This is a genomic window from Pseudomonas sp. NPDC089395, from assembly GCF_044749525.1.
GTDB lineage: Bacteria > Pseudomonadota > Gammaproteobacteria > Pseudomonadales > Pseudomonadaceae > Aquipseudomonas.
The window spans coordinates 1-57,671 of record NZ_JBIVID010000018.1 but is presented as its reverse complement, the minus strand read 5'-3'; the positions used below and the strand labels follow the sequence as shown (position 1 = coordinate 57,671).

The 57,671-nt window shown below is 63.7% G+C and carries 46 protein-coding genes (1 of these 46 running past the window's edge); 18 read left to right on the top strand and 28 right to left on the bottom strand.

The window, feature by feature from the left end; translation table 11 throughout:
- The 4 genes from ACIPZG_RS25460 to ACIPZG_RS25445 all read left to right on the top strand — a co-directional run.
- Positions 1 to 28, top strand: the 3' end of a protein-coding gene (locus ACIPZG_RS25460; RefSeq protein WP_400718055.1) for a diiron oxygenase. 902 nt of this gene lie to the left of the window's left edge; 28 of the gene's 930 nt are visible here — the last part of the coding sequence; the start codon falls outside the window, past its left edge; it ends in the stop codon at positions 26 to 28.
- Positions 28 to 1,221: an MFS transporter gene (locus ACIPZG_RS25455; protein ID WP_400718053.1), complete on the top strand. Its 1,194-nt coding sequence runs from the start codon at positions 28 to 30 to the stop codon at positions 1,219 to 1,221. Before ACIPZG_RS25460 ends, ACIPZG_RS25455 begins: the two co-directional genes overlap by 1 nt.
- A gap of 72 nt (positions 1,222 to 1,293) precedes the next feature.
- Positions 1,294 to 1,635 carry a hypothetical protein gene (locus ACIPZG_RS25450; RefSeq protein ID WP_400718051.1) on the top strand — a complete coding sequence of 114 codons (342 nt, stop codon included), beginning with the start codon at positions 1,294 to 1,296 and terminating at the stop codon, positions 1,633 to 1,635.
- A complete protein-coding gene (locus ACIPZG_RS25445; RefSeq protein ID WP_400718049.1) occupies positions 1,598 to 2,164 on the top strand; it encodes an EamA family transporter in 567 nt (188 codons plus the stop codon). The genes ACIPZG_RS25450 and ACIPZG_RS25445 overlap by 38 nt, the downstream gene beginning before the upstream one ends.
- A gap of 53 nt (positions 2,165 to 2,217) precedes the next feature.
- Here the strand turns inward: ACIPZG_RS25445 and ACIPZG_RS25440 are convergent, their stop codons facing one another.
- Positions 2,218 to 2,733, bottom strand: coding sequence for a DUF4880 domain-containing protein (locus ACIPZG_RS25440; protein ID WP_400718047.1), 516 nt, complete (start codon positions 2,731 to 2,733; stop codon positions 2,218 to 2,220).
- Positions 2,734 to 3,170: 437 nt separating this feature from the next.
- Entirely contained in the window at positions 3,171 to 3,482 is a 312-nt protein-coding gene (locus tag ACIPZG_RS25435) for a DUF6124 family protein (RefSeq protein ID WP_400718045.1), read from the bottom strand.
- Between the two features lie 88 nt (positions 3,483 to 3,570).
- On the opposite strand from ACIPZG_RS25435, the gene ACIPZG_RS25430 reads away from it, so the two are divergent.
- A complete protein-coding gene (locus ACIPZG_RS25430) occupies positions 3,571 to 4,278 on the top strand; it encodes a S24 family peptidase (RefSeq protein WP_400718043.1) in 708 nt (235 codons plus the stop codon).
- Between the two features lie 294 nt (positions 4,279 to 4,572).
- Here the strand turns inward: ACIPZG_RS25430 and ACIPZG_RS25425 are convergent, their stop codons facing one another.
- From ACIPZG_RS25425 to ACIPZG_RS25410, 4 genes are read right to left on the bottom strand one after another with little or no spacing between them, the layout of a single operon-like run.
- Positions 4,573 to 6,525, bottom strand: a complete 1,953-nt coding sequence (locus ACIPZG_RS25425) for an acetyl/propionyl/methylcrotonyl-CoA carboxylase subunit alpha (protein ID WP_400718041.1) — start codon at positions 6,523 to 6,525, stop codon at positions 4,573 to 4,575.
- A complete protein-coding gene (locus tag ACIPZG_RS25420; RefSeq protein ID WP_400718039.1) occupies positions 6,522 to 7,337 on the bottom strand; it encodes a gamma-carboxygeranoyl-CoA hydratase in 816 nt (271 codons plus the stop codon). Before ACIPZG_RS25420 ends, ACIPZG_RS25425 begins: the two co-directional genes overlap by 4 nt.
- 3 nt (positions 7,338 to 7,340) lie before the next feature.
- Entirely contained in the window at positions 7,341 to 8,948 is a 1,608-nt protein-coding gene (locus tag ACIPZG_RS25415) for a carboxyl transferase domain-containing protein (RefSeq protein WP_008089927.1), read from the bottom strand.
- Between the two features lie 19 nt (positions 8,949 to 8,967).
- Positions 8,968 to 10,131: an isovaleryl-CoA dehydrogenase gene (locus tag ACIPZG_RS25410; protein WP_008089929.1), complete on the bottom strand. Its 1,164-nt coding sequence runs from the start codon at positions 10,129 to 10,131 to the stop codon at positions 8,968 to 8,970.
- Between the two features lie 325 nt (positions 10,132 to 10,456).
- Between ACIPZG_RS25410 and ACIPZG_RS25405 the strand changes: the two genes are divergently transcribed.
- Positions 10,457 to 12,130, top strand: a complete 1,674-nt coding sequence (locus tag ACIPZG_RS25405) for an AMP-binding protein (protein ID WP_400718037.1) — start codon at positions 10,457 to 10,459, stop codon at positions 12,128 to 12,130.
- A 60-nt stretch (positions 12,131 to 12,190) separates the two neighbouring features.
- Here ACIPZG_RS25405 and ACIPZG_RS25400 read toward each other — a convergent pair whose 3' ends face one another.
- Entirely contained in the window at positions 12,191 to 12,445 is a 255-nt protein-coding gene (locus ACIPZG_RS25400; RefSeq protein ID WP_400642360.1) for a hypothetical protein, read from the bottom strand.
- Positions 12,446 to 12,759: 314 nt separating this feature from the next.
- Positions 12,760 to 12,921 carry a hypothetical protein gene (locus ACIPZG_RS25395; protein WP_008089933.1) on the bottom strand — a complete coding sequence of 54 codons (162 nt, stop codon included), beginning with the start codon at positions 12,919 to 12,921 and terminating at the stop codon, positions 12,760 to 12,762.
- Between the two features lie 141 nt (positions 12,922 to 13,062).
- Between ACIPZG_RS25395 and ACIPZG_RS25390 the strand changes: the two genes are divergently transcribed.
- From ACIPZG_RS25390 to ACIPZG_RS25375, 4 genes are all read left to right on the top strand, one after another.
- Positions 13,063 to 15,081, top strand: a complete 2,019-nt coding sequence (locus ACIPZG_RS25390) for an alpha-1,4-glucan--maltose-1-phosphate maltosyltransferase (protein ID WP_400718035.1) — start codon at positions 13,063 to 13,065, stop codon at positions 15,079 to 15,081.
- A 174-nt stretch (positions 15,082 to 15,255) separates the two neighbouring features.
- The gene (treS, locus tag ACIPZG_RS25385; protein ID WP_400718033.1) at positions 15,256 to 18,573 is read left to right on the top strand and encodes a maltose alpha-D-glucosyltransferase; all 3,318 of its coding nucleotides are present in this window, start codon (positions 15,256 to 15,258) and stop codon (positions 18,571 to 18,573) included.
- On the top strand, positions 18,574 to 20,784 hold the full coding sequence (gene glgB / locus ACIPZG_RS25380) for a 1,4-alpha-glucan branching protein GlgB (protein ID WP_400718031.1): 2,211 nt from the start codon (positions 18,574 to 18,576) through the stop codon (positions 20,782 to 20,784). It abuts the gene before it with no gap.
- Positions 20,785 to 21,109: 325 nt separating this feature from the next.
- Positions 21,110 to 22,096, top strand: coding sequence for an RHS repeat-associated core domain-containing protein (locus ACIPZG_RS25375; RefSeq protein ID WP_400718028.1), 987 nt, complete (start codon positions 21,110 to 21,112; stop codon positions 22,094 to 22,096).
- Between the two features lie 122 nt (positions 22,097 to 22,218).
- Here the strand turns inward: ACIPZG_RS25375 and ACIPZG_RS25370 are convergent, their stop codons facing one another.
- From ACIPZG_RS25370 to ACIPZG_RS25325, 10 genes are all read right to left on the bottom strand, one after another.
- On the bottom strand, positions 22,219 to 23,295 hold the full coding sequence (locus ACIPZG_RS25370) for an autotransporter domain-containing protein (protein ID WP_400718026.1): 1,077 nt from the start codon (positions 23,293 to 23,295) through the stop codon (positions 22,219 to 22,221).
- 317 nt (positions 23,296 to 23,612) lie between these two features.
- The gene (locus tag ACIPZG_RS25365; protein ID WP_400718024.1) at positions 23,613 to 24,407 is read right to left on the bottom strand and encodes an endonuclease/exonuclease/phosphatase family protein; all 795 of its coding nucleotides are present in this window, start codon (positions 24,405 to 24,407) and stop codon (positions 23,613 to 23,615) included.
- 172 nt (positions 24,408 to 24,579) lie between these two features.
- Positions 24,580 to 26,733, bottom strand: coding sequence for a glycogen debranching protein GlgX (gene glgX / locus ACIPZG_RS25360; RefSeq protein WP_400718022.1), 2,154 nt, complete (start codon positions 26,731 to 26,733; stop codon positions 24,580 to 24,582).
- An 82-nt stretch (positions 26,734 to 26,815) separates the two neighbouring features.
- Positions 26,816 to 27,082, bottom strand: a complete 267-nt coding sequence (locus tag ACIPZG_RS25355; protein WP_400718019.1) for a DUF2934 domain-containing protein — start codon at positions 27,080 to 27,082, stop codon at positions 26,816 to 26,818.
- 14 nt (positions 27,083 to 27,096) lie between these two features.
- Entirely contained in the window at positions 27,097 to 29,871 is a 2,775-nt protein-coding gene (locus tag ACIPZG_RS25350) for a malto-oligosyltrehalose synthase (protein WP_400718017.1), read from the bottom strand.
- Entirely contained in the window at positions 29,868 to 31,937 is a 2,070-nt protein-coding gene (gene malQ / locus ACIPZG_RS25345) for a 4-alpha-glucanotransferase (protein ID WP_400718015.1), read from the bottom strand. Before malQ ends, ACIPZG_RS25350 begins: the two co-directional genes overlap by 4 nt.
- Entirely contained in the window at positions 31,934 to 33,676 is a 1,743-nt protein-coding gene (gene treZ / locus ACIPZG_RS25340; protein WP_400718012.1) for a malto-oligosyltrehalose trehalohydrolase, read from the bottom strand. Before treZ ends, malQ begins: the two co-directional genes overlap by 4 nt.
- A gap of 13 nt (positions 33,677 to 33,689) precedes the next feature.
- Positions 33,690 to 35,249: a glycogen synthase GlgA gene (gene glgA / locus ACIPZG_RS25335; RefSeq protein WP_400718009.1), complete on the bottom strand. Its 1,560-nt coding sequence runs from the start codon at positions 35,247 to 35,249 to the stop codon at positions 33,690 to 33,692.
- Positions 35,250 to 35,740: 491 nt separating this feature from the next.
- Positions 35,741 to 36,199 carry an SgcJ/EcaC family oxidoreductase gene (locus ACIPZG_RS25330; RefSeq protein ID WP_400718007.1) on the bottom strand — a complete coding sequence of 153 codons (459 nt, stop codon included), beginning with the start codon at positions 36,197 to 36,199 and terminating at the stop codon, positions 35,741 to 35,743.
- Between the two features lie 165 nt (positions 36,200 to 36,364).
- Positions 36,365 to 36,532 (bottom strand): DUF6026 family protein, encoded by a 168-nt coding sequence (locus tag ACIPZG_RS25325; protein ID WP_008089955.1) that lies wholly within the window; start codon positions 36,530 to 36,532, stop codon positions 36,365 to 36,367.
- A gap of 203 nt (positions 36,533 to 36,735) precedes the next feature.
- On the opposite strand from ACIPZG_RS25325, the gene gnd reads away from it, so the two are divergent.
- From gnd to ACIPZG_RS25310, 3 genes are all read left to right on the top strand, one after another.
- Positions 36,736 to 37,719 carry a phosphogluconate dehydrogenase (NAD(+)-dependent, decarboxylating) gene (gene gnd, locus ACIPZG_RS25320; RefSeq protein WP_400718005.1) on the top strand — a complete coding sequence of 328 codons (984 nt, stop codon included), beginning with the start codon at positions 36,736 to 36,738 and terminating at the stop codon, positions 37,717 to 37,719.
- Positions 37,716 to 39,221 (top strand): glucose-6-phosphate dehydrogenase, encoded by a 1,506-nt coding sequence (zwf, locus tag ACIPZG_RS25315; protein WP_400718003.1) that lies wholly within the window; start codon positions 37,716 to 37,718, stop codon positions 39,219 to 39,221. Before gnd ends, zwf begins: the two co-directional genes overlap by 4 nt.
- A 121-nt stretch (positions 39,222 to 39,342) precedes the next feature.
- On the top strand, positions 39,343 to 41,151 hold the full coding sequence (locus ACIPZG_RS25310) for a glycoside hydrolase family 15 protein (protein ID WP_400718001.1): 1,809 nt from the start codon (positions 39,343 to 39,345) through the stop codon (positions 41,149 to 41,151).
- On the opposite strand, the gene ACIPZG_RS25305 is transcribed toward ACIPZG_RS25310, so the two are convergent.
- On the bottom strand, positions 41,144 to 41,416 hold the full coding sequence (locus ACIPZG_RS25305) for an HU family DNA-binding protein (protein WP_400717999.1): 273 nt from the start codon (positions 41,414 to 41,416) through the stop codon (positions 41,144 to 41,146). The genes ACIPZG_RS25310 and ACIPZG_RS25305 overlap by 8 nt on opposite strands.
- A 160-nt stretch (positions 41,417 to 41,576) precedes the next feature.
- Here ACIPZG_RS25305 and ACIPZG_RS25300 point away from each other — a divergent pair, with 160 nt between their 5' ends.
- Positions 41,577 to 42,197, top strand: coding sequence for a TetR/AcrR family transcriptional regulator (locus tag ACIPZG_RS25300; protein WP_008090154.1), 621 nt, complete (start codon positions 41,577 to 41,579; stop codon positions 42,195 to 42,197).
- A gap of 127 nt (positions 42,198 to 42,324) precedes the next feature.
- Here ACIPZG_RS25300 and preA read toward each other — a convergent pair whose 3' ends face one another.
- From preA to hydA, 3 genes are all read right to left on the bottom strand, one after another.
- Positions 42,325 to 43,599 (bottom strand): NAD-dependent dihydropyrimidine dehydrogenase subunit PreA, encoded by a 1,275-nt coding sequence (preA, locus tag ACIPZG_RS25295; protein WP_400717996.1) that lies wholly within the window; start codon positions 43,597 to 43,599, stop codon positions 42,325 to 42,327.
- Positions 43,600 to 44,967 (bottom strand): NAD(P)-dependent oxidoreductase, encoded by a 1,368-nt coding sequence (locus ACIPZG_RS25290; protein WP_400717994.1) that lies wholly within the window; start codon positions 44,965 to 44,967, stop codon positions 43,600 to 43,602.
- 142 nt (positions 44,968 to 45,109) lie between these two features.
- Complete coding sequence (gene hydA / locus ACIPZG_RS25285) at positions 45,110 to 46,549, bottom strand: dihydropyrimidinase (RefSeq protein WP_400717991.1); 1,440 nt, start codon at positions 46,547 to 46,549, stop codon at positions 45,110 to 45,112.
- A 617-nt stretch (positions 46,550 to 47,166) separates the two neighbouring features.
- Here hydA and ACIPZG_RS25280 point away from each other — a divergent pair.
- Complete coding sequence (locus ACIPZG_RS25280; protein ID WP_400717989.1) at positions 47,167 to 48,678, top strand: NCS1 family nucleobase:cation symporter-1; 1,512 nt, start codon at positions 47,167 to 47,169, stop codon at positions 48,676 to 48,678.
- A gap of 12 nt (positions 48,679 to 48,690) precedes the next feature.
- A complete protein-coding gene (locus tag ACIPZG_RS25275) occupies positions 48,691 to 49,974 on the top strand; it encodes a Zn-dependent hydrolase (RefSeq protein ID WP_400717986.1) in 1,284 nt (427 codons plus the stop codon).
- 25 nt (positions 49,975 to 49,999) lie between these two features.
- On the opposite strand, the gene ACIPZG_RS25270 is transcribed toward ACIPZG_RS25275, so the two are convergent.
- From ACIPZG_RS25270 to nhaB, 4 genes are all read right to left on the bottom strand, one after another.
- On the bottom strand, positions 50,000 to 50,956 hold the full coding sequence (locus tag ACIPZG_RS25270; protein WP_400717984.1) for a ribonuclease Z: 957 nt from the start codon (positions 50,954 to 50,956) through the stop codon (positions 50,000 to 50,002).
- Positions 50,957 to 51,000: 44 nt separating this feature from the next.
- Positions 51,001 to 51,564, bottom strand: coding sequence for a lipocalin family protein (locus ACIPZG_RS25265; protein ID WP_400717981.1), 564 nt, complete (start codon positions 51,562 to 51,564; stop codon positions 51,001 to 51,003).
- A gap of 72 nt (positions 51,565 to 51,636) precedes the next feature.
- Positions 51,637 to 52,272 (bottom strand): dihydrofolate reductase family protein, encoded by a 636-nt coding sequence (locus ACIPZG_RS25260; protein ID WP_400717979.1) that lies wholly within the window; start codon positions 52,270 to 52,272, stop codon positions 51,637 to 51,639.
- Positions 52,273 to 52,357: 85 nt separating this feature from the next.
- Entirely contained in the window at positions 52,358 to 53,860 is a 1,503-nt protein-coding gene (nhaB, locus tag ACIPZG_RS25255) for a sodium/proton antiporter NhaB (protein ID WP_400717977.1), read from the bottom strand.
- A 150-nt stretch (positions 53,861 to 54,010) separates the two neighbouring features.
- Between nhaB and ACIPZG_RS25250 the strand changes: the two genes are divergently transcribed.
- Positions 54,011 to 54,823 (top strand): crotonase/enoyl-CoA hydratase family protein, encoded by an 813-nt coding sequence (locus tag ACIPZG_RS25250; RefSeq protein WP_400717975.1) that lies wholly within the window; start codon positions 54,011 to 54,013, stop codon positions 54,821 to 54,823.
- Between the two features lie 35 nt (positions 54,824 to 54,858).
- A complete protein-coding gene (nudC, locus tag ACIPZG_RS25245) occupies positions 54,859 to 55,689 on the top strand; it encodes an NAD(+) diphosphatase (RefSeq protein WP_400717973.1) in 831 nt (276 codons plus the stop codon).
- Here the strand turns inward: nudC and ACIPZG_RS25240 are convergent.
- Positions 55,657 to 56,436, bottom strand: a complete 780-nt coding sequence (locus tag ACIPZG_RS25240) for a TSUP family transporter (RefSeq protein ID WP_008094609.1) — start codon at positions 56,434 to 56,436, stop codon at positions 55,657 to 55,659. The two genes, nudC and ACIPZG_RS25240, sit on opposite strands and share 33 nt — an antisense overlap.
- 199 nt (positions 56,437 to 56,635) lie before the next feature.
- The gene (locus ACIPZG_RS25235; RefSeq protein WP_400717971.1) at positions 56,636 to 57,466 is read right to left on the bottom strand and encodes an alpha/beta fold hydrolase; all 831 of its coding nucleotides are present in this window, start codon (positions 57,464 to 57,466) and stop codon (positions 56,636 to 56,638) included.
- Positions 57,467 to 57,671 lie beyond the last annotated feature (205 nt).

Below are 57,671 nucleotides of genomic sequence, written 5' to 3'. Positions count from 1 at the left end.
CCAGTTTGAAATTGAAGGGTTGGTTTGATGGCTGGGCGGGTAGCTTTGTCCAACGGCTTAAGTGTGTTATTGCTCCTCCTTATAAGCTTGCTTGGGGTATTTCCGCTGGATGTTATCTTGCCGTCTGTTCCAGCGCTAGCTCATTCGTTTGCTGTAGATGCGAAATATATTGCGTATTCAATCAGCTTTTTCGCTATCGGTGTGGCTATCTCTCAGGCGATCATTGGTCCGCTTTCTGACCGTATAGGGCGAAAGCGGTTGCTGATTGCAGGGCTGTCAGTATCTATCGCAGCTGCTGTGGGATGTGTCAGCACATCGAGCTACGAGAGCTTCATGGCTTTCCGCTTTTTACAGGCGATGGGGTGCGGATGCTTTGTGCTTAGTCAGGCGTTAGTGCAGGATTTGTACTGTGGCAAGCAACGCATTGCGATGCGCATCCTGATGACAAGTGCGAGTGGCGTATTTATTTCACTGTCGCCGCTCGCGGGCAGCGTGCTCCAACAGTACTTAGGTTGGGAAGGGAGCTTTCTGGTATTTGTCGTACTTGCAGTCGTTGTGATGTTGTTCTGCAGCATGCTGTTGGATGATGAGGCGCCATCACGCAGTAGTCTAGGCATTTTGAGTGGCTACAGCGTGCTGATAAAGGACAAGGTCTTTCTCGTAAGCTCGTTGTTTTCATGTTTGGCATTTGCATGTCACTTTTCGTTTGTGGTCGTCTCCCCACTGTTGTTGATCGGGCTGCTTGGGTTGACCGAATTCGCCTTTGGCATGGTGTTCCTGTGCTATGGGCTTGCCTACATGATCGGCGGTGCAATCGCCAGCTTCCTCAATCATCGCATCGATATGCGTGCCCAGGTCCGCTGGGGGTTTGCACTTATAGGCATTGCGGGGGTTGTGCTGAGTCTGACAGTTTTGAATGATTACCTGTCGATCCTCGCGCTTCTTTTGCCATTGATGATATGCACGGTGGGTACATCAATTGTTCGTCCGGCTGCCACCACCTATGCACTGGGCCTACATCCTGAGCGTGCGGGGGCCGCTGCATCGGCCAATAACACGATGCTTTTTGCATTTGGCGGGGGCGTCAGCACGTTGCTGGCTTCGGTCGAAGAGATGTTGCCGCTGAGTTTGGCGTTGATTTTCGTAGTCTCCTGTCTTTCAGGCTGGTTGCTACTTGCTTATCTGCCTCACTTCGCGAGTGAAGAGCCAATTGCGAATTAATTAGCGTTCATCGCTTTGCGCAAGCACGTCTAGTCGTCAAAGCGAATTGACCAAAAATAAGAAGGGTTCGGTTTGGACATCGTGATGGGACTTTTGGCCGCATTTTGCTGGGGAGTGACTGACTATCTAGTTGGCAGGAGCGCCAGGATTTTTGGCGTTCGGCAGTCCGTTTTGGTAGGGCAGGTGATAGGGTTGCTGGTGCTGACTTCAATAATTGCAGTTTCTTTTCAAGGCTTCAACTTTCTCTTCGAAACGGATTTTATTTATCTGGTCTTGAGCGTTGTCGCTGGCTTATCTGCCGTCGCGGGTGCGCTCGCTATTTCCGCTGCCTTCTTTTCAGGCAGAACCTCGATTGTGGCGCCTTTGGTTACTTCGTATGGTGTGCACCACGTTATTGGCGTGGTGGAGTGGTGAGTCCATTTCGTTGTTGCAGTCCGTGGGTTTAATGATCTGCGCTTCAGGCGTTGCGTTCGTTGGTTTGGGATGCAGAGCAAGTGGCTCAATGTCGCCAGTGGGGGACGGGCGCGCCATTCTTTTCGCCTTGCTCGCCGCTGTGCTTTATGGCGTCAGTTTCTGGCTTCAAGGAGTGTATGCGCTTCCCGTGATTGGGCCGGTGAGTATGCTTTGGGTGAGCTACATGGTTGGTGTTGTCGTTCTGTGGCCTGTGACCTACAGAATACTCGCGTTGCGGGCTCGCGGCTTGAGGGCATATGCAGCGCTGTGTGGTGCGAGTTTGTCCAATCTCGGTGGCTTTACAGCGTTTTCATATGGTGTGGCTAGCGGCTCTGTTGCGATTGTCACCGTTATGAGCACGCTGTCAGGAGGGGTGGCTGCATTGGTGGGATACCTGTTCTACAGGGAGCGACTGACGGCTCTTCAGTTCCTAGGGATCTGTCTCGTTCTGAGTGGGGCTGTGACGTTGCATTTGGTGGGTGGAAGTTGAACAGCTCGGTAGCTGCATCTAGACGCATTACCCAGTATCAATCATGACAATCGTCAGGCCCAGTAGCCAAACAGCAGCAGCGCCGCAACGCCCAAACCAACCGCAACCGAACACCCACCCAACGAAATCGCCGCACGCCCTTGCCGGTACCAGCCGTCCTGTCCCAGCTCAAGCGCGGGTGCCAGCAGGCTGCGCCAGCGCAATTCGGTGTCATAGAAAGCCTGCAGGTGCGCCGGGTCGGCATCCAGCCAGCGGCGAAAATCGATCCGTTCGCAGGAGGTCGCTTCTGGGCTCTGCAGCCGCACATACCATTGCCCGGCCACGCTGGCCAAGGCATTTCCCCGCGGGCCGGCCATCTGCAAGGCCTGGTTCATGTGTCGTTCGATGCTCAACAATGGCAGGTCGAGCCGGGTGGCAATGCTGGCGAAGTCCAGTTGGTCGAGGCGGCTGAGCAGGAACACTTGCTGCACGCGCCGTGGCAAGCGCCTGAGGCCATGAAGCAGCGCATTTTCAGCGTCATGCTCGGCAGCGGGGGTAGGGTGCTCGAGGGGCAGCAGCAGACGGCTCATGGACAGCTCCTTGCTCAAGAGGGGGAGGGGTGGGGGCATCGTCCTTGATGCGGAACCAGAGTAGGCGAAACGAGATTGATTCTCAAGTGCTGATTCCGCAAAGTTTTGTAATGAGCGTTCACGCTCTGAAACACTTTTGCTATCATCGCCGCCATCAACGATCTTCATTAGCCTGAAGAGCCAAAAAAAAAGACCCGGCAAAAAGCCGGGTCAAAAACCGTGATTAGCCTGATGAGGAGATAATCTGAGAGCGACCTAAGCTCCAGGTTATCCAGCAGATCTCGCGATCAGCTGAGTGCAATAATAATCGTTATCATTTGCCAGTCAAATGAATTTTCATTTATTCGGTAAAAAACTTTTACCGATGCGCTTCCTCTTTCCGGTACTCGGCGTCCCAGCCAGTACCCAGCCATCACGTTTCTCCCTTCCTATCTCCCCTACACCCCGCTGTTTCCGGGGTGCTTGTGCTCCAGCAGGGCTCTGGCCATGTCCATCATGTGCATCAGCGCGAAGATCAGTTCGCGGGTACTGCCTTCCTGATGAATGGCGGTTTCCTGGGCGGTGGCGGCTGCGCAGCGGAGCAGGGCGATGGCGTGTTCTTGCGCCTGTTGGTTGCTGACCCCTTCGTGCAGGGTCCAGATCTTGTTGTGCTCGCTGGGGCGGGTGGGGCTGGGGTTTAGGTAATAGTCGAGGGCGCGGCGGGCGGCTTCGCTGTCGAGTTCTGTTACGTCATTTTTCGTTGGTTTCATCCTGATACCTGCGCATGCCAATAGGGAAAAGCTCCTGGTCGAGTCTAATACTTAAGGTATTGGAAGGCATTTCGATAAATAATACTGAATGTTTATTGAGCGCCTGAAGGCAGTCCGTATCGTGCCAGCGATGAATATGGATAAATGGATTGCCCTCGTCCGTGACCGGATGGAGGAGCTCGATATCTCCCAGGAACAGCTCGCCGAACGCGTTGGGGTTTCCCAAGGCAGCGTGGGGCATTGGGTGAACAAGCGGCGTCAGCCCAAGGTCGATTCGATGAACCGTGTGTTCGTCGAGTTGGGCATGCCGCATTACCACGTCAGCCTGCAGCTACGGGTTCTCGGCCAGGTGGGCGAGGACAAGGGGCGCTATGTGCTCGATGAAGACGAAGACGATATCGACCTGATGCAATACATCGTGTGTTTTCGTTACCCGCTGCGGGACTGGGATGCACTGGCTGAAGCGGCGCCTGAAGAGAACACGGTCTACGAGCAGACCGAGTATCTGGCCCAGGGCAAGGCGTTCTGGTTGACCGTAGAGAACGATGCGATGAGTTCGGCCAGTGGCCGTAGCGTGCCCCAGGGGATGCGTATTCTGGTCGACCCAGGGCTGGAGGCTGAGCCGGGGCGTCTGGTGATTGCGCGTCAACCTGGCAAATCGGCGATCTTGCGCGAGTTGGGCGAAGAGGGTGGGCAGCGGTACCTGAAGGCGCTGAATAACAACTATCCGGCCTTGGTCTGTGAAGAGGGTTGTGAGTTTCTGGGGGTGGTGGTGCGGGTGCACGGGGCGTTTTGAGCTTGGGTGTACGGCATGAAAGTGTGGGTGGTCGTGAGATCGAGCGCCGCCCGCGCGGCGCATCGCGGATGAATCCGCTCCTACATTTGTTGCAACGTGCCACGGTCTGTCAGGCCATGGTTGTCCGCCTTTGGCGCCCGCCGAAAAATTGCGTCGTACCCCCAAGGCTGGCAACCATGGCCTATCAGACATAGGCACGTTGCAACAAATGTAGGAGCGGATTCATCCGCGATGCGCCGCGCGGGCGGCGCTCGATCTCAAAAACGCCAAAAACGGTCAGGCGAGCACCCTAGATCACTCCACCAGTTCGACCAGCACCGTCCCTTCGCTGACCATATCCCCTTCCTGACAGAACAACGCCTTCACCGTCCCACCCTGCGGCGCGCGGATGCTGTGCTCCATCTTCATGGCTTCCAGCACCACCAGCGCAGTCCCGGCCTCCACCACCTGCCCAGGCTCCACCAGCACGCGCACGATGCTGCCGTTCATGGGCGCGCCCAGCCCGCCTTGGTGACTGTGGCTGGCTTCAGCCTCGGCGATCGGGTCGAAGGCTTCGATGGCATGCACCTCGCCGTCCCAGCGCAAGAACAAGGTGCCGCCCCGGCGTACCGCCAGATGACGGCGACGCACGCCACCCTCATCGTGCCCGAGTTGCTCACCTTCCAGATGCCAGGTCGAGGCAGCGCTGCGTTCCAGTGCAACGGCCTGGCTTTCGCCGCCGCTTTGCAGGTGCAGGCTGCTGCGCGACGGCAGGCCCAGACGCAGGCCACTGCGTGGCGCCCACGGCGAGTGAGCGTCGTCGTCGCGCTCATGCACCGCCTGGCCCTGCAACCAGGCTTCGGCGGCGGCTTCCCAGAAGCCGGCCGGCAAGGCACGCGGGGCCGGCAGCAATACATCCTGATGACGCGCAATGAACCCGGTATCCAGCTCCGCTGCAGCGAACGACGGGTGCGCGAGGATGCGGCGCAGGAAGGCGATGTTGGTCTTAAGCCCGCCAATGGCGAACTCGTCGAGCATCGCCAGCAAGCGCAGGCGAGCCTGCTCGCGGTTCTCGCCCCAGGCGATCAGCTTGCCCAGCATCGGGTCGTAGAACGGCGACACCACGTCGCCCTCGCAGACCCCGCTGTCCACCCGGCGGCCTTCGCCCGACGCCGATTCGCGGTACAGCGCCAGGGTGCCGGTGGCCGGCAGGAACTCGTTGGCCGGGTCTTCGGCATACAAGCGCACTTCGATGGCATGGCCGATCAGTGGCACCTGAGCCTGGGTAATCGGCAGCGGCTCGCCACAGGCCACGCGGATCTGCCAGGCCACAAGGTCCAGGCCAGTGATGGCTTCGGTGACCGGGTGCTCCACCTGCAGGCGGGTGTTCATCTCCATGAAGAAGAACTCGCCCCGGGCGTCGAGCAGGAACTCCACGGTGCCGGCGCCGACATAGCCGATGGCCTGGGCAGCCCGTACCGCGGCCTCGCCCATGGCCTGGCGCAGCTCGGGCGAGAGGCCGGGGGCGGGCGCCTCCTCGACCACCTTCTGGTGGCGCCGCTGGATCGAGCAGTCGCGCTCGTTGAGGTACAGGCAGTTACTGTGCTGGTCGGCGAACACCTGGATTTCCACGTGGCGCGGCTTGAGCACGTATTTCTCTACCAGCATGCGCGAATCGCCGAACGAAGACTGCGCTTCACGCTGGGCCGAGGCGAGGGCGTCGGCCAGCTGGCTTTCCTCCTCGACCACCTTCATGCCCTTGCCGCCGCCACCGGCGCTGGCCTTGAGCAGCACCGGGTAGCCGATACGTTCGGCGGCGGCGCGGAAGGTTTCCAGGTCCTGGGCTTCGCCGTGGTAGCCCGGCACCAGTGGCACGCCGGCGGCCTCCATCAGCGCCTTGGCCGCCGACTTGCTGCCCATGGCGTCGATGGCGCTGGCCGGTGGGCCAAGGAAGATCAGCCCGGCGTCTTCGATGGCGCGGGCGAAGCCTGCGTTCTCGGACAAGAAGCCATAGCCCGGGTGGATCGCCTGGGCGCCGCTGGCCTTGGCTGCGGCCAGGATTTTTTCCACCACCAGGTAACTCTCGGCGGCCTTGGTGCCGCCCAGGTCGACGCGGATATCCGCTTCGCGGCTGTGCCGTGCATCACGGTCGGTGGCGCTGTGCACGGCCACGGTGGTCAGGCCCATGGCCTTGGCGGTGCGCATGACCCGGCAGGCGATCTCGCCGCGGTTGGCGACCAGCAGGGTGGTGAGGGTGGGGCGGCTCATGGGCGCGGCTCCTTCTTGTGTTCGGTTTGCCAGGCGGGGCGGCGTTTTTCCAGGAAGGCGTTCAGGCCTTCCTGGCCTTCGGCGCTGACGCGGATGCGGGCGATGGCGTTTTCGCAGTAGCGGCGCAGGGCCGGGCTGAGTTCGCCGTCGTCCACTTCGCGCAGCAGGTCCTTGGTGGCGCGCAGGGCTTGCGGGCTGTTCTGCAGCAGGTTGTCGACCCAGGCCTCGACCTGCGCGTCCAGCTCGCTGGCCGGGTACACCTCGGCCAGCAGGCCCAGTTCGCGGGCCCGCACGCCGCTGAAACGCTCGGCGGTCAGGGCGTAACGGCGGGCGGCGCGCTCGCCGATGGCCTTGACCACGAACGGGCTGATGACCGCCGGGGCCAGGCCGATGCGCACTTCCGACAGGCACAGTTGCGCATCCTCGGCACCGATGGCCATGTCGCAGCAGCTGATCAGGCCCAGGGCGCCGCCAAAGGCCGCGCCTTGCACCACGGCCAGGGTCGGTGCCTTCAGGCGGTGCAGGGCATACATCAGCTCGCCCAGTTCATGGGCGTCATCTAGGTTGCTGTCGAAGTCCAGCTGCGCCGATTGCTGCATCCACGCAAGGTCCGCACCTGCGCTGAAGTGCCGGCCACGGCCGCGCAGCAGCAGGAAACGCAGGCTGGCATCCTCGGCCAGCTGGTCGAGGGCCTTGATCAGCTCGCGGATCATCTGCGCGTTGAAGGCGTTGTTCTTGTCCTCGCGGCTCAGCCACAGGGTGGCGAAGCCGCGCGGGTCGCGAGTCACTTCGATAGTGCTGAAATCGCTCATGGGTCACATCCGGAAAATGCCGAAGCGGCTCTGTTCGATCGGCGCGTTCAGCGCGGCGGACAACGCCAGGCCAAGCACGTCTCGGGTTTGCGCCGGGTCGATGACACCGTCGTCCCACAGCCGTGCACTGGAGTAGTAGGGGTGGCCCTGGTGTTCGTACTGGTCGAGGATCGGCTGCTTGAGTTTTGCCTCGTCTTCGGCACTGAAGGCCTGGCCGCTGCGTTCACTCTGCTCGCGCTTGACCTGGGCCAGTACGCCCGCCGCCTGTTCGGCGCCCATCACGCCAATCCGCGCGTTGGGCCACATCCACAGGAAGCGCGGGTCGTAGGCGCGGCCACACATGCCGTAGTTGCCGGCACCGAAACTGCCGCCGATGATCACCGTGAACTTCGGCACCTGGGCGCAGGCCACGGCGGTGACCAGCTTGGCGCCGTGCTTGGCGATGCCGCCTTCTTCGTACTTCTTGCCGACCATGAAGCCGGTGATGTTCTGCAGGAACAGCAGCGGGATGCCGCGCTGGCAGGCCAGTTCGATGAAGTGCGCGCCTTTTTGCGCGGCTTCGGCGAAGAGGATGCCGTTGTTGGCCAGGATCGCCACCGGGTAGCCGTGCAGGTGGGCAAAGCCGCACACCAGGGTGGTGCCGAACAGGGCCTTGAACTCATCGAACACCGAGCCGTCGACCAGGCGCGCGATCACTTCGCGCACATCGAATGGCTGCTTGGCATCGGCCGGCACCACGCCATACAGCTCGTCAGCGGCATACAGCGGTGCCACAGGCGCCAGACGTTGCAGCTTGCCCAGCTTGTGCCAGTTGAGGTTGGCGACGCTGCGCCGGGCAATGGCCAGGGCGTGCTCGTCGTTGTCGGCATAATGGTCGGCCACGCCGCTGGTGCGACAGTGCACGTCGGCGCCGCCCAGGTCTTCGGCGCTCACCACTTCGCCCGTGGCTGCCTTTACCAGGGGAGGGCCTGCGAGGAAGATGGTCGCCTGCTGGCGCACCATGATCGCTTCGTCGGCCATGGCCGGTACATAGGCGCCACCGGCGGTGCATGAGCCCATCACCACGGCGATCTGGGGGATGCCGAGGGCGCTCATGTTGGCCTGGTTGAAGAAGATCCGCCCGAAGTGTTCACGGTCCGGGAACACTTCGTCCTGGCGCGGCAGGTTGGCGCCACCGGAGTCCACCAGGTAGATGCACGGCAGGCGGTTCTGCAGGGCGATGGTCTGCGCGCGCAGGTGCTTCTTTACCGTCAGCGGGTAATAGGAGCCGCCTTTTACCGTCGCGTCGTTGGCCACGATCATGCATTCAACGCCTTCGACGCGGCCGATGCCGGCGATCACGCCTGCAGCGGGCACGTCTTCGCCGTACACCTCATGGGCGGCCAGCTGGCCGATTTCGAGGAATGGCGAGCCGGGGTCGAGCAGGCGGTCGATGCGCTCGCGCGGCAGCAGCTTGCCACGCGAGGTGTGCCGCTCCTGGGCCTTGGGCCCGCCGCCCTGGGCGACCTGGGCGAGCAGGCCACGCAGGGCCTGGACCTGTTCGAGCATGGCCGCGCTGTTGCCGGCGAATTCCGCCGAACGCGGGTTTATCTGGGTGTGCAAGGTAGCCATGTGCGCCCGTCCCCTGTGCTCAGCGGGTTTCGTTGAACAGTTCGCGGCCGATCAGCATCCGGCGAATTTCGCTGGTGCCGGCGCCGATTTCGTACAACTTGGCATCGCGCAGCAGGCGGCCAGCCGGGAATTCGTTGATGTAGCCGTTGCCGCCGAGAATCTGGATCGCTTCCAGGGCCATCTGGGTGGCGCGTTCGGCGGTGTAGAGGATCACCCCGGCGGCGTCCTTGCGGGTGGTTTCGGCACGGTCGCAGGCCTGGGCCACGGCGTACAGGTAGGCGCGGCTGGCGTTGAGCTGGGTGTACATGTCGGCGATCTTGCCCTGGATCAGCTGGAACTCGCCGATGCTCTGGCCGAACTGCTTGCGGTCGTGGATGTACGGCACCACCAGGTCCATGCAGCTTTGCATGATGCCGGTCGGGCCGCCGGACAGCACCACGCGCTCGTAGTCCAGGCCGCTCATCAGCACGCGCACGCCGCCGTTGAGCTGGCCGAGGATGTTCTCTTCAGGCACTTCGACGTCGTCGAAGAACAGCTCGCAGGTGTTGGAGCCGCGCATGCCCAGCTTGTCGAACTTGTTGCTGCGGCTGAAGCCTTTCCAGTCGCGCTCGACGATGAAGGCGGTGATGCCGTGTGGGCCCTTGTCCAGGTCGGTCTTGGCGTAGATCACGTAGGTGTTGGCGTCGGGACCGTTGGTGATCCAGGTCTTGCTGCCGTTGAGCACGTACTTGTCACCACGCTTCTCGGCGCGCAGCTTCATCGACACCACATCGGAGCCGGCGTTGGGCTCGCTCATGGCCAGGGCGCCGATGTGCTCGCCGCTGATCAGCTTGGGCAGGTACTTGAGCTTCTGCTCATGGGTGCCGTTGCGGTTGATCTGGTTGACGCACAGGTTGGAGTGGGCGCCGTAGGAGAGGGCCACCGAAGCCGAGCCGCGGCTGATTTCTTCCATCGAGACCACATGGGCCAGGTAGCCCAGGCCCGCGCCGCCATATTCTTCCGACACGGTGATGCCCAGCAGGCCCATGTCGCCGAACTTGCGCCACATGTCGGCGGGGAACAGGTTGTCGTGGTCGATCTGCGCGGCGCGCGGGGCCAGTTCGGCGGCAACGAAGGTGCTCACCTGGTCGCGGAGCATGTCGATGGTTTCGCCCAGGGCGAAGTTCAGGGTGGGGTAATGCATGCGGGGCACCTTCTTGTTCTTGAAATTAGGAAACACCGTAGCTCATGGACTTTGCACCGTCCCCTCTGTGGGAGCGGGCTTGTCCCGCGAATGCGTCAGCAGGGTCACCGTCATTGCCTGGTTGATCGCTTTCGCGGGACAAGCCCGCTCCCACAGGGTCCGGTGTCGGCCGATAAGTGCAGTGCCGTCTTCACCTTTACGTTAACGTAAACCTGCCTTTGGTCGGTGTCAATCGGATCATCACCTTTACGTAAACGTAAATCTGCGCCAGAGTAATTGGCGCTTGCTTCAGCCGTGCCCAGAACAACCACAAGAAGGGACACCCATGAGTCAACCCAGCTACACCCGCGGTCGTCAGGACCACCCCTTGCTGACCCTGACCATCGGCCAGGCCTTCGATGCCACCGTCGCTCGCTGCACCGAGGGCGAAGCGCTGGTGGTACGCCACCAGGGCCTGCGCTACACCTGGCTACAACTGGCCGAACAGGTCGATCTCCATGCCCGCGCGCTGATGGCCCTGGGCGTGAACACCGGTGATCGTGTCGGCATCTGGGCGCCCAACTGCGCCCAGTGGTGCATCCTGCAACTGGCCACTGCCAAGGTCGGGGCGATCCTGGTCAACATCAATCCGGCCTATCGTGTGGGCGAGCTGGAGTATGTACTACGCCAGTCGGGCTGCCGCTGGCTGGTGTGCGCCGATGCGTTCAAGACCTCCGATTATCACGCCATGGTGCAGGACCTGGTGCCGGAGCTGACCCGCGCAGCACTGGGTGAACTGGCCAGCGAGTGCCTGCCGGACCTGCGCGGTGTGGTCAGCCTGGCGGCCAATCCGCCACCCGGTTTCCTGCCTTGGCAGGCGCTGGCCGATCGGGCAGGGCAGACCTCGGTCGAGGCGTACAGCGCTCGCCAAGCCAGCCTGCAGTTCGACCAGCCGGTGAACATCCAGTACACCTCGGGCACCACCGGCGCGCCCAAGGGTGCCACGCTCAGCCACTACAACATCCTCAACAACGGCTTCATGGTCGGCGAAAGCCTGGGGCTGACCCGCGCCGACCGCATGGTGATCCCGGTGCCGCTGTACCACTGCTTCGGTATGGTCATGGCCAACCTCGGCTGCATCACCCACGGCAGCACCATGATCTACCCCAACGACGCGTTCGATGCCGAGCTCACGCTAAAAGCCGTGGCCGAAGAGCGCGCCAGCATCCTGTACGGCGTGCCGACCATGTTCATCGCCATGCTCGACCACCCGTCGCGCCAGCAGCTGGACCTCTCGACCCTGCGCAGCGGCATCATGGCCGGCGCCACCTGCCCGATCGAGGTCATGCGCCGGGTCATCGACCAGATGCACATGGCCGAAGTGCAGATTGCCTATGGCATGACCGAAACCAGCCCGGTATCGCTGCAGACCGGCCCGGACGACGAGTTGGAGCTGCGTGTGACCACGGTGGGGCGCACCCAGCCGCAGCTGGAAAGCAAGCTGGTGGACGCTGACGGCTGCATCGTCGCCCGCGGCGAAATCGGCGAACTGTGCACCCGTGGTTACAGCGTTATGCTCGGTTACTGGAACAACCCCCAGGCCACTGCCGATGCCATCGACCCGGCGGGCTGGATGCATTCGGGCGACCTGGCGGTGATGGACGAGCAGGGCTATGTGCGCATCGTCGGGCGCAACAAGGACATGATCATTCGCGGCGGCGAGAACATTTACCCGCGTGAGCTGGAAGAGTTCTTCTATACCCACCCGGCCGTGGCCGATGCGCAGGTGATCGGCATCCCGTGCAGCAAGTACGGCGAAGAAGTGGTGGCCTGGATCAAGCTGCATCCGGGGCACGTTGCGAGCGCTGAAGAGCTGCAGGTCTGGTGCAAGGCCCGCATCGCGCATTTCAAGGTGCCGCGGCATTACCGGTTCGTCGAGGAGTTTCCGATGACGGTGACCGGCAAGGTGCAGAAATTCCGCATGCGTGAGATCAGCGTGGAGGAACTCGCTTCGCCATGATGGATAGCCCTGCCGGCGCGTTCGCAGTATTGCTTGTGAAAGCGCCGGCCCGGCTTTGCGCTAGCCCATGGATTCCATGAACTGGAATAGCTTCTGCGCCATTTCTTTTACTGTTTTACAGTCTTTCAATGCAGAGCCCGGTTTCTCACCATATTCCTCATGTTCGAGGTCTATCGTGTCCAGCGCTTTACTCACTTTTGCAGCGCCCATTGCCGTGACGGTGTCTGATTGCTTAGGACTTTTTACGCCAGCCTCTTTGAGTTTTTCTACGACGTAGGCGAGAGCGTCAGCGTTCACATACTCATCTTCTGACATATTCCAACCCTTTCGGTCATTTGAAGAGACCCCAGTTTGTGAAACGTCCCCCGCCCGCACAACTGGCAAAAATGTCAGGTATGAAGTGGCTGGTTGGGTGGGTGCAAGGCGCGCATCGCGCACTTCAAGTTGCTGCGGCTAGTTGTTTCGCCGAGAACTTCCCTTCAACATTTTCTGGCTGGCACAACAGGCCCTATCGCCGGCAAGCCGGCTCCCGCAGGTTCACCACTGAGCCTGAGAACTGTGGAGTACCTGTGGGAGCTGGCTTGCCAGCGATAGGGCCTGTGAATCTCGCACCAAATCCTTGTCTATCCTTAGACCTTCACCGGTGGTTCATCACTCGGCGGGTCCCCCACCGTCGGCGGTACGGTCGGCTTGATCGGCAGCTCGTCCGGATCTTCTTCCGGCACTGGCGGCGGCAAGCTCGGGTCGTCGATGTTGGGGTCTGGTGTTTCCGGTGGAATGGGAATGTTCATGGCCTGACCTCGCGTGGGTGAATGAAGAGGTAGTGCAGGCTTCGACTTCGGCCTGCTGCCATTCGCTCAATTTTTTTGAACCCCCACGCCCGCGCACGGCTCTGAACCCTTACCGCCACCAGCCTAAGGGAGCAAGGTCCGATGTCACGAAACGAGCCCTTCGAAAGCGTGCCCATGGCGAACGATCACCCGGAGCAGGCCGTCAGCCTGTCCCAGGCGCTGATGGCGCCGCGCATCGTGGTCGAAGACACCCAGCCGGTGCTTGAGTGCGGCACCTTTGCCGCCAAGGCCATCAGCGGCCAGCCGGTGGCGGTCAGCAGCAAGGTCTACAGCGACGGCCACGACCGCCTGGCGGTGATGCTCAACTGGCGCCAGGCCAACAGCCGCCGCTGGCACTGTGTGCCGATGCACTCGCCGGGCAACGACCTGTGGCTGGCCGAATTCACGCCCCTTGAACTGGGCCCGCACCTGTTCAGCATCGAGGCCTGGATCGACCCGTTCGCCACCTACTGCCATGACCTTGAGAAGAAGTACCACGCCGGTGTCGAGGTCAAGCTCGAACTGGAGGAGGGCAGGCAGCTGCTGGGTCAGGGTGCGGCGCGTAGCGAAGGCATGTTGCGCAGGGAGATCGAAGCTTTTCAGGCGCGCCTGCCGGGCCTGCCGGTGGACGACCAGGTGGCGCTGTTGCTGGGGGGCGAGGCCACGCGCCTGATGGTCGAGGCCGAGCACCGCAGCTACCTGACCCGCAGTGTCGAGTTCCCGCTCGATGTGGACCGCCCGGCAGCCCAGTTCGCCAGCTGGTACGAGCTGTTCCCGCGTTCGATCACCGACAGCCCAGAGCGCCACGGCACCTTCAACGACGTCCACGAACGCCTGCCGATGATCCGCGACATGGGCTTCGACGTGCTGTATTTCCCGCCGATCCACCCGATCGGCACCCAGTTCCGCAAGGGCCGCAACAATGCCCTGCGCGCCGAACCCGGCGATCCTGGCAGCCCCTATGCCATCGGCAGCCCCGAGGGTGGTCACGATGCCATTCACCCGCAACTGGGCACGCGCGAAGACTTTCGCCGGCTGGTCGCCGCCGCCGCCGAGCACGGCCTGGAGATCGCCCTGGACTTCGCCATTCAGTGTTCCCAGGACCACCCTTGGCTCAAGGAGCACCCCGGCTGGTTCAGCTGGCGCCCCGACGGCACCATTCGCTATGCCGAGAACCCGCCAAAGAAGTACCAGGACATCGTCAACGTCGATTTCTATGCCGCCGAGGCCGTGCCATCGCTGTGGCTGGCGTTGCGTGACGTCGTAGTCGGCTGGGTCGAGGAGGGCGTCAAGAGCTTCCGTGTCGACAACCCGCACACCAAGCCCCTGCCGTTCTGGCAATGGTTGATCGCCAATGTGCGCAGCCAGCACCCCGAGGTGATCTTCCTCGCCGAGGCTTTTACCAAGCCTGCGATGATGGCGCGCCTGGGCAAGGTCGGTTATGCCCAGAGCTACACCTACTTCACCTGGCGCAACACCAAGCAAGAGCTGCGCGAGTACTTCGAAGAGCTCAACCAACCGCCGTGGAGCCAGTGCTACCGGCCGAATTTTTTCGTCAATACGCCGGACATCAACCCCTTCTTCCTGCACACCTCGGGCCGCGCTGGTTTCCTGATTCGCGCAGCGCTGGCGACCATGGGCTCGGGGTTGTGGGGCATGTACTCGGGCTTCGAGCTGTGCGAGGCCACGCCGCTGCCGGGCAAGGAGGAATACATGGATTCGGAGAAGTACGAGATCCGCCCGCGCGACTTCACCCAGCCCGGCAACATCATCGCCGAGATCGCCCAGCTCAACCGCATCCGCCGGCAGAACCGCGCGCTGCAGACTCACCTGGGCGTGGCGTTCTTCAACTGCTGGAACGACAACATCCTGTACTTCGCCAAGCGCACGCCCGAGCGCGACAACTACATCCTGGTGGCGATCAGCCTCGACCCGCACAACGCCCAGGAAGCGAATTTCGAACTGCCGTTGTGGGAGCTGGGGCTGGATGACGATGCCGACACCGTGGGTGAAGACCTGATGAACGGGCATCGGTGGACCTGGCATGGCAAGACCCAGTGGATGCGCATCGAGCCTTGGCATCAGCCCTTCGGCATCTGGCGCATCGAAAAGGCCCGATAGAACGGCGCTGCCCCCTGTGTAGGAGCGGCCTTGTGTCGCGAAAGGGTCGCAACGCGACCCCCAGGATTTTAGCCGCACAGCAGATCGCTGGGGCTGCTTCGCAGCCCTTTCGCGACACAAGGCCGCTCCTACAAACAGGGGCCGTGCCGAACCAGGAACAGAAAGGAGTCGCACATGGCCAAGCGTTCCCGCCCGGCAGCCTTCATCGACGACCCGCTGTGGTACAAGGACGCCGTGATCTACCAGCTGCACGTCAAATCGTTCTTCGATGCCAACAACGACGGCATCGGCGATTTCGCCGGCCTGATCAGCAAGCTCGACTACATCGCCGCACTGGGCGTCAACACCCTCTGGTTGCTGCCGTTCTACCCCTCGCCACGGCGCGATGACGGCTATGACATCGCCGAATACAAGGCCGTGCACCCCGACTACGGCAGCATGGCCGATGCCCGGCGTTTCATCAGCGAGGCGCACAAGCGCGGCCTGCGGGTCATCACCGAGCTGGTCATCAACCACACCTCCGACCAGCACCGCTGGTTCCAGCGCGCCCGTCACGCCAAGCGCGGCAGCAAGGCGCGCGATTTCTACGTGTGGTCGGACGATGACCAGAAATACGACGGCACGCGGATCATTTTCCTCGACACCGAAAAGTCCAACTGGACCTGGGACCCGGTGGCCGGCCAGTACTTCTGGCACCGTTTCTATTCGCACCAGCCGGACCTGAACTTCGACAACCCGCAGGTGCTGAAAGCGGTGATCGGGGTCATGCGCTTCTGGCTCGACCTCGGGGTCGACGGCTTGCGCCTGGACGCCATCCCGTACCTGATCGAGCGCGACGGCACCCACAACGAGAACCTCCCCGAAACCCACCAGGTGCTCAAGGCGATCCGCGCCGAGATCGACGCCAACTACCCCGACCGCATGCTGTTGGCCGAGGCCAACCAGTGGCCCGAGGACACGCACCCCTACTTTGGGGAAGGCGAGGGCGACGAGTGCCACATGGCGTTCCACTTCCCGTTGATGCCACGCATGTACATGGCCTTGGCCATGGAGGACCGTTTTCCGATCACCGATATCCTGCGCCAGACCCCGGAAATCCCGGCCAAGTGCCAATGGGCGATCTTCCTGCGCAACCACGATGAACTGACCCTGGAGATGGTCACCGACCGCGAGCGCGACTACCTGTGGAACTACTACGCCGAAGACCGCCGCGCGCGCATCAACCTCGGCATCCGCCGCCGCCTGGCGCCCTTGCTGCAACGCGATCGCCGGCGTATCGAGCTGCTCACCAGCCTGCTGCTGTCGATGCCTGGCACGCCGACCCTGTACTACGGCGACGAGCTGGGCATGGGCGACAACATCTACCTGGGTGACCGCGATGGCGTGCGCACCCCGATGCAGTGGTCGCCGGACCGCAACGGCGGCTTCTCCCGGGCCGACCCGCAGCGCCTGGTGCTGCCACCGATCATGGACCCGCTGTACGGCTACCAGACCGTCAATGTCGAGGCCCAGGCCCATGACCCGCATTCGCTGCTGAACTGGAACCGCCGCCTGCTGGCGGTGCGCAACCAGCAGAAGGCCTTTGGCCGCGGCACCCTGCGCACGCTTACCCCGCGCAACCGGCGCATCCTCGCGTACCTGCGCGAATACACCGATGCCGAGGGCAACAGCGAAGTCATCCTGTGTGTCGCCAACGTTTCGCGCGCAGCGCAGGCTGCCGAGCTCGAACTGTCACAGTACGCCGACAAAGTACCGGTGGAGATGCTGGGCGGCAGCGCCTTCCCGCCGATCGGCCAGTTGCCGTTCCTGCTGACCTTGCCGCCCTATGCGTTCTACTGGTTCCTGCTGGCCGCGCACGACCGCATGCCCAGCTGGCACGTTCAACCGACTGAGGGATTGCCGGAATTGACCACATTGGTGTTGCGCAAACGCATGGAAGAACTGCTCGAAGCCCCTTCGCGCGACACCCTCGAAGGCTCGGTATTGCCGCAATACCTGCCCAAACGCCGTTGGTTCGCCGGCAAGGAGGGGCCGATCGACCAGGTGCGCCTCCGTTATGGCGTGCGCTTCGGCACGGCCAGCACGCCGGTGCTGTGGAGCGAGATCGAAGTGCTCGGTGATGGGGTGGCCAACCAGTACCAGCTGCCGTTCGGCTTCCTGCCTGAAGAGCACATCAACAGCGCGTTGCCGCAACAGCTGGCGCTGTCGCGGGTACGCCGCAGCCACCAGGTGGGCCTGATCACCGATGCCTTCGTGCTCGAACCCTTCATTCGCGCCGTGCTGCGTGCCTGCCAGGACGGCATGCGCCTGCCTTGCGGCAACGGTCAGGGCGAATTGCGCTTTGCCTGCACCGAACAACTGGCCAGGCTGGAACTCGATGAGCAGAGTGAAGTGCGCTACCTGAGCGCCGAGCAGTCCAACAGCTCGGTGGTGGTCGCCGATCGCCTGGTGCTCAAGCTGATCCGCCGGGTAAACCCAGGTACTCACCCGGAGCTGGAAATGAGTGCTTACCTGACGGCTGCCGGCTTTACCAATATCTCGCCGCTGCTGGCCTGGGTCAGCCGTGTGGACGAAAGCGACGCACCGCACCTGCTGATGATCGCCCAGGGCTACCTGAGCAACCAGGGCGATGCCTGGGCCTGGACCCAGAACACCCTGGAGCGGGCGATCCGTGACGAGATGGAGCCGACCCGCACTGATCCCGAAGCGCATACCGATGCCCTGGCCGAACTGAACGGATTCGCCGCCTTGCTTGGCCAACGCCTGGGTGAAATGCACCTGCTCCTGGCCGCGCCGAGTGAAGACGCGGCGTTCCAGCCGCAGGTCAGCGGTGGCCAGGACAGCGCGCGCTGGAGCAGGCAGATCAATGCAGAACTCACCCATGCGCTGGACCTGCTTGCCCAGCACCGCGATCAACTGGACAGCGACAGCCAGGCCCTGGTCGACGACCTGCAGGAGCAACGTGAGGGCCTCGTCCAGCACATTGAAAACCTCGCCAATCAGGCCCAGGGTGGCCTGTTGATGCGGGTGCACGGCGACCTGCACCTGGGGCAAGTGCTGGTGGTGCAGGGCGATGCCTACCTGATCGATTTCGAGGGTGAACCTTCACGCCCACTGGAGGAACGTCGGGCCAAGCACAGCCCGTACAAGGATGTCAGCGGCGTCCTGCGATCCTTCGACTATGCTGCTGCGATGATCCTGCGCAGCGCCTCGGCGGTAGACCTCTCCGAGGCAGCACGGCAGGCTCGTCAGCGGGTTGCCCGGCAGTACCTGCATCAGTCGCGTCACGCCTTCGTCGAAGCCTATGGCCTGGCCACCGCCGCCATGCCCCACGCCTGGCTGCAGGCCGAGGGCGAGCGCGCCGCACTGGAATTGTTCTGCCTGGAAAAAGCCGCCTACGAGATTACCTATGAAGCCGAGAACCGGCCAAGTTGGCTGGCCGTGCCTTTGCATGGCTTGCATGGATTGATCAGTACCTGGGGAGAGTCATAGATGAATGCAACTACGCGTGACAACGGTGGCCTTCGGCAGCGGGAGCTCGATGCCCTTGCCCGCGCCGAGCACGCCGATCCGTTTGCAGTACTGGGCCCCCATGGCGATGGTGCGGGTGGCAGCTGGGTGCGCGCCTTTCTGCCCGGTGCCTTGAATGCACGGGTACTCGCCCGGCAGGACGGGCGGGTGCTGGCCGAAATGGTGCAGGGCAGCCTGCCTGGGCTGTTCACCGCGCACCTGGATGAGGCACAGCCGTACCTGCTGCAGGTCGGCTGGGCCGGTGGCGAGCAGATTTCCGAAGATCCTTACAGCTTTGGCCCGCAACTGGGCGACATGGACCTTTACCTGTTCGCCGAGGGCAACCACCGCGACCTGTCCGGGCGCTTCGGCGCCCAGCCGATCGAGGTCGACGGCGTCCAGGGGGTGTGCTTCTCGGTGTGGGCACCGAACGCCCGGCGGGTTTCAGTGGTGGGCGAGTTCAACAACTGGGACGGCCGCCGCCACCCCATGCGCCTGCGTCACAGTGCCGGGGTCTGGGAGTTGTTCGTGCCGCGGCTGGGCGTGGGCGAAACCTACAAGTTCGAAGTGCTGGGCAAGGAGGGTGTGCTGCCGCTGAAGGCCGACCCGTTGGCCCGTGCGACTGAGCTGCCGCCCAGTACCGCATCGAAGGTGGCGGGTGAACTCAGCCATGACTGGCAGGACCAGGACTGGATGGAGCACCGCGCCCAGCGCCATGCCTACAGTGCACCGCTGTCGATCTACGAGCTGCACGTGGGCTCCTGGCGCTGCGAAATGAACGACCTGGGTGAAGTGGCGCGGTTCTACAACTGGCGTGAACTGGCCGAACGCCTGGTGCCGTATGTGCAGGAACTGGGGTTTACCCACATCGAACTGCTGCCGATCATGGAGCACCCGTTCGGCGGTTCGTGGGGCTACCAGCCGCTGTCGCTGTTCGCGCCGACCTCGCGATACGGCACCGCCGAGGACTTCGCCGCCTTCGTCGACGCCTGCCACCAGGGCGGCATTGGCGTGATTCTCGACTGGGTGCCCGCGCATTTCCCCACCGACGAACATGGCCTGGCGCGCTTCGATGGCACGGCACTGTATGAGTACGACAATCCCCATGAAGGTTTTCACCAGGACTGGAACACGCTGATCTACAACCTGGGCCGTAACGAGGTGCGCGGCTTCATGCTGGCGTCGGCGTTGCACTGGCTCAAGCACTTCCACATCGACGGCCTGCGTGTCGACGCGGTGGCCTCGATGCTGTACCGCGACTATTCGCGCAAGGCCGGCGAATGGGTGCCCAACCGCCATGGCGGGCGCGAAAATCTCGAAGCCATCGACTTCATCCGCCACCTCAACGGCGTGGCCGCCGTCGAGGCGCCAGGCGCGCTGATCATCGCCGAGGAATCCACGGCTTGGCCGGGCGTCAGCCAGCCGATCCAGCAGGGCGGGCTGGGCTTCGCCTACAAGTGGAACATGGGCTGGATGCACGACACCCTGCACTACATCCAGAACGACCCGGTGCATCGAACCTATCACCACAATGAGATGAGCTTCGGTCTGATCTACGCCTATTCCGAGTACTTCATCCTGCCGATCTCCCATGACGAGGTGGTGCACGGCAAGCACTCGCTGATCGACAAGATGCCAGGGGATCGTTGGCAGAAGTTCGCCAACCTGCGCGCCTACCTGACGTTCATGTGGACCCACCCGGGCAAGAAGCTGCTGTTCATGGGTTGCGAGTTCGGCCAGTGGCGCGAGTGGAACCATGATCACGAGCTGGACTGGTACCTGCTGCAGTATCCCGAGCATCAGGGTGTGCAGCGCCTGGTCGGTGACCTCAACCGGCTGTACCGCGAGCTGCCGGCGCTGCATGAGCAGGACTGCCAGCCCCAGGGTTTCCAGTGGCTGATCGGTGATGACGCGCACAACAGCGTGTATGCCTGGCTGCGCTGGAGCAGCCAGGGCGAGCCGCTGCTGGTGGTGGCCAACTTCACCCCGGTGCCGCGCGAGGGGTATCGGATTGGCGTGCCGTTCGGGGAGCGTTGGCAGGAGCTGCTCAACAGTGATGCCGGGCTGTATGCCGGATCGAACGTGGGCAACCTGGGGGCGGTGGAAAGCGAGGCGGTGGCCAGTCATGGGCAGCCGCTTTCGCTGGCCTTGAACCTGCCGCCGCTTGGGGTGTTGGTGATGAAGCCGGCCTGATCGTTTGTCTGTACCGGCCTCTTCGCGGGACAAGCCCGCTCCCACAGGTACCCCACAGTTATCAAGTACTGTGGGGTACCTGTGGGAGCGGGCTTGTCCCGCGAAGAGGCCGATCCTGCCTACCACCGCATCCGAACCCCAAGGCTCCCGATCAACCCATTCAAATCATTGCCATCCACATCACTGCTGTAATTGGCACTGAAGTACAACACATGTCTCTTGCACCTGATAGAAATGCCAGTTTATTTATTTTCATCGCCAGGTAGCATAAATCACTTGCAAATCGTTGGTCTTGATTGTCGAAAATCGTCATGAGGAAGCAAGGATGAGTACTTTACAGAGGCAGGCAGAGGCTGGTGCAAAACCTAATGCTCTGTACTTTTATCAGGGTGACGCTCTAGTCGTGGAAGTTTCTGGGCAGCACAGGAGGCAGATACTATGGGGGCAAGAGCAGGCACTGGCTCAAATCGAGAGTATACAGCCACCCAAGATGCTCCAAGTCGATCGCAATAATTCCGTTCTAAGCGTGGCGTCTGTTCCAATGGTTTATTCACCCTATGGTCATCTGGACCCTGAACAAACAACGGCATTGCTAGCATTTAATGGCCAGCGCCGCGATGCTGCGGCTCAGGGGTATCACTTGGGCAATGGGCACCGATTGCTAAGCTCGAGCCGATGCCGCTTTGGCAGTCCTGATGTGCTTAGTCCTTTTGGTGTCGGGGGGATAAATGCTTACGCTTATTGCTTGGGTGATCCGGTTAATAATATCGATCCATCAGGACATTTCAGTATTCGTGCCTGGCTCCGCACTAGTAAGGTTGCAGTCAATTATAGGCTGTGGAAAGCTGAGCGCATGAGTGATAGGGCGTTCAACATGACAGAGAAGCTCTACGGGTTAGAAAGGGGTATCGAGGCGACAACGGCGCATTTGAACAAGTACATTAAGACTGGAGGGGCCGAGTATAAAGCCGGGTACAAACGTAATATTCAGCTTGAATTTAGTCAAATAAGATACGCTGGAAAGACAAGGGTTCACTTCGAGAAATATCAACGTAAAATTGTTGAATTGGAGGCTATGGTGCTTGAAGGTAGTGGTGCGGCAATCGAGAAAACACCCCTCAAGGAGATGAGCAAGTCAGCATTTTCTGGTTTTATTTACGCGGAACAATTTCGAACGAGCGATTTCTGGCTTACTACGCGCCTCATTAATGTGCGATCTGGTCTAGAGCAGATGGGTGATGTGTTCAGAAGTCATCAGTTATTAACAAAAGGTAAGGGCATGAGGTATCTATTGCCAAAAATGCCTGATTGATTCCAAGTATGAAGTGAAGAGTTCAGAGCTGGATTAAAGTTATGTGTCACATTTGCTGTTGGTGAACCCGCTCAGTCTTCGCAGTGTGCCTGAGCGGGTCACATTTCAAAGGCCGATCCTGCCTACCACCGCATCCGAACCCCAAGGCTCCCAATCAGCCCATTCAGATCATTGCCATCCACATCACTGCTGTAATCGGCACTGACAAACAGCGCCACCGCCGGCGTCACCCGCGCCACCAGCCCCAAGCCCAGTTCCACCGTGGTCGAATAGCGCGAGCTGGAGATCTTGTCGACCTGGTCCAGCTTGACCTCGTCGGAATCGCTGAAGTCATACCAGACGTTGGTGCGCACATAGGGCTCGATCGGCATGCCGCGCAGGTCGTAGCTCCCGGACAACTTGGCGCCGACCCGGCCGCTCCAGGAGGGCTGGCTGTCGAATGCCTGCAAGGTTTCTTCCTGCACCTGATTACCCGGGAAGAAGCGCTGGTTGATCAACTGCGCCTGCGGCTCGATCACCCAGGTGCCCCCTAGGCGAATCGGGTAGCCGCCCTCCACGGAAAAGGTCATGGCATGACCGCTGTCGTTCAGGCGTTGGCCGCTGTCGCCACGGCCCATGACATCGATACGCGAGCCCATGGCCACGGCATCCAGGTGCCAGCCCTGCTCATGGGTCATGCTCCAGTACACGCCCAGGCTCTCGCCGCTGAGATTGACCGCATTGCGTTGCTTGTCGCCCAGCAAGGGACGCATCCCGCTGAAGCTGCTTTGCAGGTTGTTGTGACCCACGAAGATGCCCGCACGGTGCACATTACCGTCGGTGGTTTCACGCACGAACAGGTCTGGGCCGATCGTCAGTTGCTGGCTGGGCGCTTCCAATTGCTCGGGCGGCTGGGCCCCGGGCCGTGGGGTGGCCGGGAAGAACTGGGTCCACTGGCTGGCTATCAGGTCAGGCACCGCCTGGCCATGGCGCTCGCTCATCCTGTCGGTGAACGCGTTCAGGGTGCCCTGGCTCAGGCCGCTGACGGTGACCGGGTCGAGCGATAGCTGGGGCACGGCCGGTTGTTGCAGGAAACCGGAGGACATGGGGTCGTCCTGCAGGTCGAAGGCGAAGGTTTCCACCGGGGTTGCCAGAAGCATCGACGTGGAAACCGCGTAGAAAATACGATCGAAGCGCAACGGAATCGAAGTGCTTTTCATGGCGGATCTCCTCTGTTTTCTTGTTGTACAGCCCAAAGCCCTGGTCGGTTGTCACGAGCTGTACGGCAAAAACAGAGCGACGCAAACCATCACGCCAGCTTTCGCAAGCGCGCACGAAGGCGCGAGCTAAAGGCCCGGCACGAGTTTTCTACGACTAGGTAATAGTTCAGCTAAGGTGAGACGGGGGGTTGCGTCAAGAATGTGTTAAAAAATCGGACACCCCTTCTGTAAGGTGGTAATGCTTTGATTTCAATAGCAAAAGTGAGGGGGATAGTGGGGTTCGTTATTTGCCGCTGTGTGGCTATGCCGAATCATTGCTACAGCCTGACTTCCACGGCCAACGGCAGATGATCGGAGAGGTGGGTCCACGGTTTGTGACCGAGAATTCTGGGCGCATGGCTGTCGGCATTGCGCAGGTAGATACGGTCCAGGGCCAGTAATGGCAGGCGCGCCGGATACGTGCGCGCGAGCAATCCGTGGTGGCGTTCGAACGCCTCGTGCAGGTCGCGTTGCAGGCGCAGGGTGCGGTTGCCGCGCAGCTTCCAGTCGTTGAAATCACCGGCGATGATCACCGGGTCATCGCCTGGCAGTGCATCGAGCAGTTGGCGCAGCAGCTGCAATTGTTGTTGCCGGTGGCTTTCCAGCAACGACAGGTGCACGCAGATGGCATGCACCGGGCGCTGGCCAGGCACGTCGAGAATGCAGTGCAACAGGCCGCGCCGCTCGGGGCCGGTGATCGACACGTCGAGGTTGCGGTGCTCGATGATCGGGTACTTCGACAGCAGCGCGTTGCCGTGATGGCCGTCGGGGTAGACCGCATTGCGACCGTAGGCGAAGTCGCTCCACATGCTGTCGGCGAGAAACTCGTATTGCGAGGTCTGTGGCCAGCCGGGGTAGCGCGCGGCATGCCGGTCGTGGCTGCCGAGGACTTCCTGGAGAAACACGATATCGGCCTGGGTGCTGCGCACCGCTTCGCGCAGTTCGGGCAGGATGAAGCGTCGGTTGAAGGCCGTGAAGCCCTTGTGCGTATTGACCGTCAGCACCCGCAGCCGGTGCACGGCCGGGGCCTGGTTGACACGGGCGAAACCTGGACGGCCGGCTTCGGGGTTCACGGTGGCTCCTTGAATGAGGATGTGGTCTCTACCGGCCCCATCGCCGGCAAGCCGGCTCCCACAAGTACCCCACAGTGCTCAAGACCTGTGCTGTACCTGTGGGAGCCGGCTTGCCGGCGATAGGGCCGGTACAGGCCACAGATAACCTTGGGACAGGCGAAGGCCCCCGGGTTCAGTCTTCCTCGCGTTGCAACACCATCAGCAGAAACGAGCGCCCCTTGACCTCGAAGGTGGTGTCGAACTGCAAATGCTGCGGCTTGCGCATCTCTGGGCGGTCGGTGTCGACCAGGCAGCTCCAGTAGTCACCTTCCGGCACCGTCGGCAACTGGAAGGGCACCACATCATGGTGCGCGTTGACGATCAGCAGCATGGTCGCCTCCGAGCCCGGCCGGGCAATGCCACTGACCTGCGCGCGCCCGTCGATCAGCATGCCCAGGCAACGCCCATGGGGGTCTTCCCACTGCTCCACGGTCATCTCGCTGCCATCGGGCGCCAGCCAGGTCACATCCTTGACCCCGATGGCCTCGTTGTAGTCGCCCACCAGAAAGCGCGAGCGGCGCAGCACCGGGTAGGCCAGGCGCAGGCGGGTCAAGCGTTTGACGAATGCCAGCAGCGCTTTACCGTCCTCATCCAGGTCCCAGTTTATCCAGCCGATCTCGCTGTCCTGGCAGTAGGCATTGTTGTTGCCGTGCTGGGTACGGCTGAACTCATCGCCGGCGACGATCATCGGCGTGCCCTGGGCCAGCAGCAAGGTCGCGAAGTAGTTGCGCATCTGGCGCATGCGCAGGGCATTGATCTCGGGGTCGTCGGTGGGGCCTTCGACGCCGCAGTTCCACGACAGGTTGTTGTCGGTGCCGTCCTGGTTGTTCTCGTCGTTGTCCTCGTTGTGCTTGCTGTTGTACGACACCAGGTCGCGCAGGGTGAAGCCATCGTGGGCGGTGACGAAGTTGACCGAGGCATAGGGCCGTCGGCCACGGTTGTTGAACATGTCGCCCGAGGCGGTCATGCGCGAGGCGAAGTCGGCCAGCTGGCCTTCATCGCCTTTCCAGAAGGCGCGCACGGTGTCGCGAAAGCGATCGTTCCATTCCGCCCAGCCGGGTGCGAAGTTGCCCACCTGGTAGCCGCCCGGGCCGCAGTCCCAAGGCTCGGCAATGAGTTTGACCTGGCTGAGCATCGGGTCCTGGCGGCAGGCCACGAGGAAGCCGTGGCGTTCGCTGTAGCCGTCGTGGTAGCGACCCAGGATGGTCGCCAGGTCGAAGCGAAAGCCATCCACGTGCATTTCGCCGGCCCAGTAGCGCAGCGAATCGGTGACCAGCTGCAGGACGCACGGGTGGCTGAGGTCGAGGGTGTTGCCGGTGCCGGAATCGTTGATGTAGTAGCGTTTGTCGTCGGGCTTGAGCCGGTAGTAGGAGGCATTGTCGATACCGCGCATCGACAAGGTCGGGCCGCGTTCGTTGCCTTCGGCGGTGTGGTTGTAGACCACATCGAGAATCACCTCCAGGCCTGCGTCGTGCAGGTGCGCGACCATTTCCTTGAACTCGGCGATCTTGCCGCTGGCCAGGTAGCGCGGGTGGGGCGCGAAGAAGGCGATGCTGTTGTAGCCCCAGTAGTTGTTCAGGCCCTTGTCCAGCAGGTGCTGGTCGTTGACGAAGGCGTGGATCGGCAGCAGCTCGATGCTCGACACGCCAAGGTCCTTGATGTGCTTTAGCAGCTCATCGTTGGCCAAGCCGGCGAAGGTGCCGCGAAGTGCTTCGGGCACCGCGGGGTGGCGCATGCTGATGCCGCGGGCATGGGCTTCGTAGAGGATGGTGCGCTCCCACGGGACCAGCACGCGTTGGTCGCGGCCCCAGGTGAAGGCCGGGTCGATCACTTTGCATTTGGGTACGAAGGGTGCGCTGTCGCGTTCATCGAACGACAGGTCGCCGTCGGGGTGGCCGATGGTGTAGCCGAACAGCGCCTCGGACCATTTCAGGCTGCCGACCAGTTGCTTGGCGTAGGGGTCGATCAGCAGCTTGTTGGGGTTGAAGCGGTGGCCGTTCTGCGGTTCGTAGGGGCCGTGTACACGGTAGCCGTAGATCAGCCCGGGATGGGCGTCGGGCAAATAGCCGTGGTAGATCTCGTCGGTGTATTCGGGCAGCTCGATGCGTTCGATTTCCTGCTCGCCGCTGGCGTCGAACAGGCACAGTTCAACCTTGGTGGCGTTGGCCGAGAACAGGGCGAAGTTGACACCCAGGCCGTCCCAGGTGGCACCGAGTGGGAAGGGCATGCCTTCACGGATGCGCGACGGGGCGACGGAGCGGGTTTTCTTCGGGGTGCGGGGGCTCATGGCAGTCCTCGATTGGCCGGGGGGAAGGGGGGGCAGTAGCGGCCCCTATCGCCGGCTTGCCGGCGATAGGGCCGGGACAGGCTCAGCCGGCAGTGGGTTTCTTCACCGCCCTGGGCTTCTTCGCCGCTGCCGGTTTAGCCCCAGGCAAGGCGGCCACTTTCGGCTCGGCAGGGGCCTTGGGCTTGGCCGCTGCCTTCTTGCGTGGCGCCACCTTGGGCGCCAGCGCCTCGGCCTCGGCCAGCTTGCGCGCCATGTCCCAGTGGCGCTCCTCCTGGCCGGCGGGCTTACCCTCCGATTCCCAGATCTGGTAGGCGAATTCGCGAATACGTTTTTCTTCAACACTCATCATGACGCTCCTGATGCTCAAGATTGTTGTATCAACAAATTGACCGGAAACTCCGCCAGCACCGCGCGCAACATCAGCTCCTTTGAAGGGCTGACCGCGGCACTGGAGAAAAGTCCCGTCGAATTGGCAGGCGACAAGGCAAACGGCAAGATCACCCGGGTGTCGTCCCAGTTCTGCGCCGGGATCAACGGTGTCGTGGCGCCGCCCAACAGGCCGCTGGCCAGGCGCGGGGCGACGATGATGGCGCGCTGGCCTTCACCCAGGCGGGCGAACGCCAGCACCTTGTCGGCATGCCGGCCCTGCACGGTCAGTGGCAGGTAGGCACCGCGACGGAACAGCTCGGCGTGGGCCAGGCGGCAGTCCAGCACCCGGGCCACCAAGGCCTGCTTGATGCGGCCGTCTCGCCACTGGGCAAGCAGCTCGGCAGGCGCGGTGGCGTCGTCCAGGGTGCGACGCCTGGCAGCGTAGTCCACGGCGCTGCGGTTGTCCGGGTCGACCAGGCTGAAATCCCAGTATTCATTGCCCTGGTACAGGTCGGGCACGCCCGGCACGGTCATGCGCAGCAGGGCCTGGACCAGCCCGTTGAGCGCACCGGGACAGGCGATCAGTTGCGCGGCATCGGCCAGCGACTGGCGCAGTTGCTGGTTCTCGCGGCCTTGCAGCAGGCCATCGACATAGGCCGCGCAAGCCGCTTCGTAGGCTTCGTTCGGTGCGTTCCAGCTGCTGCGCAACTTGGCTTCACGCAGCGCCTTCTGCTGCCATTGGCGGATGCGTTCGGCATAGCCGCGCACCGCGTTGTCATCGTGCAGGTCCAGTGTCAGCGGCCAACTGCCGAGCAGGGTTTGCAGCAACATCAATTCATCACCCGGGCTCGGCGCCGGGCCATCGTCCAGCTGCTCGCGCAGCGGGGCCGCCAGCTCGCGCCAGTGTTCCACCCGGCTGGCCAGCCACGGGCCCCGCTCGCTCAATACCGCCAGGCGCGCACGGGTGTCTTCGCCGCGCTTGTGGTCGTGGGTGGCGGTGGCCAGCAAGCTGTCGGGGAAGTCACGCAGACGGCGCTGGGCTTCGTTGTGGAAGTACTCGGGGCCGGCACTGAAACGCTCGGCTTCGAAGCCGACGTCGTTGCGCGACAGCAGCCGCGCCGAGCGGTAGAAGGCGGTGTCTTCCACCGCCTTGGCCGCACTGGGTGCGGTCAGCTGCTGGAAGCGCACGCAGGCATGGCGCAGGTGCTTGCGTGGCCGGCCGGGGGGCAGTTGGCGCCAGGGCTGGCCGCCCAGCCACTGGGCCAGTTGATCGAGCAACGGCCAGTCGGCCTCGGCCAGGTCGTGGCGGGCATTGGTCAGCGCCTGCTGGAAGAATTTTTCGTCCTCGGCCGGACGGCCGCAGGCATTGAAGTAGGTGCGGTACACCGGGTAGTGCGCGACCAGTGCCTGCAGCGCCCGGCGGATGGCGCCGAGGGTCAGGTCGCGGGTCATCAGGTCATCGCGGGCCACCTGCAGCAGCGCCAGGGCCACCGATTCGCAGTCGCCGGCCAGGCTGGCGTTGAGCACCAGGTGGCGGGCCTGACGTACTTCTTCGGCAAACTCGGGGCGTTCGCTGACGGTGCTCCAGAGCTCGGTCAGTGGCGCTTCGCCGGCAGGGTCGTGCTGCAGCAGCGACACCTGGTTCATGAATTCGTAGCCGGTGGTGCCGTCGGTGAGCCAGTCGCGGTGCAGGTGTTCGTCGCTACCCAGGATCTTTTCCACATAGATCGGGAAATGCTCCGCAGCCGCTGACAGCGGCCGCCTGCCGAGCAGCGCAGTCACGCGCCGGCGCAGCTTGCGGCAGTACCCGCGTGGGTCGGCCAAACCGTCGATATGGTCGATGCGCAAGCCGTCCACCAGGCCACGCTCGATCAGCTCGAACAGCTTGGCGTGGGTCGCTTCGAACACCACTGCGCGCTCTACCCGCAAGCCACCCAGTTCGTTGATGTCGAAAAATCGCCGCCAGTTGATGTCGTCGGCGGCGGTGCGCCAGCTGGCCAGGCGATAGCTCTGGCGCTCCAGCAGCAGGTGCAGGCGCTTGAAGCCGTCTTCGCTGCGGCTGTCGAAGGCCCTCAGGGCGGACTGCAGGTCGGCGCCTTCGGCCACCAGGCGTGCCAGCTCGGCGTGCAAGTGCTGGGCGCTGGACAGGGGCGCGGCGTCCTCGTGCAGGGCGGTGAAATGCGCAGCCAGCGCCTGCAGGGCAGGCTCCGGGCTCAGGGACAGTATCCAGCCGTAGTCGACCGGGCAGATCGGGAAGCGGTGGTCGTAGTGGGCGATCTGCAGCACGCCATGCTGGGCATCGAACTGCAGCGGGATCTCACCGTGCTTCAGCGCCAGGCCATATTCGCTGGCGAGAAAGGGCAGTAACAGCTGGCCAGCCAGCAAGGGGTCGCTGGAATGCCACTGGATATCGAAGAATTCGGCATACGGGCTGCGCCGGCCCCAGGCCAGCAGGCTCTGCCACCACGGGTTGTCGGCGCCGCCCACGGCCATGTGATTGGACACGGTGTCGAGGATCAGCCCCATGCCGTGCTGGCGCAGGGCGGTCACCAGGCGCTCCAGCGCGGCCTCGCCACCGAGCTCCGGGTTGACCTGGGTCGGGTCGACGACATCGTAGCCGTGGCGCGAGCCGGCGCGCGCCTTGAGGATCGGCGAGGCGTACACATGGCTGATGCCCAGCTGGGCGAAGTAGGGCACCAGCGGCACGGCATGGTCGAGCGTGAAGTCGCTGTGCAGTTGCAGGCGCACGGTCGCGGTCAGTGGCTTCATCGGTCACGCTCCCAGGCTTGTTCGCGGGCTTGGGCCAGCAGCTCCAGGCGGCGAGCGGCGTCTTCGTCGTCGAGCAGTTCAGCCACGGGCGCGGCGAAGCGCCGACGCCAGTTGGGATGGCCTTGGGTAGTCCCCGGCAGGTTGGGTTGCTCATCGCTGCCGAGCAGGTCTTCCAGCGGAATCAGCACCAACGGGGCGCGGGTATGGCCGACGTAACGGATGGCGGCATCGATCAAGGCATCGTTGTCCGCTTGCGGGCCGTAGTTGGCTTCCAGGGTACGGCGCAGGCCGTCTCGCTCCTTCTGCCGTTCGTGCCGCCAGTGCAGCTCGCTGGTGGCGTCGATCAGTTGCAGGCGCTGGTTCCAGTCGATGTCGCGACTCTGCAGCCAGCCGGCCAGCGGTGCCAGGTCGTGGGTGCCGGTGGTGGCCAGGGCGTTGTCCGGCCAGTCGAGGATCGGTTTGAAGTGCCCGGGCTGGGTCTGTTCGAAGGGCAGTACACGCATGCCCAAAACCGCTTTGTCGGCCAGCTGTTCGCGCAGGCCTTCGGGCACCGTGCCAAGGTCTTCGCCGAGGATGATCGCCTGGTGGCGCACTGACTCCAGGGCCAGCAGGCGCAGCAGGTCTTGCAGCGGATAGTGGAGGTAGGCGCCTTCGCTGGGCTTGCAGCCACGCGGGATTAGCCACAGCCGGCGCAGGCCCATCACATGGTCGATGCGCAGGCCGCCCGCGTGCGCCAGGTTAGCCCGCAGCATTTCGATGAAGGCGCGATAGCCATTGCGCTTGAGGCCTTCGGGCGAGAACGCGCAGATGCCCCAGTCTTGCCCGGTGCGGTTGAGGATGTCGGGTGGCGCGCCGACCTTGAGGTTGGCCAGCAGCTCGTCCTGGCGGCTCCAGGCCTGGCTGCCGGCACCGTCGGCGCCCACCGCCAGGTCGGCGATCAGGCCGACCGCCATGCCATTGCTGCGCGCGGCCTCCTGGGCGCGTTGCAGGCTGCGTTCGGTCAGCCATTGGCAAAAGGCGTGGAACTCGACCTTGGCCGGGTAGGCGTCGGCGAAGGCTTCGACTTCAGGGTGGTAAGGGTCGTGCCAGGCGCTGGGCCAGTTGCGCCAGTCGCCGCCCAGGCCATGGTCGACGGCTTGCGCCTGCAGCACTTCGAAACGGCAATGGTGCTCCAGCGCCTGGCCTGCCGCCTCGCGGTAGCTGTCGAAATCCTTGCGCAACGGGTGCTCGCCCTGGCTGAAGTCCTGGTACAGCGCTTCGAGCAGGTGGAGCCGGGCGTTGGCAGCCCGTGGCCAGTCCACCAGCGGGCGCTGTTCCAGGTCTTCGAGGGTTTCTTCCAGGCCGCAGGCCTCGATGGCCATGCGCACGGCACGCTCGCCGAGAATGGCTGCGGGGCTGGCATAGAGGGTATTGAGCAGCAGGCGGCTGGACGGTGAATAGGGGCTGTAGTGCAGTTGATCGACCGCCGACAGGGCATGGATCGGGCTGATGGCCAAGGCATCGGCCCCGCGCTCGGCGGCGCTGCGGGCCAGTTGCTCCAGCGCCAGGCAGTCGCCAAAGCCGCCGTCGCCCGTGCGGCGCAGGCTGTACAGCTGCACGGCAAGGCCCCAGCAGCGCGGCGGTGGCGGCTGCACGGCGTCTTCCAGGCCATGGCAGCGCAGCGGCGCCACGGCCAGGGTGAAGCTGCGGCCGTCGATAGCGACCTGGTGGTAGCCGATGGGCAGCTCGCCCGGCAGGCGCGCCTGGGCGTCGAGCGCGACGCTGCGCTGGCTGCCATCCTCCAGCGTGCACTGTACGGCGCTGGCGGGCTTGAAGTAGTGAGCCAGCGCGAGTGGCTGGCCAACGTCGGCGGTCAGCAGTGGCGGCAGGTGCTGGCGGTCCTCGGCGGTTTCCACCGCTTGCAGGCTGCTGCGCAGGGCGCTGTCGTCGGCGGCCGGGTGGCCGAGGCCTTCGAGGACCTTGCGCAGCACTTCATCGGTCACCTGCTGCGGGCGGTTGTTGGCGTCGATCCAGTCGCGGGCCAGGCCGACACGGGCGGCCAGGCGGTGCAGGACGGTTTCGCTCATGGGCTCTCCTGGCCAGGTGCAAGCAGGCTGACCACGCAGCTGTAGGCAGACAGCGTGGTGTCGGGGTGCTGGGTGTCGCTGCTGTCGAACAGGCGGTTTTCGGCGGCGGGCAACGCGACCGCCTGCGCAGTGGCAGCCAGGTTCAGGTCGATGCGCAAGGTATTGCCATCGCCCAGGCGCCAGCGTGCGGTCAAGGCCTTGTCGCCCAGCACCTCGGCGCCCAGCGCGCGGCTGCCGGGCAGGTGTGGGATGACGTGGCGCCGGCGCAGCGCGAGCAGCTGTTGATAAAGGCCATGCCAGCCGGCAATGACCTCCTGGCGCTGTGGCCGTGAGGCTTCGAAGGTCTGTTCGGCATTGGGGTCGGGAATGCGCTCGCGCTGTGCGGGGTCGGCGAAGGCATTGAAGTGGGCGAACTCGCCACGGCGGCCTTCGCGCACGGCATCGGCCAGTTCGTCGTGGAAGTCGGTGAAGAACAGGAACGGCCGGCAACTGCCGTCGTCGTCGCCCATGAACAACAGCGGGATCATCGGTGCCAGCAGCAACAGACCGGTCGCGGCCCTCAGGGCTGGCGGCGGGCACAGGCGCGTGAGGCGCTCGCCCAGGGCGCGGTTGCCGATCTGGTCGTGGTTCTGCAGGAACAACACGAATGAACTGGGCGCCAGGTGGCCGCTGGGTTCGCCGCGTGGCGTGCCGTGGCGGTTGGCCTGGCCCTGGAACACGAAGCCTTCGGCCAGGCAGCGGGCCAACTGGTCGATGGGCCGTTGCTGGTAGTCGGCGTAGTAGCCTTCGGTTTCGCCGGTCAGCAGCACGTGCAGGGCATTGTGGCCGTCATCGTTCCACTGGGCATCGAAGCCCTGTTCGAGCAACGCGGCCTGATTGTGCTCGTTCTCCAGCACCAGCCAGACGTGCCGGCCGGGTTCCACGGCGGCGCGCACCCGCTGGGCCAGCTCGACGAGAAAGTCGGGCTGGTCGATGGCGTGCACCGCGTCCAGGCGAAGACCGTCGCAGCGGTAGTCGCACAGCCACATCAGGGCGTTCTGAATGAAGTACTCGCGCACCTGGGGGCGGCGAAAATCGATGGCGGCGCCCCAGGGCGTCTGCCGGTCCTCGCGAAAGAACGGGCTGGCGTACTGGTGCAGGTAATTGCCGTCGGGGCCGAAATGGTTGTAGACCACGTCCACCAGCACCATCAGGCCCTGGCCGTGGGCGCTGTCGACCAGCGTGCACAGTTGCTCGGGGCTGCCGTAACTGTGCTGCGGTGCATAAGGCAGTACGCCGTCATATCCCCAGTTGCGCTCGCCGGGGAACTGCCCGAGGGGCATCAGCTCGATGGCGCTGATGCCCAGCTCGGCCAGGCGCGGCAAATGCCGGGCAACCCCGTCGTAGCCATCGAGCACACCGACGTGCAGCTCCTGGATCACCGCTTCGTGCCACGGGCGCCCCTGCCAGGGGTGTTGCCAGGCATAGGCCTGGGTGTCGACCAGCTGGCTCGGTCCCTGCACACCTTCGGGCTGGTAGCGCGACGCCGGATCGGCCACCTGCAATTGGCCGTCGATGCGGTAGTAGTAACGGTCACCGGCCTGACACGGGGCAACCCCCGTGTACCAGCCATCGTCATCGGGTAGCAGCGCGATGGCCGGCTGCTGCTCCAGTTCCAAGCTCACGCTGCGCGCGTCGGGCGCCCACAGGGCGAAGCGCGCCGACGTGGCGTCCAATAGGTGTGCGCCATGCCTGTGCATCTTCGACCCTCGCTCAGTAGTGGCTGAACTGTGTCTGCTTGACCAGGTCCTCGTAGAGGCGGGCATAGGGTTCTACCGCCTGGCACCAGTTGAACGGCTGGGTCATGGACAGGCAGCGCATGGCATTGAGCAGGTTCTTCTTGCCGTAGACATAGAAGGCTCGGCTCAGCGCCTCGCGGTAGCTTTCCACGGTCGACTCATCGAACAGGAATCCGGTGACGCCGTTCTCGATGGTGTCGGCAAGGCCGCCGGTGTTGCGTGCCACCGGTAACGAACCGAAACGCTGCGCGTACATCTGGCTCAGGCCGCAGGGCTCGTAGCGCGAAGGCATGAGCAAGAAATCGCTGCCGGCGAACATGCGCCGGGCGTCGGTTTCGTTGAAGCCGATGCGTACACCGATGCGGCCCGGGTGGCGCACCGCCAGCTCGCGCATGGCCTGTTCTTCTTCCGGCTCGCCGCGCCCGATGATGGCGATCTGGCCACCCTGTTCGACGATGTAGTCGGCCACGCCCAGAGTCAGGTCCAAGCCTTTCTGATAGACCAGACGCGAGACCACGGCGAACAGCGGCCCGGTAGAGGGTTCAAGCTCGAACAGGCGGCGTACTTCTTCGGCATTGCGCGCCTTGCCGTCCCAGTCGTTGATGCTGAAGTTGTGCTGCAGGTGCTTGTCGGTGGCCGAGTCCCAGCTTTCGTCGATGCCGTTGGGGATGCCGCCGAGCAGGCCTTGCTGGGCTTTGCTGGCCAGGAAGCCATGCAGACCGCAGCCGAATTCCGGGGTGGTGATCTCACGGGCGTAGGTGGCGCTGACCGTGGTGATGTGGCTGGAGTAGGCAAGGCCGGCCTTGAGGAACGACAGCTTGCCGTAGAACTCCATGCCTTCCTGTTGCATGGCATGGTCCGGGATCGCCAGCTCCGGGCTGCAGGCACGGCTGTACACGCCCTGGTAGGCCAGGTTGTGAATGGTGAACAGGGTCGGTGTGTTCAATCCGCGCCAGTGCATGTAGGCCGGGGCCAGGCCGGCAGGCCAGTCATGGGCATGCACCACTTCGGGCTTCCAGTGGATCTTGCCTTCACCCGCAGCAATCTCGGCGGCGGCCAGGCCCAGGCGGGCGAAACGGATGTGGTTGTCGGGCCAGTCGCGACCGTTGTTGGCACCATAGGGTGTGCCATCGCGCTGGTACAGCTCGGGGCAGATCAGCACGTAGATGACCAGGCCGTCGGCCAGGTCCATGCGGCCGATCTTGCACGGCGGCAGGGCCGCGTGGCCGCCCAGTTCGCCGACGATATGAATGGGGTTGTCGCTTTCCATTACCTGGCGGTAGCCGGGGATCAGGACCCGGACATCATGCAGGTGTGCCAGTGCCCGTGGCAGCGCCGCGGAGACGTCGCCCAGGCCGCCGGTCTTGACCAGGTCGGCGATTTCCGAGGTGACGAACAGGATCTTGCGTTTGTTGGGGTTGTGCTGGCGCTGGGCGCCAGGTGCCTTGGCTGTCGTGGCGAAGTCCGGGGTAAGGGGCTCGCGGTTTTCCGGGTTGAATGAATCTACGTGAGGTTCGACAGTGGCACTGATCATACTTCTCTCCGTCCCTATGTTGTGGCCGGGTGTTGGCACCCGTTCTCTTATTTCGTCTTGGTAATCTCTGGTTCGTAGCTTGGTAGTGCAGTCCTTGCCCCAGGGTCGTGCGCGCAGGCACAGCGCAATCGGCATTCCGGCCGAAGGCGATTGAACTGGGTGGGGTGGGTCGACGCTGGCGAGGGAGGCCCCTTTGCCATGACCTACTTATGTTCCTGACCTGCCACCTTTTGCAAAAGTTCGACTTTCTTTCAGTCGCTTCTTCCCTGAGCAAATGGCGGGCCGAAACTGAGTGTAGGAGAGAAGGAGATAAAAAGGTGACCCGCTGGTCACTTTCGTTATGTCGTGCGCTAGACGCAAACGTTGGCGTTTGTCACTCGATGTGAAAAGAGGATTTGCCAAGCGATTTTCAAGGGAGGGCGTGCATGATTTTGCAGCGGGCAGGGAGCAGTTTTGCACCGAAGCGGGGCATGCGCCCCGCAGCGTGAAGTTCAGCCCGAGGGCAGGAGCGAAGAGTGATGGTGGCTGATCAGCCACTGCTGTCCATCCCAGCGGTAAGTGAAGCTGTAACGCGCAGCGACCTGCTTGCCGCTGGCGGCAAAATCGAAGGTATAGAGGCCAGCAAGGGTCGCCGTGTTGCAGGCACCCTGAAAGTGATGGCTGTCGAGCTTGCCGCTGGGTTTGTCGGCCAGAAAATGCCGGAAGTAGTCGATGCGCTCTTGCGGGGTCAGGCGCGGTTGACTCGACACAGTGGGCAGCAGCAGGGCGTCGTTCTGGTAAAGCTGGGCAACCAGTTCCGGGTCACCGCTTCTGAGGCTGTCATTCCATTTTTCGAAGAGCGCGAGGGCGTGTTCTTCGGTGACGCTCTGGCAGCTTTGGGCTGCAGCCTGAATGGGCAGCGTAGTGACGGCCAACAAGGCGAGGGGCAAGCAGTATTTCGCGACTTTCATGGTAGCTCCGTTGCACGCGGGCACCTGGCAGGGCCCTTGACGCGGGCCACTGTAGAAAGTGCCCTGCGGCTCAGCTATCGGAGATACCTTGGGTCAAGTGGCGATTCTTCTGCGTATCGGAAACTGACGGGGTGGGAGCAATGCAGCTCCCACGGGAGGAAGGGGTCAAAGGTTCACGGATTTGTCGCCGGAACGCGACTGTTCCAACAGCATGTGCAACTGAGCGACCTGCTGGCGCAGTTGATCACGTTCGTCCTTCAGCTTACGCAGCTCATCACGGCGCACGGAGACATAGAGGGTCTGGGTTGGAGTGGCAGGCATCAAGGTACCCATAAGCACACCTCGCGGTTTTGGCTGGTGACAGTAAAAGCGTAGTCGCTTCATGCGGGGCGCATTCTGAATTCTTTCGCCGTCCTTGGGAACTTTTTTGTTTGGCGTTGTCTCGCCGCTCGTCGCTGAACCCTCATGCTGCGGGCTGGACTAATCTGTGAAGCTGAACTGCGTTGTCATTCATTTCCACAGGGGAGCATCGGCTCATGCAACTGGGAATCGTCGGGCTGGGCCGCATGGGCGGCAATATCGCAAGGCGCCTGATGCGCGCCGGTCACCGCACGGTGGTCAATGACCGCAACCGTGACGCCATCAAAGGGCTGGAAGCAGAGGGCGCCCAAGGCGCCCACGACCTGGGCGCGCTGGTGCAGAAGCTCAAGGCACCGCGCGCGGTGTGGGTGATGTTGCCGGCAGGCGAGCCCACCGAGCAGACCATCGCGCAACTGGCCGAGCTGCTGGAGCCGGGCGATGCGATCATCGACGGCGGCAACACCTTCTACAAGGACGACATGCGCCGCGCCAGCGAACTGGCCAAGCGCGGGTTGCACTACCTGGATGTCGGCACCTCAGGTGGCGTCTGGGGCCTTGAGCGCGGCTACTGCATGATGATCGGCGGCGAGAAGGACGTGTTCGAACGCCTGGAACCGCTGTTCAAGGCCCTGGCACCGGGGGTGGGCGACATCCCACGCACCCACGGCCGCCAAGGTGAGCACCAGCGCGCCGAGCATGGCTATATTCATGCCGGCCCGCCAGGCGCCGGGCATTACGTGAAGATGGTTCACAACGGGATCGAGTACGGCCTGATGCAGGCCTACGCCGAGGGCTTCGACCTGCTGCGCAGCAAAGGCGGCGCGCAATTGCCCGAGGACCAGCGCTTCGACCTCGATGTGGCCGAGATCGCGGAAGTGTGGCGCCGCGGCAGCGTGGTCACTTCATGGTTGCTCGACCTCACCGCCGATGCCCTGGTGGCCGATCCGCAGCTGGCGCAATTCAGCGGCTCGGTGTCCGACAGTGGCGAAGGCCGTTGGACCATCGACGCCGCCGTGGAACAAGCCGTGCCGGTACCGGTGCTGTCCAGCGCGCTGTTCGCCCGCTTCCGTTCGCGCCAGCAGCAGGGCACGTATGGCGACAAGATCCTCTCGGCCATGCGCCTGGGCTTCGGTGGCCACGTCGAGAAGAAAGACGCATGACAAAACAGACGATTCCAGCGGCGCCTCCCTGCACCTTGTTCCTGTTCGGCGCCAATGGCGACCTGGTCAAGCGCTTGCTGATGCCCGCGCTGTACAACCTGGACCGTGACGGTTTGCTCGACCGCAACCTGCGCATCGTCGGCGTCGACCACAACGCCGCCACGGCCGAGGCCTTCGCCGAGCGCCTGCACGGGTTCATGCAAGAGCGCGACAAAGGCGGCGGGGGTGCCGGCAAATGCCTGGACGAAAAACGCTGGGCACGCCTGGCCAAGCGTCTGGACTACCAGACCGGCGACTTCCTCGACCCTGCTACCTATGCGGCCCTGGCCAAGCGCATCGACAAGACCAGCCATGGCAACGCCGTGTTCTACCTGGCCACTTCGCCACGCTTCTTCCCCGAAGTGGCCCAGCGTTTGGGCGAGGCCGGTTTGCTCGATGAGTCGGGCGGCGGTTTTCGCCGGGTGGTGGTGGAAAAACCGTTCGGCACCGACCTGGCCAGTGCCGAGGCCCTCAATGCCTGCCTGTTGAAGGTGATGAGCGAGCGGCAGATCTACCGCATCGACCATTACCTGGGCAAGGAAACGGTACAGAACATCCTGGTCAGCCGTTTTTCCAACGGCCTGTTCGAATCGTTCTGGAACAACCATTACATCGACCATGTGCAGATCACCGCTGCCGAAACAGTCGGCGTCGAGACCCGTGGCGCGTTCTACGACAACACCGGTGCCTTGCGTGACATGGTGCCCAATCACCTGTTCCAGCTGCTGGCCATGGTTGCCATGGAGCCGCCCGCGGCGTTTGGCGCCGACCCCGTGCGTGGGGAAAAGGCCAAGGTCATCGGTGCCATCCGCCCGTGGACGGCGAAGATGGCCCTGAAGAACTCGGTACGTGGCCAGTACACGGCGGGCAAGCAGGGCCGCAAACAGCTGCCGGGCTATCGGCAGGAAGACAGGGTTGCGGCCGACAGCCAGACCGAAACCTACGTTGCCCTCAAGGTGATGATCGACAACTGGCGCTGGGCCGGGGTGCCGTTCTACCTGCGCACCGGCAAGCGCATGAGCGTGCGTGACACCGAGATCGCCATCTGTTTCAAGCCGGCACCTTATGCGCAGTTTCGCGAGTCGGAGCTGGAGCGGCCCAAGCCCAACTACCTGAAGATTCAGATCCAGCCCAACGAGGGCATGACGTTCGACCTGCAGGCCAAGCGGCCCGGGCCCGAGCTGGTGATGGAGAATGTCCAGCTGGGCTTTGCCTACAAGGACTTCTTCAAGATGACCCCGGCGACCGGCTACGAGACCTTGATCTATGACTGTCTGACGGGTGACCAGACCTTGTTCCAGCGGGCCGACAACATCGAGAACGGCTGGCGCGCGGTGCAGCCGTTTCTGGATGCCTGGGCACAGGAGGGCGAGGTGCATGAATACCCGGCGGGTGAGGATGGGCCTGAGGCCGGTGATGAGCTGCTGGCCCGTGACAAGCGTGAATGGCACAAGCTGGGGTGACTGTTCTGGCCTCATCGCCGGCAAGCCGGCTCCCACAACAGATCTCGAGGTCTGTGTGTACCTGTGGGAGCCGGCTTGCCGGCGATGAGGCCCGTACAGGCAACCCCACCAAGGAGTTTCAATGCCCGCCCACATCGAAGACTACGCCCTGCTCGGCAACTGCCGCAGCGCCGCCCTGGTCAGCCGCGACGGCTCCCTCGACTGGCTGTGCCTGCCACGCTTCGACGCCCCGGCGGTGTTCGCATCGCTGCTGGGCAACGAAGAAAACGGCCGCTGGCGCCTGGCGCCCAGCGACCCCGTCGAGCACTGCAGCCGCCGCTATCTGCAAGACACGCTGGTACTGGAAACCACCTGGGTCACCGCCAGCGGTCGCGCCCGTGTGCTCGATTTCATGCCGTTGGACGAAGTCAACTCGGTGGTGCGCATCGTCGAGGGCCTGTCCGGCGAAACCCACTTCGAAATGGACCTGGTGCTGCGCTTCGATTACGGCCGCAGCGTCCCCTGGGTGGAAATGCTCGACCCCCTGACCCTCAGCGCCGTCGCCGGCCCCGACCGCCTGATCCTGTGCAGCAGCGTGCCGCCGCAGGCCCGCGACCATCACACGGTCGCACGCTTTGGCGTGGGCGCAGGCGAACGTCACGTGTTCAGCCTGCGCCACCAGCCCTCGCACCTGCCGGTGCAACCGGACTGCGACCTCGACCAGGCTTTGACATACACCCTGGAGCAGTGGCAGGCGTTCGCCGCCCGTTGCCCGGAGGTGGGGCCATACACCGCCCTGGTGCGCCGTTCGTTGCTGACCCTCAAGGCCATGACCTACGCCCCCACCGGCGGCATCGTCGCCGCCGTCACCACCTCGTTGCCCGAGCGGGTAGGGGGCGAGCGCAACTGGGACTACCGCTTCTGCTGGCTGCGCGACGCCACCATGACCCTGCTGGCGTTCATGAACCTGGGTTACTTCGACGAGGCCCAGGCCTGGCGCGAATGGTTGTTGCGCTCGGTGGCCGGCAACCCCGAGCAGATGCAGATCATGTACGGCTTGGCCGGTGAGCGCGACCTTCAGGAATACACCCTGCCGTGGCTGGCCGGCTACGAGCACTCGCAACCGGTGCGGGTCGGCAACGCGGCTTCCGAGCAGCGCCAGCTGGACATCTACGGGGAACTGGCCGACGCCATGACCCAGGCGATCAAGGGCGGGCTGCCGCGCCACCCCCGAAGCGCCGCGATTGCCCGTTTGATCCTGCCCTATGTCGAGCGTATCTGGCGTGAGCCGGACGAAGGCCTGTGGGAAGTGCGCGGCCCCCGCCAGCACTTCGTGCATTCCAAGGTCATGGCCTGGGTCGCCTTCGACCGTGCGGCAGGGCTGGCCAATACCACCGAAGAGGACCGCGAGCGTGGTCGCCATTATCGGCAAGTGGCCGATCAGATCCACCGCGAAGTCTGCGCCCAGGGGCTGGATGCCAGTGGAGCCTATTTCGTCCAGGCCTATGGTTCACGCGAACTGGATGCCAGCCTGCTGCAGATTGCCCTGACCGGCTTTCTGCCGGCACAGGACCCTCGCTTCTTGCGCACCTTGGAGCAGATCGAGCAACGGCTGCTGAAGAATGGCTTGCTGTTGCGCTATGACAGCGACAGCTGCAGTGACGGGCTGACGCCGGGGGAGGGGACGTTCCTGGTGTGTTCCTTCTGGTTGGCCGATGTCTATGTGCTGCTGGGGCGTCAGCAACAAGCGCAGGCGCTGTACGAGAAACTGACCGGGCTGTGCAATGACCTGGGATTGCTGGCCGAACAGTACGACCCGGCCGGGCGTCGCATGCTGGGCAACTTCCCCCAGGCGTTCAGCCATATCGGCATCATCAATACGGCGTTGAACCTGCACCGGGCGCAGTGCCCGGTGCGGGATCGGGCCAGCGTTGGCCAGGGGCTCAGCTGACAGCGTCTTTCAACCCTTTGCCGGCTTTGAAGACAGGTTTTTTTCGCGCCGCGATGACCATCTTCTTGCCGGTCCGGGGATTGCGCCCCTGTCGTTTCGGTACGTCGGTTACGCTGAACTGGCCGAAACCCACCAGCGCGATCTTTTCCCCGGCAACCAAGGCCCTGGTAATGGCACCCAGAAACTCGTTCAAGATGACGCCGGCTTCGACCTTGGTCAGCTCGGCCCGTTCGGCTACGGCATGGATCAGTTCTTTCTTGTTCATCAGATCATCCTTGCAATGAGGTGTTCGATGAGTGTCGGGGCTGGGTTGTCGCGGGCGCAACTGGCAAAAATGTCAGGTACCCAGGGCTGTGCGAGCATGCCGAGACGACGGCGTTGCAAAGCTGTTAGCCTTGACAGGTTTCAGGCGTATTGAGCAGGCCATGGCCAACCACAAGATCGAGATTCGTCGGCGCAATGTAGAAAAGATTCTCCAGGCCGCCGAAAAGGTGTTCGCCGAAAAAGGTTTCGGCGCCACCTCCATGGGCGATATCGCCGAGCAGGCGGAGCTTCCGCGTTCCAATCTGCATTACTACTTCAGCACCAAGGACGACCTGTTCCGCGCGGTGCTGCAGGACTTGCTGGATGTGTGGAAGCAGGACGCCCTGTGCTTCGAGAATTTCGACGACCCGCGGGTGGTGCTGACCAGTTACATCCGCGCCAAGATGGGCCATTCGCGCTCGCGGCCGCTGGGCTCGAAGATCTGGGCCGAAGAGATGCTGCATGGTGCGCCGGTGCTGGGGGTGAGCCTGGATGAAAGCCTGGTGCCCTGGGCGAAACTGAAGGAAGACAAGATTCGCCGCTGGGTGGAGGAGGGGCGCATCCTGCCGGTGGAGCCTTCGGCGTTGCTGTACATGATCTGGGCATCGACCCAGCACTATGCCGACTTCGGTTACCAGGTGACGGTGCTCAATGGCGGGGAAGCGCTGTCGGACCCGGCGTTCGAGCGGGCGGTGCAGACGGTGACCTGTGTGATCCTGCGGGGGATTGGGTTGGAGCCTTGAGAGTGCAGGGGGCCGCGTTGCGGCCCTTTCGCGACACAAGGCCGCTCCTACAGGGGAACGCGAAACCCTTGTAGGAGCGGCCTTGTGTCGCGAAAGGGCTGCAAAGCAGCCCCAAAATCGGCAATCCTCAGCTGGCCTCACGGTAGGGATTACGCGGATCCTGCGTCCAGTTCAGGTAAGGCTTCCCGGTATCCTGCGCCACCATCTCGATGCAGTTCTCCACCGGGCAGGTAATCTGGCACAGGTTGCACCCCACGCACTCTTCCTCGATCACGCTATAGGCATGGGTCCCATCCGCCTTCAGCGTGCTGGCGATGGCCTGGTGCGAAGTATCTTCACAGGCAATATGGCAGCGCCCGCAGCCAATGCACGCCTCCTGGTCGATATGCGCCACCGACTTGTAGTTGATGTCCAGGTACTTCCAGTCGGTGGTGTGGGCCACGGCTTGCCCGCGGAAGGCCTCCAGGTTGCGGTGCCCGTGCTGGTCCATCCATCGCGCCAGGCCGTCCTTCATGTCCTCGACGATGCGGAACCCATGCAGCATCGCCGCCGTGCACACCTGCACCGCGCCACTGCCCAGGGCAATGAATTCGGCGGCATCGCGCCAGTTGCCGATACCGCCGATACCGCAGATGGGCAGGCCACGGGTTTCCGGGTCGCGGGCGATCTCGGCGACCATGTTCAAGGCGATGGGTTTTACCGCCGAGCCGCAGTACCCGCCATGGGTACTCTGATCACCGACGATCGGGTGCGCGACCATGCGGTCGAGGTCGACGCTGGTGATCGAGTTGATGGTGTTGATCAGCGACACCGCATCCGCGCCACCGCGATGGGCTGCACGGGCCGACTGGCGAATGTCGGTGATGTTGGGCGTGAGCTTGACGATCACCGGCAACGCGCAATAGGTCTTGCACCAGCGGGTGACCATCTCCACGTACTCCGGCACCTGGCCGACCGCGGCGCCCATGCCGCGTTCGGGCATGCCGTGCGGGCAGCCGAAGTTCAGCTCGATCCCATCGGCGCCGGTGGCCTCCACCAGCGGCAGGATGAACTTCCAGGACTCCTCCTCGCACGGCACCATCAGCGACACGATCAGCGCACGGTCGGGCCAGTCCTTCTTCACCTGGGTGATTTCGCGCAGGTTGATCTCCAGCGAACGGTCGGTGATCAGCTCGATGTTGTTGATGCCCTGCACCTGGCGGTTGGCGCCGTAGTGGGCCGAGTAGCGCGACGACACATTGACCGCTGCCGGGTCCTCGCCCAGGGTTTTCCAGACCACGCCCCCCCAGCCGGCCTCGTAGGCGCGGACCACGTTGTAGGCCTTGTCGGTCGGGGGGGCGGAGGCCAGCCAGAAAGGGTTGGGTGACTTGATGCCGGCGAATTGAATGGACAAATCGGCCATTTATGCTGCCTCCACATTGAGCATGAGTTGGGCATGGATGGCTTCGGCGGCCAGCTTGCCATGTTGCACGGCCTGAACGGTGAGATCCTGGCCCAGGGCGGTGCAGTCGCCGCCGGCGTAGACGCCCGGCAGACTGGTGCGCATGTCGGCGTCGACGCGGATGCGTTCGCCGTCACGGGCCAGTTGGGCGGCCAGCGGATCGCTCAGGCTCTGCTCGTCGAAGCGTTGGCCGATGGCCTTGAAGATGGCGTCGGCGGCCAGCTCGAAGGTTTCCCCGGTATCGCGCAGGCGGCCGTCGGCAAGCTCGGTGCGGGCGAAGCGCATGCCGCATACCCGGCCGTCGTCGTCCAGCAGCACGCTGTCGGGGCGGGCCCAGGTATGCAGGCGCACCTGGTTGGCCTTGGCGATGTCCTGCTCGTGGCCGGTGGCGCCCATGTCGGCGAAGCCGCGGCGGTACACCAGGTTGACGTCGCGCGCGCCCAGGCGGCTCATCTGCACGGCCATGTCGATGGCGGTGTTGCCCGCGCCGATGACCAGGCAGCGGTCCGCCAGTGGCAGTTGCGTGAGGTCGTCGGCCTGGCGCAGTTCGCGGATGTACTCGGTGGCGGCCAGCAGGCCCGGGGCTTCTTCATCCGGCAGGCCAAGCTGACGCACGGCGTTCAGGCCAAGGCCAAGGAACACGGCGTCGTACTGGTCACGCAACTCGGCAAGGCCCAGGTTGCTGCCCAGGCGCTGGCCGTGGCGGACTTCGATGCCGCCGATGCCCAGCAGGAAATCCACTTCGCGCTGTGCGTAGTCGTCCACCAGCTTGTAGCGGGCGATGCCGTATTCGTTGAGGCCACCGGCCTTTTCGCTGGCTTCGAACAGCACCACGTCATGGCCATGCATGGCCAGGCGGTGGGCGCAGGACAACCCGGCCGGGCCGGCACCGACCACGGCGATGCGTTTGCCGGTGGCGGGTGAACGCTGGAACGGGTGTTCGCTGAAGCCTGCGTTGTCCAGCGCATAGCGCTGCAGTTGGCCGATCAGCACGGGTGCGCATTCCTGGGCGTTGTTACGCACGCAGGCCTGCTGGCAGAGGATCTCGGTGGGGCATACGCGGGCGCAGCTGCCACCGAGGATGTTGGCCGACAGGATGCGTTCGGCGGCGCCTTGCAGGTTCTCGTCGCTGATGCGGTGGATGAACGACGGGATGTCGATTTCGCTCGGGCAAGCGTTCACGCAAGGGGCGTCGTAGCAGTACAGGCAACGGGCGCTTTCCACGGCGGCCTGGCGGGCGGTGAGGGGCGGGGCGAGGTCGCTGAATTGCTCGGCCAGCGAGTCGTTGCCGGCGCGGGGGCGCGGCAAGTGGTTCAGGGCATCGATCACGGTTGTAGCCTCTCTTTTTTACATGGGGCTTGGGGCGGGGCGCTGTGCGCCCCAATCGCCGGCAAGCCGGCTCCCACACAGGGGCAGTGACGTCCTTGAGAGCGGTGCTATCCCTGTGGGAGCTGGCTTGCCGGCGATGGCCTCAGCGCTGAACGGGCGTCGGGCGCTGCTGCTCGGCGCGCCGGCCCAACACCTCGTACACCGAGGGGTAGGCCGGACGTTCCACATACCGGCCTGCGCCTGGCTCCGCGCGCAGGTCGCCATCGGCCCAGACCACGCGGCCCTGGCTGATGGTGTGGCTGGGAATGCCGCGCACGGTGCGGCCTTCGAAAATGTTGAAGTCGACGCGCTGGTGGTGGGTCTGCGCAGAGATCGTGCGCGTGCCCTGCGGGTCCCACAGCACCAGGTCGGCGTCGGCCCCCACGCGGATGGCGCCCTTGCGCGGGAACAGGTTGAAGATCTTCGCCGTGTTGGTGGAGGTCAGCGCGACGAACTCGTGCATCGACAGGCGCCCGCTGTTGACCCCCGCATCCCACAGCACCGCCATGCGGTCTTCGATGCCGGCCGTGCCGTTGGGAATACGGCTGAAGTCGTTGCGCCCCATGGCTTTCTGTTCGGCGCAGAAGCAGCAGTGGTCGGTGGCGGTGGTGTGCAGGTTGCCCGACTGCAGGCCACGCCACAGCGCTTCCTGGTGTTCGCGCGGGCGGAACGGTGGGCTCATCACGTAGCCGGCGGCAGTGGACCAGTCCGGGTGGCGGTAGACGCTGTCGTCGATCAGCAGGTGACCGGGCAGCACTTCGCCGTACACCGGCTGGCCCTTGGCACGGGCATAGCTGATTTCATCCAGCGCTTCGCGGCTGGAGATGTGCACCACGTACAGCGGCGTGCCGATGGTTTCGGCGATGCGGATGGCGCGGCTGGCGGCCTCGCCTTCGACTTGCGAGGGGCGTGACAGCGGGTGTGCTTCCGGGCCGGTCATCCCTTGCGCGAGCAGTTTCTGTTGCAGGTGGTAGACCAGCTCGCCGTTCTCGGCATGCACGGTGGGCACCGCGCCCAGCTGCAGGCAGCGCTCGAAGCTGGCCACCAGGGTGTCGTCGGCGGCCATGATGGCGTTCTTGTAGGCCATGAAGTGCTTGAAGCTGTTGACCCCGTGCTGGGTCACCAGCTCGCCCATTTCCTCGGCCACCTGCTCGCTCCACCAGGTGATGGCGACGTGGAAGCCATAGTCGGACGCGCTCTTCTGCGCCCAGCCACGCCAGGTGTGGAAGGCTTCCATCAGTGACTGCTGCGGGTTGGGGATGACGAAGTCGATGATCGAGGTGGTGCCGCCGGCCAACCCCGCGGCGGTGCCGCTGAAGAAGTCTTCGCTGGCCACGGTGCCCATGAAGGGCAACTGCATGTGGGTGTGCGGATCGATGCCGCCGGGCATCAGGTACTGGCCGCTGCCGTCGAGGATCTCGCAGTCGGTGGGCGGTTCGAGGTCTTTGCCAATGGCGCGGATCTGGCCATCGACACACAGGACATCAGCGGTATAGCTCTCTTCGTGGGTTACCACGGTGGCGCCACGGATCAACAGGGACATGCCGTCTTCCTCGCAGGCTGACCGGTCTGGGCCGGTTCTTGAAATTGTTATGCGCCAGTGGCTGGAGGATGGATTTCAATCCTGTCAGACCTGACAAGAATGGAATCTAGTTGCTGATTATGGATTGATCAAGAAAATAATTTATGAGCTTATAACTTTCATAACTAATTGATATTTATAGCAATTTTATACAGATCACCAAAATGGTGAGGCCGTTCACCATTTTGACGCACTTGACAAGATGCCAAATTGGTCAAGATTTTCCATGCAAAATCAGCTGCTTGAATCCTGGCTTCGAGGCGCTGGCCGCGCCACTGAAAAACCAGGCTGCACCAAGGTGAAACCGGGTGTGGGGGCCAGGGCCGGCCCAGGGCGGCGCGAACACCCGGCGAGGGCATCAGCGTGCCTTTGCCTGGCGCAGTTGAAAGCCTTGCAGATCAGTTGATTACCTCCAGTCGGCGGCGGCCGGCGGGGTAGGCCCAGGCCAACCCGGCACGCAAATTGAGTACGGCCACAACCGCCAGGCCGGACCGGAGGTGCAGTACTGGTGGTGTAGAGACTCCGGCCATCGCATTAGCCCGATGAGCGAACAATTAGAAAAATCTGGAGAAGGCCCCATGCAACAGAGCAGATCGGAAGTGATCGAGCAGGATGGCCTGTTCGAGCTGTCGGCGGGCAGTGACGTGCTCGACAGCCCACGCTACAACCACGACATCGCGCCGACCAAGGTGCACCAGCGCACCTGGAACAAATGGCACATCACCGCGCTGTGGGTGGGCATGTCCATCTGCGTGCCCACCTACACCCTTGGCGGGGTACTCACGGCCTACTTCGGCTTGAGCGTGGGCGAGGCGCTGCTGGCGATCCTGCTGGCCAACCTGATCGTCCTGATCCCGCTGACGCTCAATGCCTTCCCCGGCACCAAGTACGGCATACCGTTCCCCGTGCTGCTGCGGTCCTCGTTCGGCATCCTCGGGTCCAACGTGCCTTGCCTGATTCGCGCGGTGGTCGCCTGTGGCTGGTTCGGCATCCAGACCATGTTCGGCGGCTTGGCCATCCACCTGTTCCTGGGGTCGATCTTCGATGAGTGGAAAGCCCTGGGCGGCACCGGTGAAGTGATCGGCTTCATGGTGTTCTGGGCGCTCAACCTGTGGGTGGTGCTGCGCGGCGCGGAGTCGATCAAATGGCTTGAGACGTTGTCGGCGCCGCTGCTGGTGGCCGTGGGCTTTGGCCTGCTGTTCTGGGCCTTGCCGCACATGTCGATGACCGAGTTGCTGGCCCAGCCGCCCAAGCGTCCGGAAGGGGCGAGCGTGGTCAGTTACTTCTGCGCCGGGCTCACGGCGATGGTCGGCTTCTGGGCCACGCTTTCGCTGAACATCCCGGACTTCAGCCGCTATGCCAAAAGTCAGAAGGACCAGATCCTCGGGCAAATCTTCGGCCTGCCGCTGACCATGTTCCTGTTCGCTGCGCTGGGTGTGGTGATGACTGCCGCCTCGGCGTCGCTGGTGGGCGAAACGGTGTCGGATCCGGTGAGCCTGATCGGCAAGATCCAGAACCCGGGCTGGGTGGCGTTGGCCATGGCGCTGATCGTGATCGCCACGCTGTCGACCAACACCGCGGCCAACATCGTGTCGCCGACCAACGACTTCCAGAACATCGCCCCGCGCCTGATCGGGCGCAACCGCGCGGTGTGGCTGACGGGTTTCATCGGCATGGCGCTGATGGGCCACGAGCTGCTGAAGAAGCTTGGCTGGATCGTGTCCGACCTGAGCCTTGAGAGTGTCTATTCCAACTGGCTGCTGGGTTACTCCAGCCTGCTCGGGCCGATTGCCGGGATCATGGTGGTGGACTACTTCCTGATCCGTCGGCAGAAGCTGGACCTGGCCGGGTTGTACCGCGACGACGTCTACCCAGCCTGGAACTGGGCGGGCTTTGCCGCCTTCGGCGTGCCGGTGACGCTGACGGTGATGGCCATTGGCAACAGCAGTTTCAGCTGGTTCTACGACTATGGCTGGTTTACCGGCTCGCTGCTCGGGGGCGCGTTGTACTACGCCCTGGGGGGCATGGCGATGAGGCCCGACCTTGCAGCGCAGAATCCGAAGATGAATGCAGATAACAAAAACGCCTGAGGAGACAATCCAATGACCCCAGCCCAGCATGTCCTGCAATCCACCGACCACCATGTCGACAGCGCCCGCCTGTGGCAATCGCTGATGGACCTGGCGCGCCTTGGCGCCACCGCCAAGGGCGGCGTATGCCGCCTGGCCCTGACCGACCTCGACCGCCAGGCCCGCGACCTGTTCGTCGAGTGGTGCGAAGCCGCTGGCTGCAGCGTCAGCGTCGATGCGGTGGGCAACATCTTCGCCCGCCGCCCGGGCCGCAACCCCAAGCTGCCGCCCGTGATGACCGGCAGCCACATCGACACCCAGCCCACCGGCGGCAAGTTCGATGGCTGCTTCGGGGTGATGGCGGGCCTGGAAGTGATCCGCACCCTCAACGACCTGGGCATCGAAACCGAAGCCCCGCTGGAAGTGGTGGTGTGGACCAACGAAGAAGGCTCTCGCTTTGCGCCGTGCATGATGGGCTCGGGCGTATTCGCCGGCAAGTTCACCCTGGAGGAAACTCTGGCCAAGCGCGACGCCCAGGGGATCAGCATGGGCGAGGCCCTCAATGCCATCGGCTATGCCGGCCAGCGTGCGGTGCTCGGCCACCCGGTGGGGGCTTACTTCGAAGCGCATATCGAACAGGGGCCGATCCTCGAAGACCAGGCCAAGACCATCGGCGTGGTGCTGGGGGCACTGGGCCAGAAGTGGTTCGACCTGACCCTGCGTGGCGTCGAAGCCCATGCCGGCCCGACGCCGATGCACCTGCGCAAGGACGCCCTGGTCGGCGCTGCGGCGGTGGTCGAGGCGGTCAACCGGGCAGCGCTCGGCCATCAGCCGCATGCCTGCGGCACCGTAGGTTGCCTGCAGGCCTATCCGGGTTCGCGCAACGTGATACCGGGCGAGGTGCGCATGACCCTGGATTTCCGCCACCTGGAGGGCGACCGGCTGGATTCGATGATCAAAGACGTGCGCGCGGTGATCGAGGCGACCTGTGCCAAGCATGGCCTCACCCACGAGCTGATTCCCACGGCCGATTTCCCGGCGCTGTACTTCGACCGTGGTTGCGTCGATGCCGTGCGCGATTCGGCGCGCACCCTGGGCTTGCCGCACATGGACATCGTCAGCGGGGCGGGGCATGACGCGATCTTCCTGGCCGAAATGGGGCCGGCGGGGATGATCTTCGTGCCCTGCGAGAACGGCATCAGCCACAACGAGATCGAGAACGCCACGCCGCAAGACCTGGCGGCGGGGTGTGCGGTGTTGTTGCGGGCGATGCTGGCAGCGTCGGAGGCAATCGCCAACGGGCGCTTGGCTGCCTAGCTATCCGCAAGGCTAGGGGGCCTGCTTATACCGGCAGCAGGTCCCCCTCACGCCCGAGGTGATAACGCTGCAGGTCCTGGGCCAGGGTCAGGTGGCCGTTGTAGTGGGCCTGCGCTTCCAGGCGCACCTCATCGATGCACGGGCTGCGCCGCGGGTCGGGCTGGTAGCGGGCACTGAAGTGGGTCAGCACCAGGTTGCGCACGCCGGCCGTTTCGGCGAACCGCGCCACGGCGGCCGCGCAGCTGTGGCCAAAGGAGATGCCGGTACGCTCGATGACCGCTTGGGTGAAGGTCGCTTCATGCACCAGCACATCTGCGTCCCTGGCCACCTCGGCCAGCAGCTCGGGGTTGTCGTTGTCGCCGCAGACGATCACCCGCCGCGCCGGGCGCGACGCCCGCAGGTAATCGTGGCCATGCAGAACACGCCCGGCATGCTCTACCGTCTCGCCCTTGGCCAGGGCCCCCCACAGTGGTCCGCGCGCAATCCCTTCGGCATCCAGGCGTTGCACATCCAGTCGCGGTTCGGGGTTGATTTCGGTGAACACGAAACCGACGCTCGGCACCCGGTGCGACAGCGCCACGGTGTCGACCATGACCGTGTCGCTGCGCCACCCTTCGAAGCCTTCGACAGCCAACAAGCGCAGCTCGAACGACAGATAGGTGTCACTTGCTGCCAGGCTCAGGCGTACCCAATCATGCAGCGCGGCGGGCAGGATCAGGTCCAGCGGTTGCGTGCGCCCGCTCATGCTGGCGCTGGCCAGCAGCCCTGGCAGGCCGAAGCAGTGATCGCCGTGCACATGGGTGATGAAGATGGCACGCAGGTCGCGCATGGAAAGCGGGGTGCGCAGCAGCTGGTGCTGGGTGCCCTCGCCGCAGTCCACCAGGTACCAGTGGCGGCCACTGGCTTCGATGACGGCGGTGGCGCTGACGTTGCGCACCTGGGTGGGCACCCCGGCCGAGGTGCCGAGAAACTGCAGGTCCAATGCCTGGGCTCCGGAAGTTGCGGGCCTACACAGTAGCCCGGTTGTCAGGGCGTGGCGAGGTCCTCCTGGCGCCAGATCAGCTTGCGGGTGTCATAGCCCTGCTTTTGCGCGAGGGTCAGCAACTGCTCGCGGGTCTGGTCGGTGATCGCCGGCGTGCGCGACAACAGCCACAGGTACTCGCGGTTGGGGTGGCCGACCAGCGCCACGCGGTAATCCTTGTCATGGTAGAGCACCCAGTATTCGCCCTTGGTCATCTCGGGTGCCAGGCGGCTGAACCAGTTGTCGAACCGCACCCAGAGCTTGTCGGTCTTGCCCGGCTGCTGGGCCTCGGCGACGCCCTGGGCCTGGTTCCACTGCCCGTCCTTTTCCTTGCAGCGGTTGTTCACGTCGATGCGGCCATCTTCGCGCAATCCGTAGTGTGCTTCGGACTGCACGCAATTGCGCTGGAAGAACATCGGCAGGCGCGCCAGCTCGTACCAGGTGCCCTGGTAGCGTTGCAGGTCGACCTGCTGGGTGGTGGGGGGCGAGCGATGTTCGTCGCTCGAACCGACGCAGCCAGCAACGGCCAGCGTCATGCAGGAAAGGATCAACGCGGTGCGTATCGCCATGGCGAACCTCCTGGAAGCGGATGTGGGCCTACCTGTGTTTCGATGCGCGTACGCTGCAAAAGTTGTATGGAATCACGCTTCGTCAGGCGGCAGGTCGAACGAGCCGGTCTGCACCTCGCCCGCGCGCACGTAGCGGGCAATCACCACGCCCTTGGGCGACACCTGCGAGTGCTGCAGGGTGAAGGCTGCCGCGGCGGCATCGCTACCGAACAGGCGTTTGCCGTGGCCGAGCAGCAAAGGGTGGATCAGCAATTGCAGTTCATCCACCAGGCCGGCTGCCAACAGTTGCTGGACCAGTTCGGCACTGCCCTGGGTCAGCAGCGCCGCGCCGTCTTGCTGCTTGAGCCTGCGCACGGCAGCGGTCACGTCCGTGCCCAGGGGATGGCTGTTGTGCCAGTCGAGTGTGCCGGGCGAATGGGTCGCGACATGCTTGGCCACGCGGTTGAACAGGTCGGCGATGGAGAAGTCTTCCGAGTTGCCTTTCACCTTCGGCCAGTAGCCGGCGAAGATGTCGTAGGTGCGCCGGCCCAGCAGCAGCTCGAAGGGTTGGCTGAACAGCGCCTGCATGGCCTGGCCGAAGACTTCCTCGGCGTAGGGTACGATCCAGCCGCCGTAGGTGAAGCTGCCGCTGGTATCTTCCTGCGGGCCGCCGGGGGCCTGCATGACGCCGTCGAGACTGATGAAGGCGGCAACGATGAGCTTGCGCATGGTGGGTTCTCCAGGGATGGCCTGCGGTGTACAGGCCCTGTCCCTGGTCGAACGGCGCGGCGGCGTTTCGACAACGCCGACGCATTTACAGCCAGTAGGTCACCGCCCACCATCCCAGGCCACCCATGACCACCGTGTAGGGCAGGGCCATCCACACCATCCGCCCGTACGACAGGCGGATCAGTGGCGCGATCGCCGAGGTCAGCAGGAACAGGAACGCAGCCTGGCCATTGGGGGTGGCCACGCTGGGCAGGTTGGTGCCGGTATTGATCGCCACCGCCAGCGTCTCGAAGTGCTCGCGGCTCATGCCGCCATTGAGAAATGCCTGCTTCACCTCGGTGATGTAGATGGTGGCGACGAACACGTTGTCGCTGATCGCCGACAGCAAGCCGTTGGCCAGGTACAGCATGCCCGGCTGCTGCTCGGCAGGCAGGGCCAGCACCCAGGCGATCAGCGGGCTGAACAGCTGCTGCTGGTGGATCACCGCCACCACCGCGAAGAACACCACCAGCAGCGCGGTGAACGGCATGGCGTCCTGGAACGCCCGGCCCAGGCGATGCTCGTCGGTGATGCCGGTGAAGGCGGTGATCAGCACGATCACCAGCAGGCCGATCAGGCCGACTTCGGCAATGTGCAGGCCCAGGCAGACGATCAGGATCAGCGCGGCGATGCCTTGTACCCACAGCGCCACGCGCTGCGCCTGAGTGCGCGCGGCATCGTCCTCGGCGGCGTAGGTGGCCAGCACCTGGCGCACGCGGTCCGGCATCAGCGTGCCGTAGCCGAACAGGCGCAGTTTCTCCAGCAGCACGCAGGTCACAAGGCCCGCGCCGAGCACGGGCAGCGAGACCGGAGCAACCTGCTGGAAGAAGTCGGCGAAGTGCCAACCCATTTCGTGGCCGATCAGCAGGTTCTGCGGCTCGCCCACCAAGGTGCACACACCGCCCAGGGCGGTACCGACCGCGCCGTGCATCAGCAGGCTGCGCAGGAACGCGCGGAACTGGTCGAGGTCTTCACGGTGCAGTTGTTCGATCTGCTGGTCGCTGTCCAGCGCGCTTTCCTCGCGCGGGTTGGCATTGGAGGCGACGCGGTGGTAGACCGCGTAGAAGCCCACGGCGGCGCTGATGATCACGGCGGTCACGGTCAAGGCGTCGAGGAACGCCGAGAGAAAGGCCGACAGCACACAGAACAGCAGTGCCAGCAGCGCCTTCGAGCGCACCCCGAGCAGAATCCGCGAGAACAGGAACAGCAGCAGCTCCTTCATGAAGTGAATGCCCGCCACCATGAACATCAGCAGCAGGATCACCGGGAAGTTATGCAGCAGCTCGTCGTACAGGGCCTGGGGCGTGGTCATCTTCAGCAGCAGCGCCTCGACCAGCAACAGGCCGCCCGGCATCAAGGGGTAGCATTTGAGGGCCATCCCCAAGGTGAAGATGAACTCGATCACCAGTGCCCAGCCCGCGGCCACCGGGCCAACGCTGACCAGCAGCAACGGGTTGAGGATCAGAAACAGGCAGATGACCGCCTTGTACCAAAGCGGCGACTGGCCGAGAAAACTGTTGGCCAGGGCGCCGGTCAGGGAGCGTGACATATAATTTGTATCCTTATGATTCGAGCGCGCAAGGTGCCTGATCAGCGTCTCGCAGGCAAGGCAAACAGTCCCGTTTTTGGCACAAGTGCGGCCATCGGCCTGGGTTACCATCCAGCGCTCAAAACCTTTTTTGCCACAGGAGTGCCGCCCGTGACCGAGTACAGCGCATTCAAGGTCGAACTGACCGACAACATCGCCCATGTACAGATCAACCGCCCGGAAAAGATCAACGCGATGAACGCTGCGTTCTGGGAGGAAATCGTCACCATCTTCCAGTGGATCGACGACACCGATGTCGTGCGCGCCGTGGTCATCAGTGGCGCGGGCAAGCACTTCTCTGCCGGTATCGACCTGATGATGCTAGCCTCGCTGGCCGGCCAGATGGGCAAGGACGTGGGCCGCAATGCGCGCCTGCTGCGGCGCACCATCCTGCGCATGCAGGCGTCGTTCAATGCCGTGGACAATTGCCGCAAGCCGGTGCTGGCGGCGGTCCAGGGGTATTGCATCGGCGGTGCCATCGATCTGATCTCGGCCTGTGACATGCGCTACTGCAGCCGCGATGCGCAATTCTCGATCAAGGAAATCGACATGGGCATGGCCGCCGATGTCGGCACTCTGCAACGTTTGCCACGCATCATCGGCGACGGCATCATGCGCGAGCTGGCCTTCACCGGGCGTAACGTCGAGGCCGACGAGGCACTGCGCATTGGCCTGGTCAACCGGGTCTATGATGATCAGGCGGCCCTGCTCGACGCGGTCTTTGCCATCGCCCGCGAGATTGCCGCAAAATCGCCGATCGCCGTGGCGGGCACCAAGCAGATGCTCGACTACATGCGTGACCACCGCATCGATGATGGCCTGGACTACATCGCCACCTGGAACGCCGCGATGCTGCAGTCCGAAGACCTGCGCGTGGCCGTGGCGGCGCACATGAGCAAACAGAAACCGACGTTCGCCGACTGACTGGGCCGGGGGACGCGCAGTCAAGGAACCCCGACATGTCAGCACGCTGGACTACCGCAGTACTCGACCCGCAGATCACCGGGGGCTGGGCCGTCGCCCGCAGCCCGGAAGGGTTTCTGGTGGACGCCAACGGCGCGCTGTTCTCCCGCGACTGGCTCAAGCGCCAGGACCTGGACCTGTTGTGCGAGCACGGCATCGGCCACTTCGACGGCGAGCCGGTGTTCCTGCTCGAACTGCGCAGCGCCAGCGAGCTGCCGGGTTGCAGCTGGCGTGGCCTGCGTGCCTTCATGCTCGAGGGCGACTTCGACACCTTCAAAGTGCTCGGCTACGCCGCGCAGATCGGCACCTGGGCCCGCGAGCACCGTTTCTGCGGCAGCTGCGGCCAGCCGATGACGCAGATCCACTGGGAGCGGGCCATGTACTGCCAGCCCTGCGACCTGCGCAGCTACCCCCGCATTTCACCGAGCATGATCGTGCTGGTGACCCGTGGCGACGACATTCTGCTGGCCCGTTCGCCCCGCTTCGTCACTGGCGTCTACAGCACCCTGGCCGGCTTTGCCGAACCTGGCGAGTCGGCCGAGGACTGCCTGGTGCGCGAGGTGCGCGAAGAGGTGGCGATCGAGGTGCGCAACATCCAGTACGTGGGCAGCCAGTGCTGGCCGTTCCCGCACTCGATGATGCTGGGCTTCCATGCCGAATACGCCGGCGGCGAGATCGTCATGCAGCCGGACGAGATCGAGGACGCCAAGTGGTTCAGCGTGCACGACCTGCCGCCGCTGCCGGCGGGGCGCTCCATTGCCCGCTACCTGATCGACCTTTATGTGGCCCGCCGCCTAGGCCTGGCCGAACCAGTGCTGCCAAACTAAACGCACGGTCAACGCCAGCACCACGGTGATGAACACCGGGCGGATGAACTTGCTGCCGCCACTGATCGCCGTGCGTGCGCCGAAGAAGGCGCCGACCATCACCGACAGGCCCATGCACAGGCCGACGATGTAATCCACCTGCCCGGAAATGATGAACACCGTCAGCGCCGCAATGTTGCTGACGAAGTTCATGCTGCGCGCCACACCGCTGGCGCGGACCAGGTCGATGGGGTAGAGCAGCAGCGTGCTCACGGTCCAGAACGCGCCGGTGCCGGGGCCGGCCACGCCGTCGTAGAAGCCCAGGCTGAAGCCCTGCGGGAACTGCCATTTCTTCTTGATCGGTGCGTCGGCATCCAGTGGCGCCTTGGGCGTGCCGCCGAACAGCAAGTAGAGGCCGCAGGCGAAGACCACCACCGGCAGCATCTTGTTCAGCCACTCGGCCGGCAGGTAGTGGGCGATCGTAGCGCCGAGCAGTGCGCCGAGCAGGGTGGCGAGCAACGCCGGGCGCCACTGCGCCGGGTGGAACAGTTTGCGCTTGTAGTAGGTGAAGCCGGCGGTGGCCGAGCCGAACGTCGAGCTGAGCTTGTTGGTGCCCAGCACCAGGTGCGGTGGCATGCCGGCGGTGAGCAGCGCCGGGGTCGTGAGCAAGCCACCTCCGCCAGCGATGGCATCGATGAAACCGGCGACGAAGGCGACCAGGGCGAGGATCAGCAGGGTGAGGGGTTCAACGGTGAGTTCGAAGGGCATTGGGTTCTGGCAGGCTGGGAGGCAGGGGTGCGGCAAACTGCCGCGCTAGAGACGGGCATGGTAATCCTGGGAGGCTTGCGTTGCCAGCGCCGGCCCTATCGCCGGCAAGCCGGCTCCCACAGGTACCCCACTGTTCTCGGGTCCGGTGCGGTTCCTGTGGGAGCCGGCTTGCCGGCGATAGGGCCGGTACGAACAACCTTCAACTACGGATGAACGCCAGCAAATCCGCATTGATCACATCGGCATGGGTAGTCGGCATGCCATGCGGGAAACCCTTGTAGGTCTTCAGCGTGCCATTGGGCAGCAACTTGGCCGACAACGGCCCGGAGTTCTCATAGGGCACGATCTGGTCATCATCGCCATGCATCACCAGCACCGGCTGCTGGATGCGCTTGAGGTCTTCGGTGAAGTCGGTCTGGGAAAACGCCACGATCCCGTCGTAATGGGCCTTGGCACTGCCGATCATGCCTTGTCGCCACCAGTTGCCGATGATGCCTTCCGACGCTTCGACACCCGGCCGGTTGTAGCCATAGAACGGCCCGGTCGGGACATCGCGGTAGAACTGCGCACGGTTGCTGGCCACCTGGGCCTGGAAACCGTCGAACACCGATTTGGGCAGGCCGCCGGGGTTGCCTGGGGTCTGCACCATCAGCGGGGGCACGGCGGCGATCAGTACCGCCTTGGCCACTTTGTCGCCCGGGTAGCGGGCCATATAGCGCACCACTTCGCCGCCGCCGGTGGAGTGGCCGACATGCACCGCGCCCTGTGTCCCCAGGTGCTCGACCACGGCGGCCACGTCGTCGGCATAGTGGTCCATGTCGTGGCCGTCCCACACCTGGCTGGAGCGGCCATGGCCACGGCGATCATGGGCGACGACCCGGAACCCTTGGCCCAGGAAGAACAGCATCTGCGCGTCCCAGTCGTCGGCACTCAGTGGCCAGCCGTGGTGGAAGTGGATGACCTGCGCATCGCGCGGGCCCCAGTCCTTGTAGAAGATCTGAACGCCATCCTTCGTTGTTATGTAGCTCATCGTCGCGTCTCCTCTGTGCAGGGGATTGCCAAGTGAGCTATTGAGAATAGGAGAGATTCTTGGGTTGTCAGTACTGGCCTCATCGCGGATAAATCCGCTCCTACAGGTACCTGAACTGCGCCCCGGATGTTGGACACCCATCCAACACCGGGGTGTTTTACATGACCAAGTATTCCAAGCAGTTCAAGCTGTCTGCCATCGAAGC

Bases quoted from the DNA above. Each gene is read 5' to 3' on its own strand.
- nudC (WP_400717973.1), top strand. From the start codon at position 54,859: ATGTCAGCACGCTGGACTACCGCAGTACTCGACCCGCAGATCACCGGG.
- ACIPZG_RS25430 (WP_400718043.1), top strand. From the start codon at position 3,571: ATGTTTATTGAGCGCCTGAAGGCAGTCCGTATCGTGCCAGCGATGAAT.
- ACIPZG_RS25325 (WP_008089955.1), bottom strand. From the start codon at position 36,532: ATGGGTACCTTGATGCCTGCCACTCCAACCCAGACCCTCTATGTCTCC.
- ACIPZG_RS25410 (WP_008089929.1), bottom strand. From the start codon at position 10,131: ATGCATTACCCCACCCTGAACTTCGCCCTGGGCGAAACCATCGACATG.
- ACIPZG_RS25370 (WP_400718026.1), bottom strand. From the start codon at position 23,295: ATGAAAAGCACTTCGATTCCGTTGCGCTTCGATCGTATTTTCTACGCG.
- preA (WP_400717996.1), bottom strand. From the start codon at position 43,599: ATGGCCGATTTGTCCATTCAATTCGCCGGCATCAAGTCACCCAACCCT.
- treS (WP_400718033.1), top strand. From the start codon at position 15,256: ATGGCCAAGCGTTCCCGCCCGGCAGCCTTCATCGACGACCCGCTGTGG.
- ACIPZG_RS25425 (WP_400718041.1), bottom strand. From the start codon at position 6,525: ATGAGCCGCCCCACCCTCACCACCCTGCTGGTCGCCAACCGCGGCGAG.
- glgX (WP_400718022.1), bottom strand. From the start codon at position 26,733: ATGAGCCCCCGCACCCCGAAGAAAACCCGCTCCGTCGCCCCGTCGCGC.
- ACIPZG_RS25375 (WP_400718028.1), top strand. From the start codon at position 21,110: ATGAGTACTTTACAGAGGCAGGCAGAGGCTGGTGCAAAACCTAATGCT.
- ACIPZG_RS25305 (WP_400717999.1), bottom strand. From the start codon at position 41,416: ATGAACAAGAAAGAACTGATCCATGCCGTAGCCGAACGGGCCGAGCTG.
- ACIPZG_RS25395 (WP_008089933.1), bottom strand. From the start codon at position 12,921: ATGAACATTCCCATTCCACCGGAAACACCAGACCCCAACATCGACGAC.
- ACIPZG_RS25310 (WP_400718001.1), top strand. From the start codon at position 39,343: ATGCCCGCCCACATCGAAGACTACGCCCTGCTCGGCAACTGCCGCAGC.
- ACIPZG_RS25420 (WP_400718039.1), bottom strand. From the start codon at position 7,337: ATGAGCGATTTCAGCACTATCGAAGTGACTCGCGACCCGCGCGGCTTC.
- glgB (WP_400718031.1), top strand. From the start codon at position 18,574: ATGAATGCAACTACGCGTGACAACGGTGGCCTTCGGCAGCGGGAGCTC.
- ACIPZG_RS25240 (WP_008094609.1), bottom strand. From the start codon at position 56,436: ATGCCCTTCGAACTCACCGTTGAACCCCTCACCCTGCTGATCCTCGCC.
- ACIPZG_RS25415 (WP_008089927.1), bottom strand. From the start codon at position 8,948: ATGGCTACCTTGCACACCCAGATAAACCCGCGTTCGGCGGAATTCGCC.
- ACIPZG_RS25330 (WP_400718007.1), bottom strand. From the start codon at position 36,199: ATGAAAGTCGCGAAATACTGCTTGCCCCTCGCCTTGTTGGCCGTCACT.
- ACIPZG_RS25235 (WP_400717971.1), bottom strand. From the start codon at position 57,466: ATGAGCTACATAACAACGAAGGATGGCGTTCAGATCTTCTACAAGGAC.
- gnd (WP_400718005.1), top strand. From the start codon at position 36,736: ATGCAACTGGGAATCGTCGGGCTGGGCCGCATGGGCGGCAATATCGCA.
- ACIPZG_RS25445 (WP_400718049.1), top strand. From the start codon at position 1,598: ATGGTGTGCACCACGTTATTGGCGTGGTGGAGTGGTGAGTCCATTTCG.
- hydA (WP_400717991.1), bottom strand. From the start codon at position 46,549: ATGTCCCTGTTGATCCGTGGCGCCACCGTGGTAACCCACGAAGAGAGC.
- ACIPZG_RS25405 (WP_400718037.1), top strand. From the start codon at position 10,457: ATGAGTCAACCCAGCTACACCCGCGGTCGTCAGGACCACCCCTTGCTG.
- ACIPZG_RS25280 (WP_400717989.1), top strand. From the start codon at position 47,167: ATGCAACAGAGCAGATCGGAAGTGATCGAGCAGGATGGCCTGTTCGAG.
- ACIPZG_RS25260 (WP_400717979.1), bottom strand. From the start codon at position 52,272: ATGCGCAAGCTCATCGTTGCCGCCTTCATCAGTCTCGACGGCGTCATG.
- ACIPZG_RS25390 (WP_400718035.1), top strand. From the start codon at position 13,063: ATGTCACGAAACGAGCCCTTCGAAAGCGTGCCCATGGCGAACGATCAC.
- malQ (WP_400718015.1), bottom strand. From the start codon at position 31,937: ATGAGCGAAACCGTCCTGCACCGCCTGGCCGCCCGTGTCGGCCTGGCC.
- ACIPZG_RS25275 (WP_400717986.1), top strand. From the start codon at position 48,691: ATGACCCCAGCCCAGCATGTCCTGCAATCCACCGACCACCATGTCGAC.
- ACIPZG_RS25350 (WP_400718017.1), bottom strand. From the start codon at position 29,871: ATGAAGCCACTGACCGCGACCGTGCGCCTGCAACTGCACAGCGACTTC.
- ACIPZG_RS25300 (WP_008090154.1), top strand. From the start codon at position 41,577: ATGGCCAACCACAAGATCGAGATTCGTCGGCGCAATGTAGAAAAGATT.
- ACIPZG_RS25440 (WP_400718047.1), bottom strand. From the start codon at position 2,733: ATGAGCCGTCTGCTGCTGCCCCTCGAGCACCCTACCCCCGCTGCCGAG.
- treZ (WP_400718012.1), bottom strand. From the start codon at position 33,676: ATGCACAGGCATGGCGCACACCTATTGGACGCCACGTCGGCGCGCTTC.
- nhaB (WP_400717977.1), bottom strand. From the start codon at position 53,860: ATGTCACGCTCCCTGACCGGCGCCCTGGCCAACAGTTTTCTCGGCCAG.
- ACIPZG_RS25265 (WP_400717981.1), bottom strand. From the start codon at position 51,564: ATGGCGATACGCACCGCGTTGATCCTTTCCTGCATGACGCTGGCCGTT.
- glgA (WP_400718009.1), bottom strand. From the start codon at position 35,249: ATGATCAGTGCCACTGTCGAACCTCACGTAGATTCATTCAACCCGGAA.
- zwf (WP_400718003.1), top strand. From the start codon at position 37,716: ATGACAAAACAGACGATTCCAGCGGCGCCTCCCTGCACCTTGTTCCTG.
- ACIPZG_RS25355 (WP_400718019.1), bottom strand. From the start codon at position 27,082: ATGATGAGTGTTGAAGAAAAACGTATTCGCGAATTCGCCTACCAGATC.
- ACIPZG_RS25435 (WP_400718045.1), bottom strand. From the start codon at position 3,482: ATGAAACCAACGAAAAATGACGTAACAGAACTCGACAGCGAAGCCGCC.
- ACIPZG_RS25455 (WP_400718053.1), top strand. From the start codon at position 28: ATGGCTGGGCGGGTAGCTTTGTCCAACGGCTTAAGTGTGTTATTGCTC.
- ACIPZG_RS25400 (WP_400642360.1), bottom strand. From the start codon at position 12,445: ATGTCAGAAGATGAGTATGTGAACGCTGACGCTCTCGCCTACGTCGTA.